Annotated in this window: 45 protein-coding genes and 1 tRNA gene (2 of these 46 running past the window's edge); 35 read left to right on the top strand and 11 right to left on the bottom strand. The window is 52.4% G+C overall.

The genetic code is table 11. From position 1 onward, the window contains the following. On the bottom strand, window positions 1-1,407 hold the 5' portion of the coding sequence (locus ACTU44_RS01015) for an adenylate/guanylate cyclase domain-containing protein (protein WP_114096238.1). It extends 264 nt beyond the left edge of the window; only the first 1,407 of its 1,671 coding nucleotides appear in the window; it begins with the start codon at window positions 1,405-1,407; its stop codon lies beyond the left edge, outside the window. 133 nt (window positions 1,408-1,540) lie between these two features. Here ACTU44_RS01015 and ACTU44_RS01010 point away from each other — a divergent pair, with 133 nt between their 5' ends. Continuing rightward, window positions 1,541-2,524, top strand: a complete 984-nt coding sequence (locus ACTU44_RS01010; RefSeq protein ID WP_462096436.1) for a carbon-nitrogen hydrolase family protein — start codon at window positions 1,541-1,543, stop codon at window positions 2,522-2,524. 16 nt (window positions 2,525-2,540) lie between these two features. Here ACTU44_RS01010 and ACTU44_RS01005 read toward each other — a convergent pair whose 3' ends face one another. The 3 genes from ACTU44_RS01005 to ACTU44_RS00995 all read right to left on the bottom strand — a co-directional run bounded on the left by ACTU44_RS01005 (window position 2,541) and on the right by ACTU44_RS00995 (window position 4,382). After that, the gene (locus tag ACTU44_RS01005; RefSeq protein WP_462096435.1) at window positions 2,541-3,266 is read right to left on the bottom strand and encodes a glutamine amidotransferase-related protein; all 726 of its coding nucleotides are present in this window, start codon (window positions 3,264-3,266) and stop codon (window positions 2,541-2,543) included. Window positions 3,267-3,522: 256 nt separating this feature from the next. Next, window positions 3,523-3,951, bottom strand: coding sequence for a DUF6691 family protein (locus ACTU44_RS01000; protein WP_336079531.1), 429 nt, complete (start codon window positions 3,949-3,951; stop codon window positions 3,523-3,525). Then, entirely contained in the window at window positions 3,948-4,382 is a 435-nt protein-coding gene (locus ACTU44_RS00995; RefSeq protein WP_181850126.1) for a YeeE/YedE family protein, read from the bottom strand. Before ACTU44_RS00995 ends, ACTU44_RS01000 begins: the two co-directional genes overlap by 4 nt. A gap of 393 nt (window positions 4,383-4,775) precedes the next feature. Here ACTU44_RS00995 and ACTU44_RS00990 point away from each other — a divergent pair, with 393 nt between their 5' ends. Next, a complete protein-coding gene (locus ACTU44_RS00990; protein ID WP_114096234.1) occupies window positions 4,776-5,750 on the top strand; it encodes a methyltransferase domain-containing protein in 975 nt (324 codons plus the stop codon). 23 nt (window positions 5,751-5,773) lie between these two features. Here ACTU44_RS00990 and ACTU44_RS00985 read toward each other — a convergent pair whose 3' ends face one another. The 3 genes from ACTU44_RS00985 to ACTU44_RS00975 all read right to left on the bottom strand — a co-directional run bounded on the left by ACTU44_RS00985 (window position 5,774) and on the right by ACTU44_RS00975 (window position 6,907). Next, the gene (locus ACTU44_RS00985) at window positions 5,774-6,235 is read right to left on the bottom strand and encodes a YtoQ family protein (protein WP_114096233.1); all 462 of its coding nucleotides are present in this window, start codon (window positions 6,233-6,235) and stop codon (window positions 5,774-5,776) included. A gap of 192 nt (window positions 6,236-6,427) precedes the next feature. Next, window positions 6,428-6,503, bottom strand: a tRNA-Ala gene (locus ACTU44_RS00980). A gap of 98 nt (window positions 6,504-6,601) precedes the next feature. Further along, entirely contained in the window at window positions 6,602-6,907 is a 306-nt protein-coding gene (locus ACTU44_RS00975) for an FYDLN acid domain-containing protein (RefSeq protein WP_114096224.1), read from the bottom strand. Between the two features lie 361 nt (window positions 6,908-7,268). Between ACTU44_RS00975 and aroA the strand changes: the two genes are divergently transcribed. From aroA to ACTU44_RS00935, 8 genes are all read left to right on the top strand, one after another. Further along, window positions 7,269-8,612, top strand: coding sequence for a 3-phosphoshikimate 1-carboxyvinyltransferase (aroA, locus tag ACTU44_RS00970; protein WP_114096222.1), 1,344 nt, complete (start codon window positions 7,269-7,271; stop codon window positions 8,610-8,612). A 91-nt stretch (window positions 8,613-8,703) separates the two neighbouring features. Beyond that, entirely contained in the window at window positions 8,704-9,348 is a 645-nt protein-coding gene (gene cmk, locus ACTU44_RS00965; protein ID WP_336079526.1) for a (d)CMP kinase, read from the top strand. Between the two features lie 235 nt (window positions 9,349-9,583). Then, window positions 9,584-11,287: a 30S ribosomal protein S1 gene (gene rpsA / locus ACTU44_RS00960; RefSeq protein WP_114096220.1), complete on the top strand. Its 1,704-nt coding sequence runs from the start codon at window positions 9,584-9,586 to the stop codon at window positions 11,285-11,287. A 360-nt stretch (window positions 11,288-11,647) separates the two neighbouring features. Then, window positions 11,648-12,571 (top strand): signal peptide peptidase SppA, encoded by a 924-nt coding sequence (sppA, locus tag ACTU44_RS00955; protein WP_336079525.1) that lies wholly within the window; start codon window positions 11,648-11,650, stop codon window positions 12,569-12,571. Window positions 12,572-12,641: 70 nt separating this feature from the next. After that, entirely contained in the window at window positions 12,642-12,917 is a 276-nt protein-coding gene (gene ihfB, locus ACTU44_RS00950; protein ID WP_101246842.1) for an integration host factor subunit beta, read from the top strand. A 221-nt stretch (window positions 12,918-13,138) separates the two neighbouring features. Then, window positions 13,139-13,438, top strand: coding sequence for a LapA family protein (locus tag ACTU44_RS00945; RefSeq protein ID WP_462096434.1), 300 nt, complete (start codon window positions 13,139-13,141; stop codon window positions 13,436-13,438). Window positions 13,439-13,629: 191 nt separating this feature from the next. Next, window positions 13,630-14,352, top strand: coding sequence for an orotidine-5'-phosphate decarboxylase (pyrF, locus tag ACTU44_RS00940; RefSeq protein ID WP_462096433.1), 723 nt, complete (start codon window positions 13,630-13,632; stop codon window positions 14,350-14,352). Between the two features lie 238 nt (window positions 14,353-14,590). Continuing rightward, entirely contained in the window at window positions 14,591-15,802 is a 1,212-nt protein-coding gene (locus tag ACTU44_RS00935; RefSeq protein WP_336079523.1) for an MFS transporter, read from the top strand. Between the two features lie 86 nt (window positions 15,803-15,888). Here the strand turns inward: ACTU44_RS00935 and ACTU44_RS00930 are convergent, their stop codons facing one another. Further along, complete coding sequence (locus ACTU44_RS00930) at window positions 15,889-16,692, bottom strand: TSUP family transporter (protein WP_114096215.1); 804 nt, start codon at window positions 16,690-16,692, stop codon at window positions 15,889-15,891. A 216-nt stretch (window positions 16,693-16,908) separates the two neighbouring features. On the opposite strand from ACTU44_RS00930, the gene ACTU44_RS00925 reads away from it, so the two are divergent. The 8 genes from ACTU44_RS00925 to gyrB all read left to right on the top strand — a co-directional run bounded on the left by ACTU44_RS00925 (window position 16,909) and on the right by gyrB (window position 27,492). Then, window positions 16,909-18,066, top strand: coding sequence for a YHYH protein (locus ACTU44_RS00925; RefSeq protein ID WP_462096432.1), 1,158 nt, complete (start codon window positions 16,909-16,911; stop codon window positions 18,064-18,066). Window positions 18,067-18,136: 70 nt separating this feature from the next. Next, window positions 18,137-18,976 carry a bifunctional DNA-formamidopyrimidine glycosylase/DNA-(apurinic or apyrimidinic site) lyase gene (gene mutM / locus ACTU44_RS00920; RefSeq protein ID WP_462096431.1) on the top strand — a complete coding sequence of 280 codons (840 nt, stop codon included), beginning with the start codon at window positions 18,137-18,139 and terminating at the stop codon, window positions 18,974-18,976. Between the two features lie 208 nt (window positions 18,977-19,184). Continuing rightward, complete coding sequence (locus ACTU44_RS00915) at window positions 19,185-19,961, top strand: enoyl-CoA hydratase (RefSeq protein WP_114096212.1); 777 nt, start codon at window positions 19,185-19,187, stop codon at window positions 19,959-19,961. 186 nt (window positions 19,962-20,147) lie between these two features. Continuing rightward, complete coding sequence (gene rpsT, locus ACTU44_RS00910; RefSeq protein WP_101246850.1) at window positions 20,148-20,408, top strand: 30S ribosomal protein S20; 261 nt, start codon at window positions 20,148-20,150, stop codon at window positions 20,406-20,408. 392 nt (window positions 20,409-20,800) lie between these two features. Then, the gene (gene dnaA, locus ACTU44_RS00905) at window positions 20,801-22,336 is read left to right on the top strand and encodes a chromosomal replication initiator protein DnaA (protein ID WP_462096430.1); all 1,536 of its coding nucleotides are present in this window, start codon (window positions 20,801-20,803) and stop codon (window positions 22,334-22,336) included. 337 nt (window positions 22,337-22,673) lie between these two features. Further along, the gene (gene dnaN, locus ACTU44_RS00900) at window positions 22,674-23,792 is read left to right on the top strand and encodes a DNA polymerase III subunit beta (RefSeq protein ID WP_114096210.1); all 1,119 of its coding nucleotides are present in this window, start codon (window positions 22,674-22,676) and stop codon (window positions 23,790-23,792) included. A 63-nt stretch (window positions 23,793-23,855) separates the two neighbouring features. Continuing rightward, on the top strand, window positions 23,856-25,016 hold the full coding sequence (recF, locus tag ACTU44_RS00895) for a DNA replication/repair protein RecF (protein ID WP_114096830.1): 1,161 nt from the start codon (window positions 23,856-23,858) through the stop codon (window positions 25,014-25,016). A 19-nt stretch (window positions 25,017-25,035) separates the two neighbouring features. Then, window positions 25,036-27,492: a DNA topoisomerase (ATP-hydrolyzing) subunit B gene (gyrB, locus tag ACTU44_RS00890; protein WP_114096209.1), complete on the top strand. Its 2,457-nt coding sequence runs from the start codon at window positions 25,036-25,038 to the stop codon at window positions 27,490-27,492. Window positions 27,493-27,663: 171 nt separating this feature from the next. Here the strand turns inward: gyrB and ACTU44_RS00885 are convergent, their stop codons facing one another. Continuing rightward, window positions 27,664-28,068, bottom strand: a complete 405-nt coding sequence (locus ACTU44_RS00885; RefSeq protein ID WP_462096429.1) for a TRAP transporter large permease subunit — start codon at window positions 28,066-28,068, stop codon at window positions 27,664-27,666. Here ACTU44_RS00885 and ACTU44_RS00880 point away from each other — a divergent pair. From ACTU44_RS00880 to ACTU44_RS00855, 6 genes are all read left to right on the top strand, one after another. Further along, entirely contained in the window at window positions 27,967-30,849 is a 2,883-nt protein-coding gene (locus tag ACTU44_RS00880) for a type I restriction endonuclease subunit R (protein WP_462097426.1), read from the top strand. The genes ACTU44_RS00885 and ACTU44_RS00880 overlap by 102 nt on opposite strands. 219 nt (window positions 30,850-31,068) lie before the next feature. Then, window positions 31,069-33,738 carry an ATP-binding domain-containing protein gene (locus ACTU44_RS00875; protein ID WP_462096428.1) on the top strand — a complete coding sequence of 890 codons (2,670 nt, stop codon included), beginning with the start codon at window positions 31,069-31,071 and terminating at the stop codon, window positions 33,736-33,738. Window positions 33,739-33,793: 55 nt separating this feature from the next. Then, entirely contained in the window at window positions 33,794-35,479 is a 1,686-nt protein-coding gene (locus ACTU44_RS00870) for a DUF262 domain-containing protein (RefSeq protein ID WP_462096427.1), read from the top strand. 370 nt (window positions 35,480-35,849) lie between these two features. Further along, window positions 35,850-36,611: a GNAT family N-acetyltransferase gene (locus ACTU44_RS00865; protein WP_462096426.1), complete on the top strand. Its 762-nt coding sequence runs from the start codon at window positions 35,850-35,852 to the stop codon at window positions 36,609-36,611. A gap of 188 nt (window positions 36,612-36,799) precedes the next feature. After that, entirely contained in the window at window positions 36,800-37,111 is a 312-nt protein-coding gene (locus ACTU44_RS00860) for a hypothetical protein (RefSeq protein WP_462096425.1), read from the top strand. Window positions 37,112-37,922: 811 nt separating this feature from the next. Next, entirely contained in the window at window positions 37,923-39,029 is a 1,107-nt protein-coding gene (locus tag ACTU44_RS00855) for a Fic family protein (RefSeq protein WP_462096424.1), read from the top strand. A gap of 11 nt (window positions 39,030-39,040) precedes the next feature. On the opposite strand, the gene ACTU44_RS00850 is transcribed toward ACTU44_RS00855, so the two are convergent. Continuing rightward, the gene (locus ACTU44_RS00850; protein ID WP_462096423.1) at window positions 39,041-40,018 is read right to left on the bottom strand and encodes a hypothetical protein; all 978 of its coding nucleotides are present in this window, start codon (window positions 40,016-40,018) and stop codon (window positions 39,041-39,043) included. Window positions 40,019-40,263: 245 nt separating this feature from the next. Here ACTU44_RS00850 and ACTU44_RS00845 point away from each other — a divergent pair, with 245 nt between their 5' ends. From ACTU44_RS00845 to ACTU44_RS00810, 8 genes are all read left to right on the top strand, one after another. Beyond that, window positions 40,264-40,782 carry a Tn7 transposase TnsA N-terminal domain-containing protein gene (locus ACTU44_RS00845; protein WP_462096422.1) on the top strand — a complete coding sequence of 173 codons (519 nt, stop codon included), beginning with the start codon at window positions 40,264-40,266 and terminating at the stop codon, window positions 40,780-40,782. Beyond that, on the top strand, window positions 40,782-42,785 hold the full coding sequence (locus ACTU44_RS00840) for a Mu transposase C-terminal domain-containing protein (protein WP_462096421.1): 2,004 nt from the start codon (window positions 40,782-40,784) through the stop codon (window positions 42,783-42,785). Before ACTU44_RS00845 ends, ACTU44_RS00840 begins: the two co-directional genes overlap by 1 nt. Then, a complete protein-coding gene (locus tag ACTU44_RS00835; protein ID WP_462096420.1) occupies window positions 42,782-43,792 on the top strand; it encodes a TniB family NTP-binding protein in 1,011 nt (336 codons plus the stop codon). Before ACTU44_RS00840 ends, ACTU44_RS00835 begins: the two co-directional genes overlap by 4 nt. 5 nt (window positions 43,793-43,797) lie before the next feature. After that, window positions 43,798-45,663, top strand: coding sequence for a helix-turn-helix domain-containing protein (locus ACTU44_RS00830; protein ID WP_462096419.1), 1,866 nt, complete (start codon window positions 43,798-43,800; stop codon window positions 45,661-45,663). Between the two features lie 270 nt (window positions 45,664-45,933). After that, the gene (locus ACTU44_RS00825; protein WP_462096418.1) at window positions 45,934-47,421 is read left to right on the top strand and encodes an ATP-binding protein; all 1,488 of its coding nucleotides are present in this window, start codon (window positions 45,934-45,936) and stop codon (window positions 47,419-47,421) included. A 42-nt stretch (window positions 47,422-47,463) separates the two neighbouring features. After that, a complete protein-coding gene (locus ACTU44_RS00820) occupies window positions 47,464-50,205 on the top strand; it encodes a Z1 domain-containing protein (protein WP_462096417.1) in 2,742 nt (913 codons plus the stop codon). Next, window positions 50,202-51,221, top strand: coding sequence for a PD-(D/E)XK motif protein (locus tag ACTU44_RS00815; RefSeq protein ID WP_462096416.1), 1,020 nt, complete (start codon window positions 50,202-50,204; stop codon window positions 51,219-51,221). The genes ACTU44_RS00820 and ACTU44_RS00815 overlap by 4 nt, the downstream gene beginning before the upstream one ends. Then, on the top strand, window positions 51,214-53,277 hold the full coding sequence (locus ACTU44_RS00810) for an AIPR family protein (protein ID WP_462096415.1): 2,064 nt from the start codon (window positions 51,214-51,216) through the stop codon (window positions 53,275-53,277). The genes ACTU44_RS00815 and ACTU44_RS00810 overlap by 8 nt, the downstream gene beginning before the upstream one ends. Window positions 53,278-53,365: 88 nt before the next feature. Here the strand turns inward: ACTU44_RS00810 and ACTU44_RS00805 are convergent, their stop codons facing one another. Then, entirely contained in the window at window positions 53,366-54,859 is a 1,494-nt protein-coding gene (locus ACTU44_RS00805) for a DNA cytosine methyltransferase (RefSeq protein WP_462096414.1), read from the bottom strand. 91 nt (window positions 54,860-54,950) lie between these two features. Here ACTU44_RS00805 and ACTU44_RS00800 point away from each other — a divergent pair, with 91 nt between their 5' ends. The 3 genes from ACTU44_RS00800 to ACTU44_RS00790 all read left to right on the top strand — a co-directional run. Beyond that, window positions 54,951-55,418 (top strand): very short patch repair endonuclease, encoded by a 468-nt coding sequence (locus tag ACTU44_RS00800; protein ID WP_462097425.1) that lies wholly within the window; start codon window positions 54,951-54,953, stop codon window positions 55,416-55,418. A 529-nt stretch (window positions 55,419-55,947) separates the two neighbouring features. After that, window positions 55,948-57,285: an ABC transporter substrate-binding protein gene (locus ACTU44_RS00795; RefSeq protein WP_462096413.1), complete on the top strand. Its 1,338-nt coding sequence runs from the start codon at window positions 55,948-55,950 to the stop codon at window positions 57,283-57,285. Beyond that, window positions 57,282-57,671 carry the 5' end (the start) of an ATP-binding protein gene (locus ACTU44_RS00790; RefSeq protein WP_114096207.1) on the top strand. It continues 1,620 nt past the right edge of the window, so only the first 390 of its 2,010 coding nucleotides appear in the window; its start codon is at window positions 57,282-57,284; the stop codon falls past the right edge of the window. The genes ACTU44_RS00795 and ACTU44_RS00790 overlap by 4 nt, the downstream gene beginning before the upstream one ends.

Genomic DNA, 57,671 nt, shown 5'->3' with positions numbered 1-57,671 from the left:
GCCCATATGCATGCCGATCCCGATGCGCAGCTTGTGCGGAAGTTCGGACGCCAGATGTTCGTTCAATCCCTCGATCCGGCGCAACATTTCAGCCGCCCCTTCGAATGCCTGAAGAATGGTGCCTTCGATGTCATCGGTCTGATGGCCATAAAGTGCCATCAAGCCATCGCCGGTGAACTGCGCGTAATAGCCACCCGTGCTGCGCAATGCCTCGGTCATTTCGGCAAAGAACTGGTTGAGGATGAACAGGACGTCATAGGGCATCTTGCGTTCGCCAAGCTTGGTCGAATCACGCAGATCAATAAACACGCAGACAACCTGTCTTTCGCTGCCCGACAACCCGCCCGGACGCCGGCCATCGCGTGCGGTGGCGTTGGGGGGCATCAAAGGTGCAACTGCCAGATCATTTTGCGGTCTGATCTGACAGGCCAGTCGCATGCCCCGCGGTGCCTGAATGCTTTTCAGGGCAGCGGCCTCGATCTGGCCCGGTGCGGCAAGCTGTTCAAGACCCGACCCGCAATGAAGCCGACAGGTCGTACAACGCCCGTGACCGCCACAAACCGATGCCATTGCAATGCCGGCATCGCGCAAGGCTTCAAGGGCCGTGGCACCGGGCGGGACCCGAACTGATCGTCCATTGGGCAGACTCAGCATCGGTCCGCGCTTGACCCTGTCAATCGTCTGTCTGATCTGACGAATGCCAAACGGGCAAAATGCCAGTGCAAGGGTCAGGATGGAGCACGGGATCAGCGCGTTCTCATAGAAATTGATTGCTGCCTGATTGACGTCGGCCGCTTCAAGCACACCAAACACATATTTACGGCCACCTTCTTCGACCCGGCGAATGATCTCGGCACTTGCAGCGGCATATCCGGCCAGTGCGAGTGTCGGGATCAGGATTGAAACTGTGGCCAGAACATTGCGCCATCTGGGATAGAACGGTTTGACCCGAAGCCAGAAATGAATCCCGATGCAACCATGTGCCCAGACGACAATCACCGTGATGGCCTGAAGGATGCCCTGCATCGGGACAAAAACGGCAAGATCAAGCAGGACACGCTCATAGTTCGATTCAACGTCGAACCCCAGATCAATAATCCGGGTCGCTATCAGGTGGCGGAACATCAAAAACGGAATCGAAAGCCCAAGGATCATCTGGGCCCATTCCGATTTGCGCAGGCGCAGGGAACGGCGACCGGTCAGTCGGCTTGCAGCCAGAACAAAATGGGTAATCAGGGCCAGAAACAGCAGGATTTCAAGCGGCGGGAATTGCCAGATTTCGGTACTGAATTCGCTGAACGATTCCATCAGTTCCGGTGAGACAATCCCGGCTATGTGATTAAGCAAATGGGTCAGGACATACGCAAAAAGTGTCAGTCCTGAATACAGTCGCAAATTCTGGATCATCGTGTCTCGCCGGTTTGCTCGAAATCTGTTTACTGCCTTGGTAACAGAATGCATTAGTTGCTTGGTCTGTTTGTAACTCTCGTCCCAGTGTGCTGTGCAATCATAAACACGTTATGTCAGGAACGCGCCCCAAATGTCTCTTTCAATAAATAACAGTTCCAAAAAAGATCAACTTAATGTTGCTGTTGCCCAGATTGCCCCGGTCTGGCTTAACCGTGAAGCCACACTGGCGAAGGTATCGGACGCCATTTCCGATGCAGCTGCGCAAAATGCACAATTGATCGGTTTTGGCGAAACGGTTTTGCCGGGATATCCGTTCTGGATCGAACGCACCGACGGGGCGCGCTTTAACGACCCGGTTCAAAAGAACCTGCATGCGCATTATCTTGATCAGGCTGTTGTGATTGAACGCGGTGATCTTGATACGGTTTGTGCGCAGGCCCGCGACCACGGGATGGCGATCTATCTTGGCATTTATGAACGACCGATGGACCGTGGTGGCCACAGCGGATTTTGCAGTCTGGTCTATATTGATGAAAATGGTGCCATCGGATCGGTTCATCGCAAACTGATGCCAACCTACGAGGAGCGCCTGACATGGTCGCCCGGTGATGGCAACGGGTTGCGCACCCATCCGCTTGGTGCCTTCCGGGTCGGGGGCCTGAATTGCTGGGAAAACTGGATGCCGCTTGCGCGTACCGCCCTTTATGCCGATGGCGAGGATTTTCACTTTGCCTGCTGGCCGGGGGGAGAGCGCAACACAAGAATCTCACCTTTCCTGGCACAGGAAGGGCGTTCCTACGTGATGTCGGTTTCGGGATTGATGCGGGTTTCCGATTTCCCGGACGATACACCGTATCTTGAACAGATTCTGGCCGGAAACGGAGAGGCTGATATGCTGACCAATGGCGGGTCGTGTCTGGTTGCACCTGATGGCAGTTACGTGATCGAGCCGATCATTGGTATCGAAGTGGTCAAAACCGCAACAATTGATCACGCGATGGTACGTCAGGAACGGCAGAATTTTGATCCGGTCGGTCACTATTCACGCCCGGACATTCTGAAACTTGAAGTGGACCGCCGTCGCCAGACAGCGGCCCGTTTCAGGGACGAATAACTTTGAGACCCGATGTTCAGGCTGCTTTGCGTGCGCGCTTGCGGGTCAAGAAATTCACAATCGATCGGGCAAATTCAGGGCTGCTGATCGGGGTCTCAAGCGACGCCATCGCAGCCTTGTGCACATCTTCGGGGATCAGATCATGGCGGGATTCCAGCAAGGCCTGCTCGTAGGGGCGCATGAATTCCGGATGGGGCTGGATCGATGCGGCATTGCTGCCATATTGCAATCCGGCATAGGGGCAGAAGTCCGAGCTTGCCCAAACGGTCGCCCCTTCGGGAAGCTCAACTACCTGATCCTGATGGAAGGCATTGATGCGCAAGGTGGCCGGGCTGTCTGACAGCCAGTCTGCATTTGCGTTATCGACATTATATTCGTGAACGCCAACGCCCCAGCCCTTGTCGGATTTGACGACCTTGCCACCAAGGGCGGTTGCAAGGATCTGGTGACCAAAGCAGATGCCAAATACCGGCTGCCCGGCATTGATGGCCTCGCGCAGGAATTCTTGCAGGCGGATCATCCAGGGCGCGTTTTCATAAACGCCATGTTTGGAGCCCATAACCACCCAGCCATCTGCTGCGTTAATTGAATCCGGAAAAACGTCTTCAAGGACCGTCCAGGTTTCAAATTCGAGACCGGGGTCTACATCACCAAGGAGTTTTTCAAACATCTTGGGATAGCTTTTAAACTCGTCGCGAAGTTCTTCCGGGGCGAACCCGGGTTCAAGAATGCCGATTTTCATGCAGAAACCTTTATCGACTTCAAAGTGGCGCTGTTGCTCAGTTATGGGATTTTAGCGCCAAACACAAGCCCGGTGCTGCGAGAATTCGCGCGAATTTTGATCATAAATGCGAAACCGCCCGGCGTTATGCGCGGGCGGTTGCATGCTCTGCGATCAACCAACTGTGGGAGGGCCGCCTGATCGCAGATCGTCCCCGCCCCCAAGGAGCTAACGGGAGCTAAGGGAAGCTATCGCGGGGATTATCGAACTCAGGGGGTTACGCATGAAGCCGCAAGGCCCGTGCGCCTGCCATGCCCGCAAGCATGGTAACCACAAAAATGATGGTATCGGTCTGGCCAAAGGCCAGTGCGCTTAATGCCGGACCCGGGCAATAGCCAACCAGTCCCCAGCCAATCCCGAACAGGGCACCGCCAAGGATCAGTTTGGTGGTGATGTTTTTATTGGTTGGCAAATTCATGCCCCCGCCACAGACCGCATCCGAACGTTTCTTGGCAAACTGGAAGATCGGGGTTGCCACAATCAGACCGCCGCCCATGACAAAGGCAAGGCTCGGATCCCAGCCACCATCGGCAATCGCCCAGATATCAAGGAAGCCAAGAACCTTCTGCGGATCGATCATGCCCGAAATATAAAGCCCGGCCCCGAACAGGGTGCCGCAAATCAGCGATACAAGAATACGCATCATGCTCCTCCCATCAGATGGCGGGTGACAAGAACGGTCAGGAAACCGGCAATCATGAAGGACAGGGTCGCGACCAGCGAGCGCAGCGAAAAGCGCGACAGGCCACAAATACCATGGCCACTGGTGCAGCCGCTGCCGATTGTTGTACCAACACCAACCAGAAGACCGGCTGCAATGATGACCGGAAGCGGGCTGGTGACGACGCTTTGGGCTTCGATTGATGTACCCGTCATCAGGGCAAGCGGGCCAATGATCAGGCCAAGGACAAAGGCCAGGCGTTCAACAAGGGTTTTGTCACCCTTGGCCGGTGCCAGAAGGCCACCGACAATACCGCTGATGCCGGCAATGCGACCATTGAGCAAAAGATAAAGCCCGGATGCCAATCCGATGAGTCCACCGCCCAAAAGGGCTGAGACAGGCGTAAAGTTTTCCATCAGACTTTCCATAGTGAAATGAATTTACATTACAATATGCGAATGAATTGATTTTATCAATCAGATTCGATTTGTCCGGCCCGTTTCCTTCGTCAAAGGTCGCGGCTTTGCCGGTTAATCTTCCGACCGGATCCGTGCTTTGACCAGACACGGGTCTTTTTGCCGGTCATGCCGGTGACCGGGCAGTTTTGCATGGATTTATTCCCTGTGTGTGCCGTTTGCGCGACGCAGATCACCAATTGTGACGAGGCAAAAGGTATCATGTAATGTAATTCGCTGATTTTGTTTGATTTTATCCCTCTTGCCAAAGTCAGGGATTCAGAAGATACAGCAGTATCTTTGGTTGTGGTTCATGGCGGTTCCGCCAGACCCTTTTCGGATTTCAAAACATAGATGAGCAAGGATCGTCTGTCGGCCAGTCGGCGTCTTGATGTGGCATTGGCACTGGTGGCACAGGGTGACTATGTCGCGGCCATTGATGTGGCCCGTGCGGCTTTGTCTGCGGACATGGAATGGGAAGAAGCCCATTTCACGCTTGGCGATATTTATGAACGCGCCGGTGAAAAAGAAAACGCCATTGAAGCTTACCGTCAGTATCTGATTCTCGATCCGGTCGACCGCATGGGGGCCGAGGTCCGCCTGACCCTGCTTGGGGCTGCGGCGATGCGTGATCGCTTGCCGCCTGATTATGTCCGCGCGCTGTTTGATGATTATGCGCCGCGCTTTGAAATCAGTTTGCGCGATCGTCTGGCCTATCGCGGGCCGGAATTGCTTCTCGAAGCGGTGCGTCCGTATCTGCCTGCCTTGTTGCGCCCGCTTGAGGTGCTTGATCTTGGTTGCGGAACCGGTCTGGTGGGCGAAGTTTTTGCCGGTCAGTTTGATGCCATTGACGGCATCGATCTTTCACCGCGCATGATCAACCGGGCGCGCACCAAGGGCATTTATCGTACGCTTGTGGCCGGTGATATTACCGACATGCCCGATGATCTTGGGCAGGAATATGGTCTGGTGATTGCGGCCGATGTTCTGAACTATCTTGGTGATCTGGCCCCGGCTTTGCGTGCGGCACATGCGCGCATGAAGTCTGGTGGCTGCATGGTGCTGACCCTTGAACATGGGGACACCTTCCCGTTCGACCTTGGCCCCGGCCAGCGGTTCCGCCATCATCAGCGCGCGGTCACCGAATGGATGGAAGAATGCGGTTTCGAGATCGTCTCGGATGCGCTTGGCGTTCTGCGTCAGGAAAAGGGCAATCCGGTCGAAGGCCGGATTATCGTCGCCCGTACCATCAGCGAATTTACGATGCTTGCCAGTGATCTGATTGCACCGGGCGACCCGGATCAGGCATCGGGCCAGACGTTGCATTAACCTGATCCGGTCCAGATACGGTTTTACTTCGGCATATCGCCGCGAATGATATAGGCCAGTGCTTGCACGACCTGTTCAGGTTCGCGCGCGACACCGTTGGCCGCACCATCAACTTCCTTAAGCGCGTGGTCGTGTTCTGCCGGATGCAGGGTGATATATGGAATACCCATGGCTGCCGCATAGCCTGCATCAAAGGCCGCATTCCATTGCTTGTATTTTTCGCCAAAGCGAATGACGGCAAGGTCCGAGCCTGACAACAGGGTTTTGGTCCGCATGGCGTTAAGCTGTGCGCCTTTGCGGTCATGCCAGAACTTGTTTTCTTCCGGCCCGAAAACGGCAACACCGCAATCATCGGAATCTTCATGCATGGTGATCGGTGCAACCAGTTCGACAGGAAGCCCCGCTTCCTGGACGCCAGCGGCAATCCGTTCGCGCCAGTCGCTGTGAATTTCACCCGATAAATAGACGGTCCAGACTTTGGTCATGTTTGTATCCCTGTTTGATCTTGGCGATGGGTCAGATGCCCATACGGACTGTTCGATATCGCATCCTAGTGCAACATCGCCCTGGTCTCTACCGGGTGGGGCAGATTTTGGATCAATTACCGGAAAACGGGAGCTGGTGTGAAAACAAGCCCGAAACGACAAAACCCGTCGCCAAAGGCAACGGGTTTTGAATGGTGGAGCTGATCAGGATCGAACTGACGACCTCTACAATGCCATTGTAGCGCTCTCCCAACTGAGCTACAGCCCCACTTTGTCCGCGTCGCAGATTTGCCTGAGCTTTCTCTGCGGCGCGGCGCATATTTAGAAGGTTCACCAAATGTTGGCAAGACCTATTTTCAAAATTTCTTAGCGGTCGTCGTCATCAGATTCGACATGCTCGTAGACTTCGCCAAGATCATCGTCGTCTTCGCCGAGATCAGAGGCATCTTCGAGAATATCATCATCGAGATCCGCATCGACATCATCGTCAAGATCGGTGACGTCATCGATATCTTCGTCTTCTTCCGGTGCCGGTTTGGCAACCGCGGCTTTCTTGACCTTGGTCACGCCATCAGGTGTTTTGCATTTCGGGCAAACAACCGGGCTACGGTTCAGGTCATAATACTTGGTACCACAGGCGAGGCAGTGACGTTTCTTACCGCGTGCTGACATTACGGCAAATCCTCTTAATTACCGTTATCATCTAAGAAAAAGACTTTCTGTCGCGAAGTGCTGCAACGCAGCGCAAAGCGTAATGTCTGAAAGGCCCAATTGCCATCTTGTTGGCGGCTTGTCAAAAGGAAATTGATCCTTTTGTCCTTTGATCCGTCAATGATGTGAAACAGGCCCGCAATCCGTGCAATCATCCCGTCAAAATTTGGCTTCGATACTGGTGCCTGATAACCGCTTGTGCTAGAGCTTTGGGCGCGCAATCTGAAGACGCCTGAGCGCCTGAAATCATGGCAACACGTCTCGGCTTTTCTGGGTGGCGGCACAAGGGATGATAAAACAATTTACTGACAGGTATGGCTAAATGAGTTCTTCACAGACCAAACGCCCGCTTTCCTCGGCCAAGACCGGGCCAATTTCGGGCGATATCCGGGTACCGGGTGACAAATCAATTTCCCATCGTTCCCTGATGTTTGGTGGTCTGGCAATTGGTACGACCAAGGTAACGGGCCTGCTTGAAGGCGAAGACGTTCTGGCGACCGCAGACGCCATGCGCAAACTCGGTGCCACCGTTACCCGGGATGATGACGGGACCTGGCATGTGACCGGTGTTGGTGTCGGTGCGCTTCGTGAACCTGATAGTGTGATTGATATGGGCAATGCCGGGACCGGCATTCGTCTGATGGCGGGAATCGTTGCCACCCATCCGATCACGACGTTCTTTACCGGTGATGCATCGCTGTGCAAACGCCCGATGGGCCGTGTGGCCGATCCGCTTTCGGAATTTGGTGCGCAATTCATTACCCGTGACCGGGGCCGCCCGCCGATGGCCGTTATTGGCACGGACGAGGCAAAACCCGTGACCTATACCCTGCCGATGGCCTCGGCCCAGGTGAAATCGGCTGTGATGCTGGCCGGCCTGAATACGACTGGCACGACGACCGTGATCGAACCCAAACCGTCGCGTGATCACACCGAACGCATGCTGCGCCACTTTGGCGTCGATGTGGATGTGAAGGTCAATGACGATGGCGGTCGCACCGTCAGCCTGACCGGTCCGGTTGAAATGAAGGCCGCAGACATTGTTGTTCCGACCGATCCAAGCTCGGCAGCATTTCCGATGGTCGCCGCCCTGATCAACCCGGACTCCCGCGTGATCATTCGGGACGTTTGCCTGAATCCGTTGCGCACCGGTCTGATCACCACCCTGATCGAAATGGGTGGCGATATCACGATCACCAATGAACGTGAGGAAGCCGGTGAAACCATCGGTGATCTGGTTGTGACCGGCAAAAACCGTCTTAAGGGGATCGTTGTTCCGGCCGAACGCGCGCCGTCAATGATTGACGAATATCCGGTTCTGGCGGTGGCTGCGGCCTATGCAGATGGCGAAACCCGCATGTGTGATCTTGAAGAGTTGCGCGTCAAGGAATCTGATCGTCTGGCCGCGGTGGCAGCAGGCCTTGAAGCCAATGGCGTGATCCACCGGATCGAAGGCGACGATCTGATTGTTACCGGTGGTGTTGTCCCCGGCGGCGGCATGGTCGAAACCCATCTTGATCACCGCATCGCAATGTCGTTCCTGGTTCTTGGTCTTGGCGCGGAAAAACCGGTTTCGGTTGATGATGCCAATCCGATTGCCACAAGCTTCCCGAACTTTGAAAAACTGATGGGCGATATGGGCGCAAAATTTGCGCTACATTCCTGATCGATCTGTCCCAATATATAAAAGTCGATATCAAGCCACCGATGGGCCACCCATAGGAAGGACCCGTTAATACAAGCAGGGAGCGAAGCATATGATCATCGCCATTGATGGGCCGGCAGCGTCCGGCAAGGGGACTTTGGCGCGTCGAGTCGCGGACGCAATGGACTATGCCTACCTTGATACGGGCCTTTTATATCGGGCCACCGGTGCGAAAGTTTTGGCCGCAAATGCCGACCCGGAAGACGAAACTGCCGCGGTTGGCGCGGCCAAAAATCTGAGTGCCGATGATCTGCAGGGCGAAGAGCTCCGCAGCGAGGAAGTCGGCACCGCTGCGTCAAAAGTTGCAGCGATTCCAAGGGTTCGCGAGGTGTTGCTTGATTTCCAGCGCAGCCTTGCAACCACCCCGCCCGGGGGCAAGCACGGGGCGGTTCTTGATGGTCGTGATATTGGAACGGTCGTTTGCCCGGAAGCCCCGATCAAGTTTTATCTGACCGCTTCGGTCGAAGAACGCGCAAACCGTCGGTTCAAACAGTTGCAGGAAAAAAATCCCGCTGCTATATACGAGCGCGTTCTCAAAGAGCTTGAAGAACGGGATGCCCGAGACAGTGCTCGCGATGTCGCACCGCTCACCATGGCAAAAGACGCAATCCATATCGATACGGACCGTCTGAATGCCAATGCAGTGTTCGATGCCGTTATGGCGCATATCCGCACCCATATGGGCGAGGATGACTGATCAAAGGGCGTTTTAACCGTCAGGCGATGAACGATCCCGAGGTGCCGGTCGTAATGACCTGTCCCTAAGGTGAACGACTTGTGCGTTCACCTTTTCGTGTATGGAAGATACGTCTTCTATATATGTCCGGGTTTGGGCAGTGACTGACAATATCGCCGCGATTTTGCGGCAAAGACCACCGGATACAACCGGTTGGCCAGAATATAGTGACGATACTCGAAAGGAAGTCTGGTTTATGACCACCGCTGAAGAAGCACAATTCTCGACTGGCGAAGATTTTGCCGCCCTGCTGGCTGAAACCCTTGGTTCTGAAGACGAAGGTTTTGTTGGCCGCGTAATGACCGGTTCGGTCGTTAAGAAAACTGACGACGATGCAATCGTTGATGTCGGCCTGAAATCCGAAGGCCGCGTTCCGCTTAAAGAATTTGGCGCAGGCGAAGTAAACATTGGCGATACCGTTGATGTTTATGTCGACCGCTATGAAAACAAAGATGGCCTGATCGTTCTGTCGCGCGAAAAAGCGCGCCGCGAAGAAGCCTGGGTTGAGCTGGAAAAACAGTTCTCCGAAGGCAAACGCGTTGACGGCACCATCTTTGGTCGCGTTAAAGGCGGCTTCACCGTTGACCTGTCGGGTGCAGTTGCATTCCTTCCGGGCAGCCAGGTTGATATCCGTCCGGTCCGTGACGTTACCCCGCTGATGAACAACCCGCAGCCGTTCCAGATCCTGAAAATGGATCGTTCGCGCGGTAACATCGTGGTTTCGCGTCGTGCAGTTCTCGAAGAGACCCGTGCAGAACAGCGTGCTGAACTGATCCAGAACCTTCAGGAAGGTCAGGTTCTTGACGGCGTTGTCAAAAACATCACCGATTACGGCGCATTCGTCGATCTCGGCGGCGTTGACGGCCTGCTGCACGTTACCGACATCGCTTGGAAACGTATCAACCATCCGTCCGAAGCACTTCAGATCGGCCAGACTGTTAAAGTACAGGTCATCCGCTTCAACAGCGAAACCCAGCGTATCTCGCTTGGCATGAAGCAGCTTGAAGCTGATCCGTGGGAAGGTGTTGAAGCCAAATACCCGGTCGGTTCGAAATTCGAAGGTCGTGTCACCAACATCACCGATTACGGCGCATTCGTCGAACTCGAAGCTGGTGTCGAAGGCCTGGTCCACGTTTCCGAAATGTCCTGGACCAAGAAAAACATCCACCCGGGCAAAATCGTTTCGACCTCGCAGGAAGTCGAAGTCATGGTGCTCGACGTCGATGCACAGAAGCGTCGTATCTCGCTTGGTCTCAAGCAGTGCACCTCGAACCCGTGGGATGCCTTCCTTGCAGCTCACCCGGTCGAGTCCGAGATCGAAGGCGAAGTCAAGAACATCACCGAATTCGGTCTGTTCATTGGCCTTCTGGGCGGCATCGACGGTATGGCTCACCTCTCGGACCTGTCATGGGACCGCGCTGGTGAAGAAGTCATCAAAGAATACAAAAAAGGCGACATCGTCAAAGCCAAGGTTCTTGACGTTGACGTTGAAAAAGAACGCATCTCGCTTGGCATCAAACAGCTTGCTGGCGATCCGTTCAAAGAAGCAGTTACCGGTATCAAGCGTGGCGAAACCGTCACCTGCGAGATCACCGAAGTCAATGACGGCGGCATCGAAGTTGCTGTTGGCGACACCGAACTGAAAGGCTTCATCCGTAAAGCTGAACTGGCGCGTGAGCGTTCGGAACAGCGTCCGGAGCGCTTCGCAGTTGGTGAGAAAGTCGACGCACGCGTTACCGCAATCGACGCCAAAACCCGTAAAGTTTCCCTCTCTGTCAAAGCTCTTGAAGTTGCTGACGAGAAGAAAGCAATGGCGGATTACGGCTCTGCTGACAGCGGCGCATCGCTCGGCGATATCCTCGGCGAAGCTCTGCGCAAAAAGCAGGAAGGCGGCGAATAAGCCACCCTCCAAGGAAATACAGTCTGCTTTCTGGCGGACTGAAAAGACGGGTCGCACATTGTGCGGCCCGTTTTCTTTTGGCCAATCAGGGTGCCGGAACGGCGGTGTGCCCCGGACTGATGCGCAATTGCGCGATACCTGCTAGCGCCCGGAATTGTCACGCTAAATCGTATATCATCCGAGTTTTGACCCCGGATTGGTGTTCGGCACCGGATTGTTGGTCATTTTTAGCGAAAATTTTGATTTTAAACGCTTTTTGTCCTTGCCTTCTGCGCCGAGAAAAACCATTTGAAAAGGCAGCTTTAAGGAGACACTCCTTTCTAAGTATTTGATCGAACAATTATAACCGGGACACCCCTGATGGCGCTGGATGCCGATATTCTGCTGGATCGACGTCGCTTGAAGAAATCAGTCTTCCGCTGGCGCGTGGTGGCTGTGATTGCCGTGCTTGCTGTGATCATCATCGGTCTTGCCGGGACCGGTGTGCAAAACAGCGTTCTGGGCGGACTCGGGCCAAGGATTGTCGAGGTCAATATTGAAGGTGTGATTACCGAGGATCCCTATCTTCTTGATGCGCTGGCTGCCATCGAGGAAGATCGCGATGTTGTCGGTGTGATTGTCCATATCAACAGTCCCGGCGGCACCATGGTTGGTGGTGAAACTCTGTTTGAGGCGCTGCGCCGTATCGGGGAGACCCGACCGATCGTTGCCGAAATGGGTACTGTCGCCGCATCGGGGGGCTATATGACTGCGATTGCCGCCGACCATATTGTGGCGCGCCGGGGCACGGTGACCGGATCGATCGGGGTGATTTTCCAGTCGATGAATTTCTCGGGCACTTTGGAAAAGCTGGGTGTCGAGCCGCTGACAGTTAAGAGCGGACCACTCAAGGCAGCACCGAATCCGTTCGAACCGGTTGATGATGCTGCAAAATCGGCCATGCAGGGCCTGATTTCAGACATGTTTGACGTGTTTGTCGGAATGGTCGCCGAACGACGTGATATGTCGCTTGATACTGTAAAAACCTTGGCGGATGGCCGGGTCTATACCGGACAGCAGGCCCTTGCCAATGGATTGATTGATGAAATAGGAGGCCGTCGTGAAGCCTTGCGCTGGCTTGAAACCCAGGCCGGTGTCACGCCGGAAGCGGACGTTGTGCCGCTTGAAATCGAGTACCCGGAGGACGATTTGATGTCCGCACTGTTTGAGGGAAACCTTGGAAAAGTGCTGTCATCTGAGGGGCTTAAACTTGACGGTTTGCTAGCTGTCTGGCAACCTGAGTGATAGTTACCGATAAAATAATCTAATCCGCGGTTGAGTGATACTGTCAGCACGAACAGGATGGGGCCTGGAAATGACGAAATCTGAACTGATTGCCCGGCTTGCTGAATTGAATCCGCATCTCTATCAGCGAGACGTCGAACGGATTGTTGCAACGATCTTTGACGAAATCACCGACGCTCTTGCCCGCGGAGACCGGGTCGAGCTTCGCGGTTTTGGTGCCTTTTCTGTCAAACAGCGTGATGCACGTGTCGGTCGCAACCCGCGTACGGGTGATGCGGTCCCTGTCGGCGAGAAAAAGGTTCCCTATTTCAAGACCGGTAAACAGCTCCGTGAGCGTTTGAACTGATTTCCGTTTGCGCGATGATTGATCGGCGATCCGGTCTGGCCGGATGGCTTGTGCAAAACCTGCCATAATGCAGAATTTCTGTGTTGCTGGTGACTTGGCTTTTGCCTGCTGTTTGCGCCATACTGTCGCATCGATCCCCGAACGTGACCTGTTGCCTGATTTCGGGGATGTCCGGTTCGCCGGACATCTGCCGCCATCCCGTCAGGCACAAGGAGCCAAGAATGCGTATCCTTTACTGGATTATTTCTATCCCGCTTGCGGTTCTGATTGCCGTCTTTGCCGTGTCCAACCGTGCGCTTGTGACCCTGTCGCTTTGGCCTTTGCCCTATGAGGTCGACCTGCCGCTGTTTCTGCCGATCATGGTCGCCCTGCTTCTCGGGCTTGGCATCGGCTTTGCCTATGAATGGCTGATCCATGGCAAGCATCGCCGGGCCGTCCGCCGGATGGATAGCGAGCTCAGGCGTATCAAGACCGACGATGCACCCCCCAAAGCTGATCAAAAGGCACTGGGTCATAGCTGACACCGCAAAGGGCTCCTTTCAGGGGGCCCTTTTTATTGATCGTTCCGATCTTGTGTTTGCCTCATGCATGGGCCCATGCGCCGGAAAGGGACTATTTGACATTGGCCTTTGTGGATAAATCGGCTAAGCCATGTCCGGTCCGCGCACCTGATTGTGGGCCATGACCCAATTGCAAGCCGCCGGAGGACATCATGACCCAGCCCCTTTCCCCAAAAGACCGTATCTTCTGTGCCATCGATACCACAGACCTTGATCACGCAATTGATCTGGCGTCAAAGCTGTCTGGCGTGATTGGCGGGGCCAAACTGGGCAAGGAATTCTTTGCAGCCCACGGTCCACAGGGTGTGCGCGCGGTTGCCAAGGCTGGCATGCCGATCTTTCTTGATGTCAAATATCACGATATCCCCAACACCGTGGCCGGTGCCATCCGTGCGGTTACCCCGATGGGGCTCAGGATCGTCAATGTCCATGCCACAGGCGGCATCGAGATGATGAAACGTGCGGGCGAAGCGGCACGCGAAGCGGCCGACAAGGCCGGCGTTGAAGTGCCCTGGGTGATTGCGGTGACCATCCTCACCAGCCTGGATCAGGGTGATCTTGATGATGTTGGCCTCAAGGGTCCGATTGATGAGCGTGTCGTCAAGCTGGCCGAACTGACCCGCAAGGCCGGACTTGACGGTATTGTTTGCTCGGCACAGGAAATCACCCCGGTGCGCAACGCCCTTGGTGCGGATTTCAAGCTGATTACACCGGGTATCCGTCCGGCATGGGCATCAAGTGATGATCAGAAACGCATCGTCACCCCGGCGGATGCGGTCGCCATGGGAAGCGACGTTTTGGTGATCGGTCGTCCGATCACCAAGGCCGATAATCCGGTCGAAGCCGCCAAGCGCATCGTCGCCGAGCTTTCCTGATCTTCAGCCTTCCATCGCGTTATTCAAAGGCCCGGCATCGTTCGGGCCTTTTTCATGTTGATCGGGAAATGTCAGCCGTGAATGTTGCGCATGCGGCCATGCGAATTTGGCGATGGTTTCGCGGATCGATTTATCTCAGAATTGAATCGTTTCAAAAATTGGCGCAATATGCCCATCTCGCAGTTGCACAAAATCCGGGTCCAGCGGGCCGACACGGATTTATCTGGATAATTCTGACATGATCGACATCGCCACCACCCGGGGATTTCCCGGAAACTTGCCGATTCTCGCCCTTGCCCTTGCATCCTTTGGCATCGGCACGACCGAATTCGTCATCATGGGCCTGTTGCCCGATGTCGCACTTGATCTGGGTGTCAGCATTCCGGATGCCGGACTTCTGGTGACAGGGTATGCGCTTGGCGTGACCTTTGGCGCGCCTTTCCTGGCCATCGCAACGGCCCGGATGGAGCGCAGACGCGCGCTTTTGCTGCTGATTTCCATCTTTATCCTTGGCAATTTCCTGTGTGCCGTAGCCCCGGATTACTGGACCCTGATGGCGGCCCGCGTCGTCACGGCATTTTGCCATGGCGCTTTCTTTGGTCTTGGTGCGGTTGTGGCATCAAACCTTGTCGCACCCCATAAACGGGTTCAGGCCATTGCGCTTATGTTTTCGGGGCTGACACTGGCCAATGTGCTGGGCGTTCCGTTCGGGACCGCGCTTGGTCAGGAACTCGGATGGCGTTCGACCTTCTGGGCTGTTGTGGCAATTGGCGTCATTGCTGCGGCGGCACTTTATGTTGCCCTGCCGCGCAGGATTGCGGCATCAACCGGAAGCCTGTGGGCCGAAGCCAGATCACTTGGCAAGGTTCAGGTGCTGTTTGCGATGCTGATTTCTGTTCTCGCCTCGGCCAGCTTGTTCAGCGTCTTTACCTATATCACCCCGATGTTGCAGGAAATCACCGGTATCACCCCGCGTCAGGTCACCTATGTCCTGTTGCTGTTCGGGGTTGGTCTGACGGTTGGCAATTATATTGGCGGGCGACTGGGTGACTGGCGTTTGATGCCTGCGATCATCATCGCTTTTGTGCTGTTGATCGTGATCCTTGCCATGTTCACTGAAACCCTGACCGAAATGATTCCGGCGGTGATCACGGTGATGCTTTGGGGGGTGGTTGCCTTTGCACTCGTTTCTCCGCTTCAGATGCGGGTGGTGAACGAAGCATCCGAGGCCCCTAACCTGGCCTCGACCCTTAATCAGGGTGCCTTCAATCTCGGCAATGCCGGGGGTGCATGGTTTGGTGGTCTTGCGATCACGCACGGCGTTTCCTATCAGCATATTCCATGGCTTGGTGCCGGGATTGCGGTTCTCGCACTGCTGTTCACGGTCTGGAGCCATTTGCTTGATCGTGGTGATGAAGTCTTTGCCGAAAGCGGTGCCAATGCCTGCTAGGTTCTGAAGTCATCAGACAGAAACACAAAACCCGTCAGCCTTGCGGTTGACGGGTTTTCTTATGGCTTGCGGATTTTTCGGTCGGTTTATCCGACCCAATGACGCATCTGATCCCATGTCTGGCTGATGGTCGGGCCATATTGATCAATGATCAGCTTGATCGAAATCGCAATCGATGTGACGACCAGTAGCGGACGGACCAGACGTGCACCGACCTTCATCACCAGATGTGATCCGATCTGTGCGCCGATCAAGGCGCCAACTGCCATCACGGCACCGACGACCCAGACAACCTCGCCACCGGCAATGAACATCACAAGGGATGCAAAGTTCGAAGTGAAGTTCAGTACCTTGGTATGTGCGGTCGCCTTGGTCATGTTGAAGCCAAGCAGGGCAACAAAGGCGATGGAGAAAAATGATCCGGTACCCGGACCAAAGAACCCGTCATAAAACCCGATGCCAAATCCGGCGGTAAAGGCAAAGGTCGCCTTGCTGATCAGCTGATGGGCGTCTATGTCGCCGACCCGTGGCGAAAACAGGAAATAAAGCGCAATCAGGATCAGAAGACCGGGCAGGATCGTCATCAGAATGCCCGGATCAAGCATCTGCACCAAAATCGTGCCAAGCGACGATCCGGCAAAGGTCAGAACGATGGCCAGAATCATATCGCGCGGATTGACGTGACCCTTGCGAATGAAATTAAGCGACGCGGTAAAGCTGCCAAAGCTTCCTTGCAGCTTGTTGGTCGCCAGTGCCTGTGCCGGGCTTACCCCCGCCCAAAGCAGGGCCGGAATGGTGATCAGTCCGCCACCCCCTGCAATAGCATCAATACAGGCGGCAAGGGCGGCAACGCCAAACAGGATCGCTAGAAGATCAAAACCAAATTCCATGGGGCGGCTTTCGTAAATAGGTCATCGCGCAAAGGGTGGGGCAAGGCGCGATTTGAAATCCCGAACGCGGGTCTGACATGGGGTGTCAACGACGCCGGGCGTCGCCATCATATGGTTTTGTGGATCGACGTCCAGTCGAAGATGACCGCCTTGTTGCGCCCATGATACTCTATGGTGATCAGGTCGTGACCGGGGAAGTGATCGGGGGAAAGGGTGATGAAGATCTGGCTTTTCGGATTGGCGTTGATATTGGGCGCGATAAACCCGGCCAATGCCCACGAAATCAAGAATTGCAAATGTGACGAGGCCTGCTTCACCGACGAGATTTCCCATCTGGCCTGTGATCGCGACAAGGTGCGATTTTCGGCCAAGGGTCTGCCCGATCCGTCCCATCCTGTGATGACCGGCATTACCGCCAGCAATCAGCAATTCCCCGCCGCCCATGATTTTGAATTCGAAATTCTGCAACATCCCCAACTGGCATCCCGACCAACCATGACCGAGGCCGGGCCAGTTGGGGTTGCCATCAACGGGGTGCCGATTTTTGATCCGTCGACACAAGGTCCGGTCAATCCGCAAACCGGCAAACGTCCATCGGCCTTTACCGAGGGCGAGCTTGATGAATGCGGCGGTCATGCCGGGCGCGGCGATGACTATCATTACCACATCGCGCCAAGATGCCTGATCAATGACCTTGGTCGCCAATGGGTCGATATTGATAAAAAGCCGGTTGGCTATGCCATGGACAGCTTCCCGATTCTTGCCCTTGGCTGGTTTGAACCTGCCAATTCGGTCGAGTCCCTGCTGGATGCCTGTCGTGGCATGAAAGATGACAAGGGATCCTACTTCTATAATGTCAAAACCACGCCGGACTGGAATGTTCTGAATTGTCTTTCGGGCACGCCACGCGGATTTGCCCGGGATCGCTGGACCATGCGCCGCGACCGCACCGGACAGGATATTGTCGGTCTGCCGATTCCCTTTGAAATCAAAACCGCGTCGTCACAGTCGTTTGGCGGGGATGTTTGCCGGGTGATGACAGGGACCTTGCGCGGTGAACAACTTTTGCAAAGTAATGGCACGACCAAACGGATTGATCGTCAGGACGGCGCGCTCTTTTATTGCAATGCCGCCTGCTATGGCCTGTTCTTCGAGGCGGACCGCGCATCTTCCATTCGCGGTAGGGCAATCTATTACGATTATATTGATGATGCCTGCCCGGCGGGTTTTGACCTTGCCTCGCTTGCGATCTTTGAACCCTATCTTGGGTCTGCCCAGTCACGCAAAGGTCCGGCCGGCACTGGCAAGGCCGGGCCGGGGCCAAAACCGCGCCCCGATGGACAACCGGGGAATGGTCCGCCACCACGCAATTGAAATTGGTCCTTATTTTGCGGTGGATTCTGGTCTAGAAAGTGGGACGCTTTCATTTAGACGAGTTCCAGATATGCCCGAATTGCCAGAGGTCGAAACAGTTACCCGTGGCCTGACCCCCGTGATGGAAGGCCATGTCGTCGACCATGTGGTGCAACGTCGTCCCAATTTGCGCTTTCCGTTTCCCGACGGTTTTGTCGACCGGATGGCCGGGCGCAGGATCAATCAGCTGACCCGGCGGGCGAAATACATTCTGGGCTATCTTGATGATGGACAGGTTCTTTTGATCCATCTGGGTATGTCGGGCCGCATGACCATCCATAACGATCCGGCAACAGACGTCCCTGCACCGGGCAAGCATGACCATGTCGATTTTGTCATGCAGGATGGTGCAGTTGTGCGCTTCAATGATCCCAGACGCTTTGGCGTCATAACATTGATTGCTGCCGATGAGGTCGCCAGCCACAAGATGCTGGCCGATATTGGCCCCGAACCGCTTGGTAATGCCTTTAACAGTTCGGTGCTGGCAGAGGGGCTGGCACGTCGCGGCAGTCCGGTCAAAACCGCCCTGCTTGATCAGAAACTGGTCGCGGGTCTTGGCAATATATATGTGTGCGAAGCCCTGTTCCGGTCCGGTATCGCACCGGACCGTCTGGCAAAGGATTTGAAGCCCGGCGAGATTGATCGCCTGTATCGCGAAATCCGTCTGGTTCTTGAAGACGCAATTGCCGCCGGGGGATCAAGCCTTAAGGATCATCGTCAGACCAATGGCGAGCTTGGCTATTTCCAGCATAATTTCCGTGTCTATGGCCGCGAGGGCGAGACCTGCATTGCGGATGGCTGCGGCAGCACAATCGAGCGGATTGTTCAGGCCGGGCGGTCGACCTTTTTCTGTCCGACCTGTCAGAAATAGGGCCAGCTTTGCCCCGTCCGGTGTTCTTTTGTCGTATCTGGCACCCCCGATGGTTTGATCGCCGGCATCTTTTGATCCAGATCGCGGATGCTTTTATGCAGGTTCGGTTGCGGCGCGTGATCGAATTCGGTAAAACAGTATCAAAATATGGTTTCAGACGAATCGACCCCCAGAAAACCGGGTTGATCGCGTATAAAGGATCACTGGCATGTCATATGAAAACATCATCGCCGAGAAAAAAGGCAATGTCGGGCTTATCACCCTGAACCGCCCGCAGGCACTTAATGCGCTGTGCGCTGCCCTGATCACGGATATCGGTGCGGCCCTTGATGATTTCGAATCCGATGAAAACATTCGTGCCATCGTCATTACCGGATCGGAACGGGCCTTTGCTGCCGGTGCCGATATCAAGGAAATGGCCGACTACACCTATATGGATGTCTATAAGAACGACTTCATCACCAAGGGCTGGACCCGTGTGGCCAGCTGCCGCAAGCCGACCATTGCCGCTGTCGCCGGATTCGCGCTGGGCGGTGGCTGTGAACTGGCGATGATGTGCGACATCTTGATTGCCGCAGATACCGCCAAGTTCGGTCAGCCGGAAATCACCATCGGCACCATCCCCGGTGCCGGCGGGACCCAGCGCCTGACCCGTGCAGTTGGTAAGGCCAAGGCAATGGAAATGTGCCTGACGGGTCGGATGATGGATGCCGAGGAAGCCGAGCGTTCCGGACTGGTCGCGCGAATCGTCCCGGCCGACTCGCTGCTTGAAGAAGCGCTTAAAACAGCTGAAAAGATCGCTTCCTTCTCGGGGCCGGTATCGATGAAGGTCAAGGAATCGGTCAACAAGGCCTATGAAATGACCCTGACCGAAGGCCTGATGTTTGAACGTCGTGAATTCCATTCGACTTTCGCACTCGAAGACCGCGCTGAAGGCATGAAAGCCTTCTCTGAAAAGAGAAAAGCCGATTTCAAGCACCGTTGATTGTGCAGTGATCGCTACAAGTTGACCCCTGATTCCGGTACTGCATATCTGTGTTGCACACCAACAGAGTCCTAAACCGCAGAAAATAGGGCGTCGACGCGGTATCGGGGGTTGACGAGGGTTTCGGACAGAGCTATAAGCCGCGCTCCGAATTACGTAACATTTGTTTGAAGAGACAGGTTCGCAATGGCTCACCATAAATCGGCCAAGAAGCGCATTCGCCGCAACGCCGCCCGTGCAGAAGTCAACGGTGCACGTATCGGTCGCATTCGTACCTTCGTTAAGAAGGTCGAAGCTGCGCTGAACGTTGGCGACAAAGATGCTGCTCAGGCTGCGATGAAAATCGCCGAGCCGGAAATGGCGCGCGGCGCACAGCTCGGCGTTCTGCACAAGAACACCGTTGCTCGCAAAGTTTCGCGTCTGACCGCTCGTATCAAGGCGCTTTAATTTATCCCTTACGGGATGGCGAGTCGAAGGCCGCACCTTTGGTGCGGCCTTTTCGCTGCCCGGATTCCGGAGAATCACCTTTTGTTCCATGATTCCGCGGGTGGAAGAAACCGCAGAAAATAAGGAACGTTTTGGTGCCGTAATCCTTTTAACGTTCTGTTAAAGATCGCCTTGCCTGATGTGGGTCGCATCAGTACAGTGTTTGGACTTCGCAGGCCGCGCAAAGCGGCCCGAGACGAAGAACCAAAAAAACAAAAGGCGCGAGTACGCTTCCACGATTTTGCGGAAGACCAGCGTGTTGATCACAGCCGTGATGAACGCGATCCAGTACCATTTTGTCTTTTGCAGATTTGTTTGTGTGGAATTTTGGGATATCGGGGAAGGTTCAAACAGTGCAGCACGCCGTGAGGGGAACGCAATCGGCACTCGGGCAGTCCAGTGGGGGGATGCAGGGTGACCAGCAGGCAGCACTTGATGATCATACAGTTGCAATTTGGCAGGTCGTTCGCGAAAAGCTGCGCGCCGAGTTTGGTGCAACAGCCTATCGCTACTGGCTTGAGCCGGTTGCCCTGATCGGTGTTGAAGCAGGGGTCGCGCGTCTTGGTGCGCCAACACGCGCCATGCGTGACTGGGTCACCCAGCATTATCTCGACCGTATTCAGGCCTTCTGGCACGCCGAAGATGCCAATGTGCATTTCGTCGAAATCAACATCATTTCCGGTTCCGGCAACAACGCGTCGACAGTAACGGCAGATAGCCCGGTGTCGGCATCGGTTTCCGGTAACACGATGTCGGTCAGTGCACCGGCACCGAAAACGGTTTCCGGTTCCAATACCAATTACCGTACCGAAAGCCAGCCGCCGGCATCGGGCCGCACCGCCATTGCCAGCATGTCTGATGATGGTATTTCGGCAGCCCTTGATCCGCGCTACACGTTCGATAACTTTGTGATCGGCAAACCGAACGAATTTGCCTATGCCGCGGCCCGCCGTCTGGCAGAAGCCGAATCGGTGCCGTTCAACCCGCTGTTCCTGTATGGCGGTGTCGGTCTTGGTAAAACCCACCTGATGCATGCGATTGCCTGGCATATCCGCCGCACCCAGCCGCATCGCACGGTGATTTACCTGTCGGCCGAGAAATTCATGTATCGTTTCATCCGCGCACTGCGTGACAAGAATACGGTCGATTTCAAGGACCAGTTCCGCTCCGTCGATGTGCTGATGGTTGATGATGTCCAGTTCATCTCGGGCAAGGATTCGACCCAGGAAGAATTCTTCCACACCTTTAACGCGCTCGTCGATCAGGGTCGTCAGATCATCGTGTCTGCCGACAAATCGCCGTCTGACCTTGAAGATATCGAAGAACGCCTGCGTTCGCGCCTTGGTTCCGGTCTGGTTGCTGATATTCATGCAACCACCTATGAGCTGCGCCTTGGCATTCTCGAATCCAAGGCAGAACGTCAGGGGGTCGAACTTCCCCAGCGCGTCATGGAATTCCTTGCGCACAAGATCACCGCAAACGTGCGTGAGCTTGAAGGTGCGCTGAACCGTGTGATTGCTCATTCGCAGCTGGTCGGTCGTGAAATCAGCCTCGAGATGGTTCAGGACGTTCTGCATGACGTTCTGCGTGCGTCCGAACGCCGTGTCTCGATCGAGGAAATCCAGAAACGCGTGGCTGAACATTTCAACATCAAGGTCTCGGACATGCATTCGGCCCGCCGTGCGCGCGCAGTTGCCCGTCCGCGTCAGGTTGCGATGTATTTGTCCAAACAGCTGACCACCCATTCCCTGCCGGAAATCGGACGCAAGTTTGGTGGGCGTGACCACACCACGGTCATGCATGCGGTCCGCAAGATCGAAGAACTGCACAGCTCCGACCCGTCGCTTTCCGAAGATATCGATCTTCTGCGCCGGATGCTCGAAGGTTAGGTATTCCTTGCGCCACATCGCGTTGCTTTTTGGCTGTGATGTGGCGGGAAACCGCCCGGTTCTGCGGATGGATTTCCGGGCTGTGATGGTGGTAAATTTCCCCCGAAACACATAAGCGAAACTGCGAGTCGCGCAGTATGCGCCGCTTTGCGCGTTTTGGGCGTAAATTGGCCCGGCGACTCCTTTTATTTGCTTGGGTTTAAGCCGTAAAAATCCTTCGATTTCGTGCCATGCATGTTATAATGCGCTTTCCTTGCCCGGAAGGGTGGGGGTCAGGTGAGAAAACTGATTAAAAATCAATTTGTTAAACTAATACTGACAGACGGATAGGACGGGCATGAAGCTGACCATCGAACGCGCGGCTCTGTTGAAATCGCTGACCCATGTTCAAAGTGTTGTTGAACGACGCAACACCATCCCGATTCTGTCCAATATCTTGCTGCGGGCAGAGAATGATCGTCTTTCCCTGACCGCAACGGATATGGACCTTGAAGTCGTCGAAACCACGACGGCCGAAGTTTCCGAAGCCGGGGCGACAACCACACCGGCGCATACGCTGTATGAAATTGTCCGCAAACTGCCCGAAGGCTCGCAGGTGCAGATCGCGCTTGAGCCCGGCGCCGGTCGTCTGACCCTTGCTGCTGGCCGGTCGAAATTCAATCTGGCTGTTCTGCCGGTTGATGATTTCCCGGTCATGTCGGGTGGTGATCTTCCGGTGACCTTCGGTCTTGCTGCTGCTGAATTGCGTGGCCTGATTGATCGCGCTGAATTCGCGATCTCGACCGAGGAAACCCGTTATTACCTTAACGGTATCTATTTCCATGCCACCGACGCCGAAGGCACCAAGATCCTGCGCGCGGTTGCAACCGACGGGCACCGTCTGGCCCGCGTCGAGGCACCGCTTCCTGATGGCGCGGAAAACATGCCGGGCGTCATCGTGCCGCGCAAAACCGTTGGCGAGCTGCGCAAGCTGATCGAGGAAACCGGCGAGGCGGTCGATATCGCTCTTTCGGATACCAAAATCCGTTTCGGTTTCGGCAATGCAATCCTGACGTCCAAGCTGATTGACGGCACCTTCCCGGACTACGAACGTGTGATCCCGTCGGGCAATGACAAAACCCTTGATATCGAATGCAAGGCCTTTGCCGATGCGGTTGATCGTGTCTCTGCGATCTCGATTGAAAAATCGCGCGCGGTAAAGGTCGTTCTGTCGGGCAATACCCTGACCCTTTCGGCTTCAAGCCCGGAACATGGGACTGCGTCCGAGGAACTTGAAATCAATTATGATGCCGAGGACATCGAGATCGGCTTTAACTCACGCTATCTGCTCGACATTGCCAAGCAGGTTAAGGGCGATACGCTTAACCTGCTGATGTCGGACGGCTCAAGCCCGACCATTCTGCGTGATACCGATGACCTCTCGGCATTGTATGTTCTGATGCCGATGCGTGTTTGACGGTAAGCACGATACGCTGTGGCTGTTCTTGCCAATAACCTCATGCCAAAAGACGGTTCGTCCATGACAAACCGTCTTGCCGTATCCCGTATCCAGCTCAGCGAGTTTCGCTGTTACGAAAGCTTGCGACTGTCGCTAAGCGGGGCACCGGTTGTGCTGACAGGGCCCAATGGGGCGGGCAAGACCAATCTGCTTGAAGCTGTTTCCTTGCTGGCACCGGGCGGCGGATTGCGCCGGGCCAAGCTGGGTGAAATCGCGCGCAGTGTCCCGCCCGCCGACAATGGTGCGACCCGTGCCTGGGCAGTGGCTGCGGATCTTGAAACGCCGGACGGCGTGTTTCAGGTCGGATCGGGCCTTGATCCGGCAGCCCTTGAGCAGGGGCGTGAACGCCGTGCAGTCCGCATCGACGGTCAGGCCCAGCGTGGTCAGGCTGCATTGGGACGGGTTTGTGCCGCTGTCTGGCTGACGCCACAGATGGATCGCCTGTTTCTGGACGGGCCTTCGGCGCGCAGGCGTTTTCTGGATCGGCTGGTTTACGGCCTTGATCCCGATCACAGTAGCCGCGTTGCTGCCTATGAGCATTCCTTGCGCTCGCGCGCCAAGCTGCTCAAGGAAGGCAAGGGTGATGACAAATGGCTGGCCTCGATCGAAGATTCGATGGTCCGTCACGGCATTGCGGTTGCGGTTGCGCGTGCTGAACTTCTTGCCCGTTTGAGCCGGGCCGGAACCATGGCCATCGGGCCATTTCCCGCCGCACGTCTGGCGCTGGCGGGCGATCTTGAAGACTGGCTGGAAAAATATCCGGCCATCGAGGTCGAAGACAGAATGCGGGCTGCATTGCGCGACGGACGTGCGCGAGATGCGACCTATGGCGGGGCGATAGTCGGCCCTCAACGCAGTGATTTGCTGGTTTGGCATGATGCCAAGGGACAGTCGGCAGATCAATGTTCCACCGGGGAACAAAAGGCGTTGTTACTGTCGATCATTATGGCCAATACCCGCCTGCAGACAAAGGCACGCGGGGCTGGCCCGCTGCTGTTACTTGACGAGGTGGTTGCGCATCTGGATGCAGAACGCCGCAAACACCTGTTTGACGAAATCGTGGCGCTTGGCGTCCAGGCCTGGATGACAGGCACGGACCGGGCGCTGTTTGAAGGTTTGGACGGTCGTGCGCAATTCTTCCGCGTGGAGAATGCCACATTGTCTTTGGAAACCAATCCGTGAATGCCGAGGTTGTGACGCTATGACCAACGAAACAGAAACTCCGAACATTGCCGAACCGGCACAGGAGTACGGTGCAGAATCGATCAAGGTTCTCAAAGGCCTTGAAGCGGTGCGCAAACGCCCGGGCATGTATATCGGGGATACCGATGACGGAACCGGTTTGCACCACATGATCTATGAGGTCGTCGATAACGCAATCGACGAAGCCCTTGCCGGGCATTGTGACACGGTCTGGGTCCAGCTGAATGGCGACGGATCGGCCACCATTCGCGATAACGGCCGTGGTATTCCGACCGACATGCACAAGGAAGAAGGCGTTTCTGCCGCCGAGGTCATCATGACCCAGCTCCATGCCGGCGGTAAGTTCGACCAGAACTCCTACAAGGTTTCCGGCGGTCTGCACGGGGTGGGTGTTTCGGTTGTGAACGCGCTTTCCACCCTGCTGAAATTGCGCATCTGGCGTAATGGCAAGGAACATTACATGGAATTCTCGGGCGGTGACGCGATCAAGCCGCTTGAAGTGGTTGGTGATGCGCCGCTGACGGCTGACGGGACGCCGCTTTCGGGCACCGAAGTCACCTTCTATCCCGACGGTAACATTTTCACCCAGCTTGAATTCGATCTTGCAACGCTTGAGCATCGCCTGCGTGAACTGGCCTTCCTGAACTCGGGTGTGATCCTCACACTTCGTGATGAACGCCATGGTGAACCGGTCGAAACCAAGCTGCATTACGAAGGCGGTATTCGCGCCTTTGTCGAATATCTTGATCGTAACAAGACTCGCCAGATCGAAGAATCCATCGTCATTGAAGGCGAAAAGGACGGCATCACCGTTGAAGTCGCCCTGCAGTGGAATGACAGCTATCACGAAACCACGCTCTGCTTTACCAACAACATTCCGCAGCGTGATGGCGGGACGCATATGGCCGGTTTCCGTGCCGCTTTGACCCGACAGATCAACAACTATGCCCAGGAAAGCGGTATCGCCAAAAAGGAAAAGGTTGCCCTTTCCGGTGATGATGCCCGCGAAGGCCTGTCCTGCGTGATCTCGGTCAAGGTTCCTGATCCGAAATTCTCGTCCCAGACCAAGGACAAGCTGGTTTCGTCTGAAGTCCGCCCGGTTGTTGAAAACATCGTCAATGACAAGCTTCAACAGTGGCTCGAAGAACATCCGCAGGACGCACGCAAGATCGTCACCAAGGTGGTCGAAGCTGCATCTGCCCGCGAAGCAGCCCGCAAGGCCCGCGAACTGACGCGCCGCAAGGGTGCGCTTGATATCTCGTCCCTTCCGGGCAAACTTGCTGATTGTCAGGAACGCGATGCGTCCAAAGCCGAACTGTTCATCGTGGAGGGTGATTCCGCAGGTGGTTCGGCAAAGCAGGGCCGTGAACGTGGCTTCCAGGCGATCCTGCCGCTGCGCGGCAAGATTCTGAACGTTGAACGCGCACGCTTTGACAAGATGCTTTCAAGTCAGGAAATCGGTACCCTGATTACCGCGATGGGTACCGGGATTGGCCGCGATGACTTTAATATCGAAAAGGCCCGCTACCACAAAATCATCATCATGACCGATGCTGACGTCGATGGTGCGCATATCCGGACCCTGCTTCTGACCTTCTTCTATCGCCAGATGCCCGAACTGATCGAGCGCGGCTATCTTTATATCGCCCAGCCGCCGCTTTATCGCGCCAAACGTGGCAACTCGGTCCAGTATCTCAAGGACGACCGCGAGATGGAACAATACCTCACCGCGCAGGGTACCGAAGAAGCGGTTCTGACTCTTGCTGGTGGTGTGCAGGTTGCCGGTCCTGATCTTGTCCGTATTGTTGAACTGGCCCGCAAGGCCAAGGGTCTTCTTGAACCGCTTTCGATCAAACTTCCGATCTCGGTTCTTGAACAGGCAACCCTTGCCGGTGCGCTCAACCCCGCCCTTCTTGATGATGATGGCAAGCGCGCCGATGCAGCACAGATTCTTGCAACGCATCTTGACAGCCTTGAAGAAGATTTTGATCGCGGCTGGCATGGCGAAGCGCCAATGGATGAAATTGTCATCTGGCGGATGTTGCGTGGCGTTGAACAGCGTCACGTGATTGATGGCAATATCCTGCGTTCTGCCGAAGTCCGTGCGATTGCCGGTCTTCTTGGTGAATTGCGCGAAACCTTTGAAAAAGGTGCGGAATTCGTGGCCAAGGACAAGACCTGGAAAATCAATGGTCCGGTCGATCTGGTCAATGCGGTCATGGAATTCGGTCGTCGCGGCATTTCAATCCAGCGCTATAAAGGTCTGGGCGAAATGAACCCCGATCAGCTGTGGGAAACCACGCTCGACCCGAATGTTCGCTCGCTCCTTCAGGTCAAGGTCAACCATGCCGACGAGGCCGAAGAAGTCTTCTCGACCCTGATGGGCGACATCGTCGAACCACGCCGCGACTTCATCCAGTCCAACGCACTCAAGGTCGCAAACCTCGATGTTTAAGACCGGCTCTTGTGTGAATTGACTCATAAAACTGGAAACGCGACACATAAATCTGGAATCTGTGACGCATAAAATTAGAAAGCCGGAGGTGATACCTTCGGCTTTCTTTGTTATGTCCTAAAACATCCCCACCATCATTCAAAGGTGGCGGACGCAAGCTGATCGCCAGAACTACTTGGCCATGAAGTTTGAAATCCATGGGAACGCGCTTAGCAAAACCAGAATGATCGTAACGGCCAGCAAGAACGGCCAGAGTGATTTCAAGATGCGTCCTGCGGAGACGCCACTCATGGATGATGCGCCGACCCCCACGGGCGGTGTCAAAAGCCCAAGCGTAAGATTAAGGCACATGACCACCCCGAACTGGTAGGGACTGATATTGAAATCATTCATGGCGATTGGCAGCAAAATCGGTGAAATCAGGATGATGGCTGCAATTCCGTCAATCACCATGCCAACAAACAACAGCACCAGATTGACGATCAGAAGAAACAGCAAAGGATCGCTTGTGATCGAGGTGATAAGTGCTGCCAGTTTCTGGGGAAGTGCTTCATAGATAATGACCCAACCAAACACATTCGCCGCCGTCCTGACATCATTGGCTTTGTCAACGGCCTGCCTTTGATGTTTGTCGAACTGAAGCGGCCTGACAAATCACTGCGTCGCGCCTATGACGACAACTTCCTAGATTATCTCGACACCATCCCGCAGCTCTTCCATTTCAACGCCTTCGTGGTGCTTGGAAATGGCGTTGAGGCGAAGGTCGGCTCAATCTCTGCCAAATATGAGCATTTCAGCGACTGGAAGCGTCTGGCAGAGGGTGACAAGGGCGTTGTGCAGATGGAGACCCTGATCAAGGGGATCTGCACACGCGAAAACTTCCTCGATATTTTCGAGAACTTTATTCTCTTCGATGAGAGCACTGGCAAGCTCGCCAAGATCGTTGTCCGTAACCATCAATATCTTGGGGTCAACCGCGCGTTACAGTCTGTCATTACTCGCAAAGAGCGTGACGGAAAGCTTGGTGTGTTCTGGCATACGCAAGGGTCCGGAAAATCCTACTCAATGGCGTTTTTTGCGCAGAAGGTGCGCAGAAAGCTTGGGGGTGATTTCACATTTCTTGTGCTCACCGACCGATTGGACCTGGATAACCAGATTTACAAAACCTTCGCGGGTGTAGGGCTTGTTAATAATGACAGGGACCCTTGCCGAGCAGAGAGCGGTGCAATGCTCAAGACGTACTTCGGCGAACAGAAGGCTTTCATATTTTCACTGGTTCACCGGTTCAACCAGAAGATCGAAGATGGCGAAGAATATTCGACCCGTGACAACATCATCGTCATGACGGACGAAGCGCACCGGAGCCAGTATGGCACCTTGGCAATGAATATGCGCGATGCGCTGCCGAATGCCAGCTATATCGGGTTCACCGGAACGCCGCTATTTACCAGTGACGAGATCACACAGTGCGTGTTCGGCGGTTATGTTTCGACCTATGACTTCCAGCGCGCGATTGAAGATAACGCAACACTACCGCTTTATTACGATGCGCGGGGGGATAAGTTGGGTCTGTCTGCCGAAGGGCTCAACGAAAAGCTATCCACTGCGATTGAAGAGGCGGAGATTGAAGACGCGGATGTCGCAGCGAAGCTCGAAGATGAGCTGAAACGCGAATACTACGTCATCACGGCAGAGATGCGTTTGCATCATATTGCGGAGGACTTCGCCACGCATTACTCGACCAACTGGGAAACCGGTAAGGCTATGTTTGTGGCAATCGATAAGATCACCGCTGTTCGTATGCACGGCTTTATTGAAGAGGCCTGGAAAGCGCGTATCGAAAGTTTGGAAGCTGAGCAGAAGAACGCTCGCGACGATCAGGATCAGGCGGTTCGTGAACGACAGATTTCCTGGATGCGCGATACCGAGATCGCCGTTGTTGTCAGTGACGAACAGGGTGAGGTAGATCGGTTCCGCAAGTGGGGCCTTGATATTGGATCGCATCGAAAACTGATGAAGGAAGGGTTCCTTCTCGAAGACGGCAAGCGGCTGGATGTGGAAAGCGCTTTCAAGCGCGAAGAGCATCCGTTTCGCGTAGTGATCGTGTGCGCCATGTGGTTGACCGGTTTTGATGTGCCGTCACTCTCGACGCTTTACCTCGACAAGCCCCTTCAGGCCCACACCCTGATGCAGGCTATCGCCCGCGCAAATCGTGTGAAAGAAGGCAAGAACAACGGCCTGATTGTCGATTACTGCGGCATTCTCAAGAACCTAAGGAAAGCGTTGGCAACCTTCGCAGGCCACTCGGGCGAAGATGGCTTTGATGGTGAGGGGCCGGAAACCGATCCGCTCCATCCTGAGGAAAAGCTACTTGAGGAGTTTTCAGAAGCCATCGAGTTTGTTCGCAAGCTTTTGCAGGACAACGGCTTTAAGCTCGCAACGCTAAAGACCGCAACAGGATTTGCCAAAAACAAGGCGCTGGTTGATGCAAAAGAAGCGGTCAATATTGATGACGAAAGCCGAAAGAAGTTCGAGATTGCCGCGCGCTCGGTCTTTCGTAAATACAAGGCATGTCTGACATTTGAAGGTGTACAGACTTATAAAGCCGACTGCGATGCGATTAAATTCATATACAAGACCCTTCAGGAAGATAAGGACAAAGCCGATACCTCCGAGATCATCCAGAAACTGAATGCAATTGTCAGTGACGCCATCGACGTCAAGGCCGACGTAGATTCAGGTGACAAGGTTTTTGATATCTCGAAGATCAACTTTGACCTGCTGCGCAAAGAGTTCGCGAAGAGTGAGAGCAAGCGTTCAGATGTTCAGGATATGAAGACGGTTGTTGAAAATCGGCTGCGTAAGATGTTGATGCAAAATCCGCTGCGCGTTGATTTTCAGGAACGCTTTGACGAGATTGTTCGCGATTACAACAAGGAAAAAGACAAGAACACCATCGAGGCGACCTTTGAAGCTCTTATGAAGCTGTCAGCTGAAATGAGTGAAGAGCAGCAGCGCCACTTCAAAGAAGGGCTGGATAGTGAAGAGCAGCTCGCAGTTTTCGATATGCTTCTAAAGCCTGACCCTTCGAAGGCCGAAATTAGGAAGATCAAGTCGGTGGCGGTTTCAGTTTTGCGAGAAATCGAAGCTCAGATGCGTGATGTGCAAGACGTTTTCGCGAAGGTATCGACGCGTGATCGACTCAAGCAGTCAATCTACGACCACCTTTACGATGACCGGACCGGACTACCCGTTGACTCGTACAGCGAAGATGATCTGGCTCAAAAGACAGACCTTCTCTTTCAGTTTGTCGAACATCGTGCAGCTTACTTCCAACCTCATGCTGGCCAGGCGTAACCAACCCAAATTCCCGCCTTGCGTGTTTCCCATAGATTAAATGTCGCTGAAATAGTGGTTGTAACTATCTGGCTTGCACCGATAGATTGATATCCTGCGACCTGCTTTTGACGGCTCAGCGCTTTATAGCCAGTTAATGCCTACAAAAACCAAATGACGACGTCTGGTTCGAAGAACAAAGAGTTTTCGTGGAAATCGACGTTATTAGAGGGGGGATACATGGAAGACGTGAACGAAGTAGAGGCCGATGTTCGCCCCGTTGCCCAAGAAAGTTTGGATACGTTTGAGAAGATAGCGCGTTCTGCGTTGGTAGAGATCCAAAAGAAGCTAGCTTCAGGAAACCACTCCTCAGTTGCCAGAAATACTTTCACGGATGGAGCAGCTATTCGATCTGCCGATGATACATCTCGGAAAATTCTTGAAGGTAACCGTTCCCTTAAGGAAGAACCCGCAATCGCCCGCGTTGTCGTTGCGGACGAAACGGGTAAGAGAACAACGTATTATTTCTCCCGAACATATGCTGCCTCTTTGCCGGGTGAGAAAGCGAAATTCACGAGCTATCGCTCCCAATTCGGACCGTTGGCGGAGCTTGAAGTTGGTGAAGAGCACACAGTCAGACTCGGCGACAATGAATTAGCTCTTGAGGTTGTTGAAAGTGTCAAGTTCGCCCCATTCTTGACGGAAGGTAAGTGGGATGCGGAGCATGTCGTCTTTCAACTGATGGCCGAACGTGTTCTTAGCGCGGATTCTTTGCGTAAGTTGCTTTCGGAAGGTGTTGAACTTGATGACAACATTCTTGATGCCTTGCTCAGAGAAGAAAGTGAGTCCGCAGGAGTTCGCGAGGGCATCCGCCGGGCCGTGATTACCCAAATGGGTTTGCGTGATCAGCCTGTCCTGGATCGCATTCAAGGTGAGATCTTTCGTATGCCACTCAGTGCTCGGATGCTCCTTCTTGGGGCACCGGGTACCGGGAAGACGACCACTTTGGTTCGCAGACTTGGCCAGAAGCTCGATACTGAGTTTCTTGACGATGGTGAACAGAACTTGGTCTCTGATGATCATCGCCAAAGCTGGATCATGTTCACGCCTACAGAGCTGCTAAAGCTCTATGTAAAAGAAGCATTCAACAAAGAAGGTATTCCGGCACCTGACACGCGTATTCACACTTGGAATGACTACCGCACTGATCTGGCCCGTAACGAATTCAAGCTCTTGCGATCTGCGAACTTTCGGCGAGGATTTGTCCTGAATACGCGTGCGGAGACTTTGCTGCCTGGGGTTGAGAGTGATCAGATCAGTTTCTTTACGGATTTTTCTGACTGGCAACAACAGAAGTTTTGGGACGAAATTCAAACAGCGGCAGAAGGTTTGCTTAAGGGCAAAAAGGCAGAAACTGTTGCGCTCGGTGAACGAGCACTGGACCTTCTTAGCAAGGCGAAAAAGCCGTTAGGTGCTGACGCACTGATTTCATTTTCGGCAATATCTTCTGACGTATCAGCTCTCATGGCTGAGCTGAAGAAATCATCAGACGAGATAATCAGGCGCGGTTTAACGGCACATCTGAATCGTGAAAGAGGCCTTCTAGATGAGATTGCAGCTTTTCTGAGTGCTCAGGACTCTAAGTTTGAAGATGACGAATTAGACCAAGAGTTCGAAGATGACGATGAAGAAAACCAGCCTCATAATGGCCGAAGGGCGGCTTCAAATGCCTACATGCGCGCTATGCGAGCCCTGGCGAGATCACACGTAAGCGGGCGGACATTGTCTCCTAACAGCGCAAGTGGACGTCTGATCGAGTGGTTGGGGCATCGAGTATTATCAGAAGACAGTTTGTCATTGGTGGGTCGTACTTTGCAGATCCAGTCTTCTTTGCGTCCGCTCGTTAATCCTGCGATTAAATATGTTGAGGGTGTGCTCTCTCGATATCGCCAATTCCGTCGTCTTCGTCAGGAAGATGGGCGTTGGTTCCATGCAGACGGGTTCAATCACACAGATATTTCGCCGATCGAGCTGGATGTGATCCTATTGGTGATGATCAAAGCATCAAACTCACTGGGTGGTCGTTCAGACAAATTGATTGATAACGATCCACTGGCGAAGCGCTTGTTTGACCGCATGAGAGGCCTCTATATGGGGCAAGTTCTGGTGGATGAGGCCACTGACTTCTCTCCAATCCAACTGTCATGTATGGCGAGCCTCTGCAAGCCAGAAATTCGATCGTTCTTTGCCTGTGGCGACTTCAATCAAAGGGTAACCACCTGGGGAACCCGGTCTGCTGACGAGATGCGCTGGGTCTTGCCAGATCTTCAGACAAGAACGGTCGAGGTTGCTTACCGACAAAGCGAAAAGTTGCATGAACTTGCCCAGCGGATTTTGTCTTCAACCGGAGTCCCGGAAACGCAGGTTAACCTCCCAAAATTTTCAGACAATCTAGGCTTGTCTCCTGTCTTGGCTCAATCGCTACAGGATACAAGGAACCAAGCAAATTGGTTGGCCGATCGGATCACTGAGATTGAGAGATTCACGGGGGGAATTCCGTCAATTGCCGTCTTGGTGAATACCGAGAACGAGATTTCTGAACTTGCAGATGCGTTGGGAGCCGCCTTGGCGTCGAACAACGTAACTGTGCAGGCTTGTCCTCAAGGACAGGTTAAGGGCAATGACAGCGCTGTAAGGGTATTCAGTGTTGAACACATCAAGGGCCTTGAATTTGAGGCCGTATTTTTTGTCAACATTGATGAGTTGGCCGCAAACGAACCCGATTTATTCGAGAAGTACCTCTATGTCGGTGCCACGCGTGCCGCGACTTATTTTGGTATGACGTGCAAGGGTGCGTTGCCTGCAAAATTAAGTGCGTTGTCTGAGCTGTTTTGCACAGATTGGGCATAATGCCTGCTACGCAATGATCTCCGGGTCGTCATTTCAGAATGGGGGTTAGTTCAAAATGAAGCAGACAATTGAAGCAAAAGAACAAGAGCTAAAGCGTATTTTTAGCGATGACTATCTATTCGAAATACCTGCCTATCAACGGCCGTATTCGTGGACAACAGAGCAGGCCGGTGAACTGTTGGATGATCTACTGTCGACTATGGGACACTCTGAGCCCATCGAAGATGTGGCACCGTACTTCCTAGGAAGTATCGTTCTAATAAAAGACCCGCTCTATGCGCGTGCTGAGGTTGTCGACGGTCAACAGAGGCTTACAACTCTAACCATTCTGATCGCGGTTATCAGAGACTTGTGTGACGATACTGTCTCCAAATCCAACCTAGAAAAATACATCTGTGAAAAGGGTGACAAATTTGCCGGCAGCGAGGATCGCTTTCGGTTGACTCTGCGGGATCGAGATAGCGAATTTTTCAGGAAGTCGGTCCAGACAGGAGACGGATTAAAGTCATTCCTCAAGCAAGATAGCGCCAGTTTAACCGATAGTCGTAAACGTGTTTACGAGAACGCTAAACACTTTCAAGCAGAACTCTCTAATCTTGATCAGGAAACGAGGGACAGACTCACGATGTTTCTCCTGCAGAGATGTTTTCTCGTAGTCGTTTCTGCCTCAGACCAACAATCAGCTTACCGAGTTTTCTCTGTAATGAATGACCGAGGTTTGGACCTCTCGCCCACTGATATCCTGAAAGCCGATATAATCGGGGCAATGCCCGAACACATTCGTTCCAACTACAACGATCAGTGGGAAGAAATTGAAGAAGATCTGGGTCGCGAAGATTTCAGAGACCTGTTTTCTCACATACGGATGATCTTCGCGCAAAGCAAGGCGCGCGGAAACCTCAATCATGAGTTTAGAGAGAGCGTTCTTAAGGTTAAGAATGGTGAGGCTTTCATCGACGATGTTCTTGTGCCTTATGCTGAAGCCTATCAGATAGTTTCATATGCGGCGTATGAGAGCACGGCAGATGCTGAAGTGGTAAATCGGTATCTGGACCATCTCTCTCGTCTGGACAACTACGACTGGGTACCTCCAGCAATTGCCTTTTTCCGTAAGCATGTGAATGAACATGAAAAGTTGGTCAGGTTCGCAATTGACTTGGAACGATTGGCGTATGGGTTATTTATTCAACGAGCCAACATAAATCAGAGGATTGGTCGCTACGCCTCTGTTCTGCGTGCAATAGAAGCGGGCCAAGATTTAGGCCTCGAAGACTCGCCGTTGCAGCTAACAGCGGAAGAGAAAGCCTCAATTATTGAAGCACTGAACGGACCAATTTATCTGCAAACGCGCGTTCGAATGCCGCTCCTACTTCGTCTTGATAGCTTACTATCTGACAGTGGTGTGTCTTATGAGCACAAAGTTCTGAGTATCGAACATGTGTTGCCTCAAAATCCAGATGCTAATTCTGAATGGCTTTCGCTATTTCATGATCCAGAGACGAGAAATCTGTGGACACATAGGCTGGCAAACTTAGTGCTTCTCTCAAGACAAAAAAACTCTCAGGCTAAGAACTTTGATTTTGGACGTAAGAAAACTGAGTACTTCCAGAAAAAAGGTGTAGCGACGTTCGCTTTGACATCACAAGTTCTCAATGAGCCCAATTGGACCATTGATGTTCTCGAAAAACGTCAAAAAGAATTATTGAAGGTTCTCATAAGCGAATGGAGGCTTGGCTTTTGATTTTCAGTGTTTGTGGGTCGTAGGTTGCAGTGCTGCGAAGACTTTTTGGGTTTGATACCTCCGCTTGGAAGATCATCTTGTAGAGAAACAGGCGTCATGCGGGCTGGCTTGATTACCTTACGGTTGTCGATAACACTGAAGCCGAATGTTTCAGCTAAGCAAGTTGGGTTGGCGGCGTTCTCGCTGGGAAGAAATTTCTTTGGCGCTGAACAAGGCAAGGGGCACAGAGGATTAGACGCTCGGTTGATTGGTTGAGGAGCTCGAGAGCACTGTGATACGAAACCCAGAAAAAGAAATGAACTTTCGGTTCTGCAAGAGATCTAATAGATGCGGTAAATTGGCACCTGTAGTTTAAAGAGGCTATTTTCCATTGCTTATCCCTTATGCCCCGCATCCGGACTTTCTGATTGCTGTCTCACCCTCAGAACCTTCGGACCCCGCTTCCGGTAAATGGCTGCTTCACGTCAATCCGCGTGAAGACCGGAACATTTCCCTTGATGACGAGGTCGTCGAAAGCAAATTGTACCTTCGTTATGCTATTGTCAGCGAATTTCGGAGTGCAGGTCCAGTCCCTTACAGATATTTCGACGCCAGCTTTAACAGCTACCGAAATTCTGTTTCACTGGTTGCAAGCGTCCTGTTTCTTGATCCCGATTACCTGCGGGGACATGGGATTGGCAGTTGCCTGATGAACCGCATTATTGATTGGGCTCGGGAATGGCCTGAAGCGACCATTTCTCCGATAGATATTTTCGACCCAAACCCGGAAATCGTGGCGCGCCGTAAAAAATTTTATGGGAAATTTGGCCTGGAATTCGATGATGTAGGGGGGAAACCTGTGATGAAACAGATCCTCGTAAAGCATGTGAACAAGGCCGAAACCAAAACCTCGAACCGAATCTTTGATCTTTCAGATGGGCTAATGCTGCTTTGTAAGGCAAGGAAGCAGCTAGAATATGATCTGTCGAGAAAAGCATCCGCTTATGACTCGCTGAGAGCCACCTACAATATCTTCACAACCAAGCCCCTGCGCACAGCCATCGCAAACTGGATATCATTAAACCTTTTTTGGCTGGTGATGCCCGGCTTTACAGCGACAATGGGGGCCATTGTCTGGCTTAGTATTAAGTAACATCCCAGATGTCATCCTCTGAATGTATGGCTTTAGTTTATAAGAAAGCTAGACATTTTAGTCGTATAGTCTGGGAGCAATTGTGCACTCACAGTGATTTACATGGACGTCGGCTTACCACAGCTGTTCCAGGGGCTATTCAGTACGACGGCCCTCCGCCATCAATTGAAGAGATTTGGCAAGAGGCCATGAGGATCGCATGGCCCGAGCCCGAAGCAGACATTGAGCTTAACCTAGCTTCGGAGAGTGATCTAGCTAAGGGGCAAGTTCTTACTGAAGACGGGCCATTTTGGATCATCATCGATGGCGAGCGGTATCTTGTTCGCTTAGTTGGCGGGATTGACGGGGTTTTGATCTTCGTAGGGGAGGCCCCTGCATATGACACTGTCGATGCCTGGCTGACCGTGAAGCTCGGGTTGCCTGAGCCTCTTGTGCCAGATGATCCCGATGATGAAAGTGAACCGGAAGACCCGGACTACACAGGCCCCAAGGGTCCATAAGGTTAAACAACAGCCCCAGGCTTGGCCCGGGGCTGTTTCATTGAAGGTGGTTATGCCGGCTGAGTTGTCAAACTGCCTTCCGCTGTGACGACCGGCTTCGGGTGAATCTCGATATCTTTGGGTTCGTAGCCGACCACGCTTGCGGCTGCCATGATCTTCCGTGTTCTTGCAGATCGGCTCTGATTGCCGTGTGATAGTAGTCCCGCATTGCGCATAGCGCCCTCCAAATAAAGCAGCAGTTCAAATCGACACGAAAATCTAGAATCCTATCGTGATTCACGAAGGAGACGTATTCATCAAGTATTTGACATTAAATGACATTATTTGCGTGACAAAAAATTGTGATTTAATGTGTCGTTTGAACGGCATTTTATGCGTCATGAAACGACTCAATTCCCAGTGTATGTTGGATTGTGCTTCCAGTTTTATGCGTCAATTCACAATTGTGAATTGACGCATAAAACTAGAAACGCGACGCATAAAACTAGAAACGCGACGCATAAATCTAGAATCTGTGACACATAAAATTAGAACGAGCAGAGCAAGTTCAAATGAATGCTATGAATTAGCTCTGCTCGTCCTTAATCGTTGAGATTTGTTGCATCTGGGCTCCTAGTTAAGTTAAAATTTCACTAACAACACCCCCCCACGCTTAGCCTGCAGTTCTTAGGAGCTCAGTGATGCGCCTCTTGGGGGGGTATTTTTTGCCAAAATCGCGAGTTGTTGTAGGTTTTGCCTCTTCCGTGAAATTTATTCACGTCATAATGTGAGCCGAATATGGTGATTAATGGGCTCACGAGGGAGTATTGTGATGGGCAAATGGAACTGGCAGCACAGCGATTGGCCCAACTTCACTTGGGATAGCCAGCAAATCCAAGCCTACTTACCTCCTGTTTATCATAAACAGGGATACGTGGCCGGATTGGTCAACTCGCTGAACGGCACCAGAGCGTTAACCACTAAAGCACTTACTGAGAGCATTGTTGCTTCTTTTGCAATTGAGGGCGAGTACCTCGACGCAACTGTGATATCCGATGAAATCGAGCGCGGTTGTGGCCGACCTTCCTCTTGCGATGACACCAAGAGTGTCGGGATACTGGAGGGAAACGCTGCTGCTTTGATATCAAACGTTTTTGACAAGTCCTCTCAAGACCTTACTCTGCATCGATTAGGAATGTGGCAGCGCTGCATGTTCGAGAGGACATACTCGCCAGCTCAAATCGGGCAGCCTGCAAGATGGCGAACCAAAGATATCAACGTGGTTTCCGGTGGAAGCAGCGACCGGAGAATTCATTTCGAAGCCCCTAGCCCGTCACGCGTCGCAATTGAGATGGAAACATTCCTTACCTGGTTCACTTCTAGCCGAGAAGCCAAAGAAATAGATCCGATTTCGAGAGCTGCTTTGGCGCATCTGTGGTTCGTGACCGTGCATCCATTCGAAGATGGCAATGGCAGGAGCGCACGCGCGGTCGCTGATCTAGCAATGTTTCAGACAGACGAAAATGCTGTCTTGTACCCAATGGCGCCATACATTTTAGCCGACCGTGAGACCTATTACCGAGTGTTGGAGCGAACTCAGTCTTCCGGTTTGGACATAACGGAATGGATGATCTGGTTTTTCAAAACTTTGGAAAATGCACTCGACGGCGCGATAACGAGATTAAGCTGGAGTGTTGAAGCGAACAGCCTCGTGACGATACAGCCAGAAAATCGACTTTTGACACAACAAGTCAGAATTCTTGTGCTGCTGCATGATGATGCGGATCAAAATGTCATAAGCGCATCACAATATGCCGCAATTAACAGCGTTAGTAAGGCGACGGCAACGCGTCACCTGACTGATCTGGTAACAAAAGGCTATTTAGAGGTTTGTGAAGGGCGTGGACGTTCAACGAAATACCGTTTGGTGAGCGGTTAGCGGACTAATCTTCAAACCATCCCGAAATCTGGTATCCCCTGGCGCATGATTTCCCGGATCGTCAATGAATAGCGTGCAGGTCGCGTATCGCCTTTCGGGCGACGGATAATCTTCAATTCTGCATTGTTCTCATCAAATTCGATAATGCCAACCTGGCGAATATCAAGCATATCAATTGCTGAGAGAATATCTTCTGATGGCCATCGGAAAGAACTGGTTCTGCAGAGCCACACATGGCGAAAGAAGCTAGAACGATAATCGATGTCCGAAAGCAGATTCTGGAAACCTTGTTTGTTATTTGCCGGTGTCCCGGTCAAAAACATAAAACCATCGACCAACTGCAAAGCGCCGTCGTCGCCACAGCGAATGCCGACTGCATCAATACTGAAGAACTCGAATTCATAGCGTTTGAAATAGATGCTCACGTCCTCTCCTGCATAAAGGAGGGACTTGTGTTCATCAATCAGAGCCAGTGCCTGCTGTCTGTGAATGACCTCATTTGGCATCAGATATTTCGGAATTGCAGACGACGAGAACTTCCGGTTTGTCACCTCACTCAGGATTTCCTTAATGCGAATGACCGGAACTTTCTCATCGCGCATCTGAGCGAGCAGATCGAGAGCCGCATCTGCGTCTGCGCTATGTATTCGAGCAAAAAGCTCCGCAGTGTGGAAATGCCCGAGGACGTCAAACAGAGCATTCGGCTCATGTGCTCGTGATCCCAGGATTTCTTGCAATTTTACTTTTTCACGCTCTGCAATAGCGCGGCCCCTGATTAGTGTAGAGCGCATCCTTTGTAAGGCATTGCGCGTGTATCGGGTTTTCTGAACAAGAACCTCCCAGAATTGTTCTTTATTTGCAGCGTACTGCTTGCCGGTCGGTGTTTTCTCGATCGCATTGATGAGCATTGCGATTTCTGTCCATGGAAGTCTGCGTTCCCGGGCATTTTCGAGTTTTGCAAGAAGTTCATCGAATGATTGTGTGCTCATCTTGGGTGCTTTTTCGTGGTGTTGGAAGTTCTTGCAATAACCAATAGCAGAAAATTTTTGATTGTGCAAAATTGATTCGAATCATAATATGAAACGAATCATAAGATGGATTGTGAATGATGTTTGATCCTCATGTACAAAGAAGTCGCAAGGTTGTTCGCAGGACAACACATCGCGCCGTTGGGCGCTTTCCAAGCTTGAAGTCCAATCGGATCGTCCATTGGGAGTCCCAACTGGAGCGGGACATGATCCGCCTGCTGGAATTTGATCCGGCAGTGCTGCGCTATCGGGAGCAGCCTGAGCCTCTGACCTATTTCGAAAGTGGGAAGCAGCGTAAATACACGCCTGATTTTATCGCGCAGATGACACGCGGTTTAACAGTCTTCGAGGTGAAGCCATATGATCAGTCCATAATGAGCCCTTTGAAAGAAAGGCTTGTGGCCTTCAAAGAGCACTACGCTGCTCAAGATATTGATTTCGTTGTAATGACTGAGCGTGAAATTCGAAGAGAACCGCGCCTCTCAAACATCACCAAGCTCTTGCGATATCAACGCGAAATCGTGAGCCCCACAAACAAGCGGATTGTAATTGATCTTGTTGATCGCGGGGATCGGACACTTGATGAGTTGTTCGACCATTTGAGCGAACATGGCGTGCCGTTCACAAATGTCTACGCGCTCATTGCCCAAGGCAGTCTTTGGATCGATATTGACCTGCCAATTGACAATGCTGAGGCACCTGTTTGTTTGCGGAGGGCTCTGTAATGGTTGCTGTTCGCATCGGTATGGGAACTGAGGTGTCTGTTGGTGAAACCATCTATGCCGTTCGTCGTTGCCTTGCGGGGGATATTCTTCAGCTTGAGTCAGAAGACGATGGTCGATTGGTGAAAATCCCAAGGCCAGAGTTGGCGTCTTCTGTGGCCCACGGTGAAGCTTCCATCATTGTTGGTGCACGCAAACGGCAGGTACTTGAACGCCAGGATCTGAGTGCCCTTCCCGAAAAAGATCGCGATGAGCTACGTCGCAGGCTTGCCTACGTAAAATTAGTTGAGAAGCCGAGGGTTGCGGAGAGTGGCGCAGCTTTGGTGAAAGCCAGCATCGAAATTGGTGCGGCACAACTCAACGACCTTAAACCGCCGTCAGTGGCAACGCTCTATAACTGGTGCAAACTTTATCGTCAGGCTGGCGGCGATCCTGTGGCTTTGGTGCCGCAAACAAAGCGCCGCGGGAACCGACAACGGCGGTTTTCGCCTGAGGTGCTCGAAATCCTTCAGGCCGTAATTAATGAGCGATTTCTGGTTACGTCCAGGCCGAGGCCGACGGATGTCTACTCCGCTGTCGTCGTCGAGATCGAAAGACTGAATGCATACAGACTAGCATTTGATCAACTGGCAGTGCCGACGCTTAGAACTCTCTATCGCGAAATCGAGAAACTCGAGCCCTACACATACTTGAAGGGTCGATACGGGAAACACATTGCCGAAAAGGAAACACGACACGTGGGAAAAGGTGCATTCTCCTCTCGACCGCTTGAGCGGGTTGAGATCGATCACACACTGCTCGACATCATCGCCTACGATCCGGAACTCGATATTCCGCTAGGACGACCAACACTCACAATGATCATTGATCATTTTTCACGCATGCCTCTGGGCTTTTATCTGGGCTTTGAGGCGCCGGGTTCTGCGAGCGTAATGATGGCACTACGCAGCGCGATTGGAACCAAGGAATGGGTTAATGAGCGTTACCCAGACATTGAAGGCACATGGCCTTGTTATGGTGTACCCGAGGTTCTTGTTACGGATAACGGGCCTGAATTCCATTCCAAAGATCTGGAAATAGCGTGTGCTCAACTAGGTATCACCATTCAGCATAACAAAGTGAAGTCGCCATGGACCAAAGGTGTTGTGGAGAGGATTTTTGGTGAGATCAACCGATCTCTTCTGTGTGATGCGCCGGGAAAGACCTTTCACAACAAGGACGCACGCTCAGAGAATGATGCGGTTGGAGAGGCGAGCGTTCCTATCGCACTTCTTGAGCATGTCTTGTGTAAATGGATTGTCGAAATTCATGCCAGGAAGATGCACGAAGGTATACAAGCAATGCCGCTTGAAAGATGGACTGAAGGTGTGGAGACGTTTCCGCCTCGGCTTATTTCCGATCAGGAGGACCTCAATGTTCTTCTTTCCTGCTTCAAGGAAGTTCGGAAAATTCATCCCAAAGGGATTGTGATAGAGGGCATTTGGTACAGCTCAAGAAAGCTGACCGAGCTCCGCAACAGCTCTAACAAGGATTTCCAGGTAGATATGAAATTCGACCCGACCAATATGGGGCGTATTCATGTCCGTGATCCAAGAACCAATACCTATTTCGATGTCCCGGCATTGGATCCCGAATACGCAGAAGGGCTCGGGTTATGGCCGCACAAGATCCTTCGTAAGTACCTTCGGAGAATGGGGGCGCGTCAGATCGATCCAACTGAACTTGCGAAAGTCAAAGAATACATTCACGACCTTATTCAGGAATCGGCCAAGACCAAGAAGCGGAAACGCACAACCAATGCACGGATTGGACGGTTTCGTGAGTCCTCCAGTCAAGCACCCACGAATGAAGATCGGATTGTCGAGCAGAGCACCTCTTATGAGATCTCATTTGATGCTGCACCAACGGCCGAGGAGGAAGATTATCGTGACGACCTGGTCGAAGATGACGATTTTCTTGCTGATGGCATGCAGCGTATTCAGGCTGTCGGAAAGGATGACGTATGAGCATTGCTGTTAATCCAGACAAGCTTTCTGACATCAATCAGGTGATGGGTGATGTTCTGATTCGCCATCGTTCTTTCAAGACCGGTTTGGCACGGCTTGATGAATGCATGCAGTCCTATACGGGCTATGGAGAACCGGTTTGTATGCTTCTGCATGGTCCATCAGGTGTTGGGAAGTCGACGCTTGCAAAGGCTTTTCTCGTCGATAACCAGCCTGTCGAAACCCAGGACCGTAAACTGGTTCCGGTTCTGAGCGCGGTAATTCCGGTGCCGGCAACGATGAAGAATATGGCGTCCGAGCTTCTAGATAAGCTTGGCGACCCTCTTTCTGATCGGGGCACATTTGAGCAAAGAACCAAAAGGCTTCGCAAGCTGCTTCGGGAGTGCGGCACGAAACTGATCATCCTTGATGAGTTTCAGCACTTTATCGATCGCAAGAGCGAGCGGGTTATCCTCGATGTTTCTGACTGGCTGAAGAACCTCATTTCCAACACATCGATTCCGGTGGCTTTGGTTGGGCTTCCGTATTCGCGAAATGTGCTCTCAGCAAATGAACAGCTCATGCGGCGCTTTAGTTATCAGACTGAACTTTCGCCGTTTGCTTGGAGTGACAAGGCAGAGCGTGCAGAGTTCACCAGGATTCTTGACGCGGTAGACGGAAAGCTTGCGGAGATTCTGGGGGGCAAAAGCGATTTGAAGAGCCAAGTTGTCCGCTGCCATGCTGCTACAAAAGGTCTGATATCTCTTCTGATCAAGCTACTCCACGGTGCTGCATATGAAGCAGCCAAATGCAATGCTTCGTCGATAACCCAACAGCATCTCGCCAAATCGTTCAGAGAGCGCCTTGTGCCAGACAAAGCAGTTCTCAATCCGTTTCTCGATAGTTGGGATGGACAAGCAATCGACCCGCTTCCCGAGAGCCGGCATATGTCGGTGGCGGGATGCATCCCGTCGATTAGCGCGAGATCACGTTCTCAAAACGTTAACGAAGTCCTCTCAGCAAGGTGAGACACATGTCAGGTGATCGGTCACTACTGGTACGTCCTAAGCCGGAAAAGGCTGAGAGCTTCCGGGGATATCTGCTCAGGGTTTCGACGGAAAATGGTTATCACAATCCAAACTGGATGCTGAGGCAGCTTGGTATTCATCCACGCACATATTTGCCGCGTGATGACATTGCAAAGTTGGCAAGCGCGCTAAACCTTGGAGACCGGGAGCTTTCAAATATTCAGAGCCGAATTGTGGGGCCCCGGTGGGTTCGTGTGGGGTCTCATGAAGTTCATATTTGTGCGCAGGAAAGGCGTTCTTTTCGCTACTGCCCGCAATGCTTGAGCGAAGCTCCCTACCATCGTGCCTTGTGGGATATCAAGCCTTTGAGTGCCTGTCCAAAACACGGGACCTATCTGCTTGAGAACTGCAGGAAATGTAATCGACGCGTTGGCTGGGCACGTGAAAACCTTCTTGAATGCGCTTGTGGTGGGGATTTGAGATCGTTTCGGCCGCGTTCAGCACCCGATAAAACAGTAGATTTCTGCGGGTTGCTGGAGAAGCGCTTCCACGATCAGCTGGCAGACGAAAACTGCGCCCTGCATCCGGCATTTCAGAAGTTGAGTTTCACAGATATTCTTAACCATTCGATGTTCTTGGCAGCCTATATTTCAGGTCGAGGGCGTGGAACCGGCCGACAATTGTTTTACAATCTTACCGCGGACGCATTGCGCGAGGTATTTGACCGGGTTTCTGTGATTCTTGCTGATTGGCCGAACGGATTCCACCTACTGCTCGACGAGGTGCGGCAATTCACCGAACAGGATGTTGAAAAACACGTCGGGCTCGAGGCAGAATTCCGATCGCTCTACACCAATCTGTTTCGTAAGCAGCAGGAGGTTGAGCATCTGCACCTTATCCGTGCTGAGTTTGCCAAATACATTGAAGGTAAGTGGTTTGCTGGGTTTGTCGTACCAACCAGCAAGCGATTGTCGGATGAATGGTCCCGGGATCAGTCGTTTGTTACGGTTACGGAAGCAGCACGACGCCTTGGTATTCATCCAAGTATCCTGAGACGGGATATTGCTGGGGGCAATCTGGCTGCAACCACCAGACAGATGCAAAGCAGATGCCTTCGCGTCATAGAAGTCGCGGAGGTTGAGCGGTACCGAAATGCGCGTGAGAACCTGTTGGGAACCAATGATGCAGAAGAGCTGCTCGGCGTTTCAAAGCACCCTTTCATGAAACTGGTGAACGCAGGCCTAATCAGGGCAGTGAAAGGGTCCAAGGTTGATGGTTCTCAACACTGGGCATTCAAAAAGCAGGATATCGACGAATTTATTGCGTCTGTGACAAAGCAGGCGACCTATTGCCGGTTCGCAGATGAGCCTGTGACTTTTACCAAAGCGCTGCGTCGCTGCACCGCCAAGGGGCTTAGTATCGTTGACCTGATTCAGGGTGTGCTCGGTGGCGAGTTGAAATCGCAGAAGCGCTCGACAAAGGTGATCAATCTCAAAGATCTGTTCTTCAATGACGCAGACTTCCGAGCGTTTCTTTACAACGAAAAGCGGACGATCAAATGGGCCGTTACCATTCGTGAAGCTGCAAGGATGCTTGGGCTAAATGAAGAAGCAACACGTCATCTCGTGCATAAGGGGTTTCTTGAAACAACCTCTGTCCCGTTAGATGGCCGTCTGCGCAGACAGGTTTCACTGGATGCGATTGAGCGTTTCAAGGCGACATACATTTCCGCTTCCTGCTTGGCAGCCCACAAGAATACTTCCGCAAGATCCGTCGTTGCCCATATGAAAAAGTTAGGGGCTAGTCCGGTTACTGGACCGGCGATTGACGGAAGTCGCCAATATTTCTTTCGAAGATCAGCAATACCTTGAAGGGCCCGATCTTGTGTCTGATCTGATTCCCGCAGAAACGGCAGAAAATTCTTCCTAGGGTTTAATTAGTTATCGCGGGTTCGCGACTAGTTTCGCCGCGACAAAAAGCCATGCTTCCCAAGCGATAAAGTTTCAGGAACCAAAGTAAGGCGTGCAATTTTAAGTTTATTTAGTGCGCAAGTTTCGGTTAATCACCGATAGACTCGTCAGTCCAAATATGCTCTGAATCCGTGGCAGTTTTAGAGATTTAGCCTGTTACGAGGTATTGGAATGAGTGCCGAATACGAGGTTGTGTCACCCGACGCGGGCGCGATGATTGAGTCAATGCGAGCGTTCGGTTATGACCTTGCCACAGCACTCGCAGATCTCGTCGATAACAGCATCTCGGCAAACGCCAAAAACATCTGGATCGAGTTTATCTGGGATGGCGCTGAATCGGCAATTCTCATTGCTGATGATGGCGAAGGCATGGATGAAGCCGGTCTGGTAGCGGCAATGCGAATGGGCAGTATCAGCCCGACGGTGAAAAGGTCAGAAAATGACTTAGGCAGATTCGGCCTCGGACTGAAGACTGCATCCCTCTCTCAGGCAAGATGTCTGACGGTTGTCTCTCTTGCGAATTGCGCTGAAGTCGTCACCCGATGCTGGGATCTCGATTATATTGCGGAACACGGAGGTGGTGAATGGCGGCTCCTGAAACCGCCAATACCAGATGTGAAAAACCATTCGGAGCGCCTGCAATCGATCGGAAAGGGAACGATTGTAGCGCTGTCGAAGCTCGATAGGGTGGTCAGGGACGGTTCTCCCGGAGATAAAAAGGCAGAAAAAAGGTTCCGTGAGAGAATCGACGAAGTACGTGCTCATCTGAGCATGGTATTCCATCGGTACCTCAAGGGTGCAGGCGCATTATCGATGTTCATCAATGGTGCGAGGGTCTCTGGCTGGGATCCCTTTATTGAAGGAAAGTCCGAAGCGTTAGCCGCGGAGCGGCTTTCCTATGGGGGAGAAAAGATACAAGTCTTCCCGTTTGTGCTGCCGCACCATTCACGTTTGACCAAGGAGGAGCATAGCACAGCATCAGGTCCCAAGGGCTGGAATGCACAGCAGGGTTTTTATGTATATCGCAATCGGCGGCTGATTGTTTCCGGGGACTGGCTTAGTCTGGGGATCCAAAAAGAGGAGCATTACAAGCTCGCACGCATTCAGATCGATTTGCCTAATTCACTTGATGAGGCATGGCATCTTGACGTCAAAAAGGCCCGAGCATATCCGCCAGCAGCAATGCGAGACGACCTTAAAAGGATTGCACGTGCGACGAGGGATAAGGCCGCAAAGGTATACAGGCACCGGGGAAAAGTTCTTCAGCGAAAGCATGCTGATGACTTTGTCTTCGTCTGGTCTGCAAAAACCCTGAGAGGCAGAACCTATTATAAGGTCAACAGGGATCATCCGCTGGTGAAGTCAGTGAGAAAATCCTGCGAAGACGGAGAAAAGTTCTCATCCCTTCTCTCTATGATCGAACAGGCTGTTCCGAGCCCTCTTATCGTTATCAACAATGCCGAGGAGCCCGACACCCTGGGGGTTCCTTTTGGGGATGATCCGAAAGGACTATTGCAGTGCATGCGTGAGGTGTACGGGATACTTATCCAAGAGGGAGAAACAAAGACTGCTGCGGCTACAAAGCTCGCTGTGATGGAGCCTTTCAACGCTCATCCTGATGTGCTGACCGCATTCTTGGACGAAATTAATAGGGGGTAGCCTGAGCCGGCGAACTGTTCGCCGGACCGGTTAGTGACATTGATGAATGAAGATTCAAAGATTCGTTACAAATCAGCCTTCGGGATGGCAAATAATTTTCTTCGCCTGAAAAAGCCGGTGACGCTCGGCGACATCGTGCAGGCAGTGAACATGCTCAAAAATATCGCCGAGTACAATGGGCTGGACTTTCAGAGGCTGCAGGATGACCTCGAGTTTAATAATAACGTACATGTTGGCGGCTATTCCATCCTGGATGACAAGGAATACAAGGCATGGCTGGCAGCTAAAAAGGAAGATACAGAGTTCGAGTTCTGGGAGCGTTATGAGCGTTACCTGCGCGAGGAGAAAAATCTTCCGGACCAGGTAATTCTCCGCCTTGACGAACTGACGGACGATATCCTCGACAGGCTAAGGGATCCGGCACTTACGGGAAGCTGGGATAGAAGAGGGCTTGTTGTAGGCCACGTTCAGTCAGGCAAAACCTCTAACTATACGGGCCTCATCACCAAGGCTTTCGATGCGGGTTATCGTCTCGCAATTGTTCTGGCGGGTGCCCATAACAGCCTTCGGAGTCAGACCCAGGTGCGCCTTGATGAGGGCGTCTTGGGATTTGATACAAGGCATCATCTGTCCTGGGGGAAAGCCAACCAGAGAATTGGTGTTGGTGATATTACCGGAGCCCCCTTTCTGGTTGCTCACTCACTAACAAGTAGCAGCGAGCAGGGAGACTTCCGCAGGGTTACCGCGCAGCAGACCTCAATCGTCCCGGGAGGGAAAGACCCGGTGCTGTTCGTGGTGAAGAAGAACACGAGCGTTCTGAGAAACCTGCTTAACTGGGCGTTGGCTGTCAGAGGACAGGAGGCTCCTGAATCGCCTCTTGGAAAAATAATCACGAATGTGCCTCTACTCCTGATTGATGACGAAGCAGACTATGCATCTGCAAATACGAACGATTACTTGGATGAGTTCGGTGAGCCGAGGCCTGACTATGATCCAACGCAGACGAACAAGCTGATCCGTCAGATTTTGTCGGCATTCGAGCAGAGCGCGTACGTCGGATATACTGCGACTCCGTTTGCAAATATCTTTATTCATCATGAGGATTTCACCGAAGATGCTGGGGAAGGACTCTTTCCCCGAAGCTTCATCATAAATCTGCCGGCACCATCTAATTACATCGGAGCTGAAAAGCTGTTCGGTATGGACCGCTCAGATGGAGTTGAAACAGATCAGGGGCTTCCTGTAATCAGAAAGGTCGTTGACTCGGATCTTTCCTTCCCGCCCAGACATAAAAAAGAGCATGACGTACCTTACCTGCCATCTTCTCTGATAGAAGCAATAAGCGCATTTATTCTGGTCTGTGCTGCAAGACGCGCCAGAGGTGACATTAATGAACATAATTCCATGCTGGTGCATGTCACTAGATTTACCCGCGTTCAGGGCGAGGTCGCGCGAATTGTAAAAGAAGAGTTTGATGATATACGCCGGCAGCTAGAGTATCCCGGCTCAGGGGGGAACGCTCTCTCGAACCTCCGTGATCTTTGGGACCGTGACTTTGTCCCTACATCCAAAAAAGTGCGGCAATTGCTGCCGGAAGAAGATCTTAAACCGCTTCGCTGGGAAGACGTCGAGGGGGAAATTGTAAAGGCCGCCAAGCGAATTGAAGTCAGGGAAATTAATGGCTCCGCAAAAGACGCGCTGGATTATGTTGATCATCCCGACGGTATGTACGTGATAGCAATCGGCGGCGATAAACTTTCACGAGGTCTTACCCTTGAGGGGCTTAGTGTGAGTTATTTTATCAGAACATCGCGGATGTACGATACTCTGATGCAGATGGGTCGGTGGTTTGGTTACCGCCCAAGGTATGCAGACCTGCTCCGGCTTTATACGTCCCCTGAGCTGATCAAGTGGTACCGGCACATTTCAACCGCGACGTCCGAGCTTAGGGAGGAGTTTGATCATGTCTTCTCCAGAGGTATGACCCCGCTTGAATATACGAACAGGGTAAGGACCCATCCTGACGGACTACTCATTACCGCTGCAAATAAGATGCGCGCCAGCCGGAAAATCCGGGCCGGGTTCTCAGGAACAATTTCGGAAACCGTGGCTTTTGATATCGATGACCCTTTCCCGAAACAGAACTTCGAAGTCTTTGAAGATTTTATCAGGTCTCTCGGAAAGGTTCATTCGAGGGGAAAGAATAACACTTGTGACTGGCGTAATGTTGGGGCGTCTATAGTTATAGACCTGTTTAAATCGGTTACGACCTCGCGCGAGTCGTGGAAGGCAAACAGCACGGCCATCTGTCAATACGTTGAAAACCGAGTTGCCGTCGGCAAGCTTACCAACTGGTCTGTGCGTCTGGTTTCGTCCTCCCGCTCAAAGGCGCCACCAAAGGAAATCGGCGGACATAAAATCGGGCTTCTGACGCGTGAGAGCAAAATTGAGACTGAAACCAAGTATTCGATCGGGCGTCTTGTAGACCCAAAAGATGAGTGGATGGATCTCAATCCTGAACAAGTCGTAGAAGCGCTGGAAGAAACCCGAAGGTGTTGGATTGGAAAGGGAGGTAAAGGGAAGGAACCTAATGCGCCTTCAGGAGTTTGGGTCCGGCGGCAGCGGGCAGAAACTGACGGCCTTTTGCTTATCTACCCGATTTATGTTGAAGGAATTGAGCAGCCACTAATGGGTTTTGCGGTAAGTTTCCCTTACGACGAGAATGCCCCGCTCATTGATTACGCTGAGACAAGCGTTCAGGGGCTTGAGGAGATCTTCGAATGATCGTTGAGGAGCTACAGAAGGTCTGGTCTGAGCTGATTGCAGAGGCAGTCCCAAAGCCTCAGAGCGGAATGACCCGGAGGAGGATCGCCCGGGATTCCAAAGTAAAGCTCTTCCTTGCCATAACGTGGCCGACCGAAAATCGTGCGATTATCGTTGAGGGAACCAAATCCGGCGGTAACGAGAAAATCAAGTCTCCCTCCACGAAAGGGATCAAAGTCCAGGTTTCTGATGTTCCAGGTGTAACAGAGGGCTGTCTTTGTCTCTTTCTGGTTCTTGAAGAAAAGGCACATGAAGACCTTTTCGCGACCTTTGCAGCTTCGCTCACAGAGCAGCTGTCCCGAGTTGCTGATGAAGAAGCTGCATTCCGAGAGGCCTTGGATTATCTGGCCCGCTGGAAGCGGATGATGGAGGGTGGAGGTGGCAAGGGGCTGTCACCGGAAAAACAGAGGGGCCTTTTAGGCGAACTGGTATTCCTGAAGGAGCGCATGATCGGCCCCGTTTCAGCAACAGACGCGGTTTTTTCATGGCATGGCCCTTCAGGCTCGCACCAGGATTTCATATGTGCCGAGACTGCAGTTGAGGTGAAGACCACAATCACGAAAAGGCATTCTGTTCTTAAGATAAACAGTGAGAAGCAACTGGATGAGAAGCCGCACCAGTATCTTTTCCTTGCGCATATCCGACTTGATGAGGGTAGTGCAGGAATATCACTCGCTGAAACCGTGGAAGCAGTTCGAAGATTAATGGTGAAAGAACCCCTTGCGTTAGCGGAATTCAGCCTGAGGCTGAGGGAGGGGGGATATGAAGACGGAGCGAACTCCGATTACACAGACAAAAAATACGTTATTTCCAATCCTGTGATTTACCGTGTTCAGGGAAATTTTCCGAGATTAACTGAGAAGGATCTGCCTCCCGGCGTGGGTGACATCAAATATACAATCGTCGCAGATGCGCTGAGCAGTTATCTAACCGACGGAGATAAATTCGGGGAAGTGCTTGGAGGTGTGAATGGCTGATCTGGAAATTGCTGATCTTGAAAGGTTTCAGCAGGACTTCGTTCAAGAGGTTATCGCCAGAGCGGACGCTCATGAAGAAGGGGCATTACGTGAAGATGAACTTACCCAGGTCTTCATTGAGTATCTGGTGGATATTGGTGAGATAGAGGATGCCGAGATTTCCTATCATCAGGCCCGCGGAGTAAAGGCGAATGGCTTTTATGTCTCCGAGGACGGAGACAGGCTTGACCTTTTTGTCACTGATGCAAGGCTTACGGAGGCCCTAGAAAGCGTAACAAAAACGGATGTTGATACAGCATTCAAACGCCTAAGAACTTTCCTCGAGAAGGCGCTTGATGGATATCACAAGTCCCTTGAGGAGGCGTCTGATGGCTATGACATGGCTTGGGCGATCTGGTCTTCGCGGCGTAATCTTGTTTCAGCACGACTATTCCTCGTGACCGACGGCCTTACAAAAATTGAGGCAATTGAGGATTTCAGGATTGGCGAGATTGAAATATCTCATCATGTCTGGGATCTGCGTCGGTTATACCGGGCTGATGTGTCAAACGCGGGCCATGAGCCGATCAAGGTAAATTTTGAGGATCTGACAGGCCAGCCTCTCAGGTGTCTGGCTGTCCCGCAGACCTCTGAAAAATACCGGTGCTTTATGTCTATGCTCACCGGCCAGACAATTGTGGACCTTTATCTGCGCCATGGTCCCCGCCTGCTCGAGCGGAATGTCCGAAGTTTTCTTCAGCTCAGGGGCGATGTGAACAAGGGTATCAGAAAAACAATCCAGGAAGAGTCAGATATGTTTGTTGCCTATAACAATGGGCTTTCGATTGTTGTCAGAGGTGTGACCGGTGAAGAGAAGGGTATAGATAATTTTGAGATATCATCTACTGATGATTTTCAGATCGTAAACGGGGGACAGACTACCGGCTCAATATACCGGGCGGCCACAAAGGACAAATATGATATTTCGAAGATATTCATACCTGTGAAGATTACCGAGATCACCGGGACCGAGTACGTCGACGAGGTTGCTCCTAAAATTTCTCTTTTTGCCAACAGTCAGAACAAGGTGAACAAGGCGGATTTCACTTCCAACGACCCCTTCCACGTAAAGCTTGAAGAAGTTTCAAGAAAGACTTGGGCCCCGCCGAAGAGAGGTCTCCAGAAACAGACACGTTGGTTCTTTGAGAGAGCCCGTGGCCAGTACTTGGATAGCAAAACGCGTGAGGGGACGCCGGCACGGCAGAAAGCATGGGAGGCTATTAACCCACGTCGGCAGATGTTTACTAAGACTGATCTGGGGAAATTTGAAAATGCCTGGTCACAGCTTCCGCAGATAGTGGCGCGTGGGGCGCAGAAAAGTTTTCTCTATTTCATGGCCAAGCTTGATGAGCGTGGCGGCATAGAGGTTGATGAAGAGTACTTCAGGCGCCTCGTCGCTAAAGCAATCTTATTTAAGGAGACGGAGCGTATTGTTACCCGCCAGAAGTTCGGCGGATACCGGTCTCAGATTGTGGCATATTCTCTCGCTTTGCTCAGTCACTGTACGGCTCAGAGGGTTGATCTGGAGGAGATATGGGAGCGTCAGGATCTCCCTGAAGCGCTGGCAGCATTTATTGAGGAAATCACAGTTCTTGCTCACAAGCACATCACGAATGCCCCAAATGGCCAGAACATTGGGGAGTGGTGTAAGAAAGATCTCTGCTGGGAGCGGTTCAGAGAAACAGAGCTGGATGTGCCTGAAGCAATTTCCAAGGGACTGTCATCGAGGCCCGCCAACAGGCCGAAGAAAGACACACATACTGCAGACGCGCCTAGTTCGGAGGAGGCCGCGCTTATAGACGCAATGGCACACGTGCCTGCTGATACGTGGTTCGGGATCTCAAGCTGGGCAAAAGAGACCCATAATCTGCAGGGATGGCAGAGAAGTCTGTCATTTAGTCTTGGGCATCTCGCATCTCAGGGGCGTAAGCCAAGTCGGAAGCAGGCGGTTCAGGGGCAGAAGATCCTCAGCGAAGCGCAGAGCCTAGGCTTTGCAGTAAATCAAGAAGACGCATAAGCTCTATCCGCACACTTTTGCCTAATCTGAGGCTCTTGGTTAGAGAGCGCTTTCGCCCTATCTGATTAGGCCAACGTTTGGGTTTTCTTCATCTCAAGATTTTGTAAACCGCTTTAGCTATTTGCCAAGCCAAGTACGGTGGTACCGCGTTACCTACTTGATGATATTGTTTGGTTCTCGGCCCACAGAAAAAATAGTTGTCAGGGAATGTTTGCAACCGGGCTGCCTCCCTTACGGTGAGTGAACGGCACTGGGTTGGATCGGGATGGATAAAATAGTGACCATCCTTGGATATGTGACTTGTGACAGTGGTCGATGGGCGTCCACTCAGTTGGGTGCGGAAACGATCGGAAAAATGGCCAGAATCACGGTTCTTGTGAGCCGGCTGCAAAAAATCTGGAAACTCGTCCAGTTTCGGGGAACGTAAGTACGAGCTGGAAAAAGCGGAAGAGAAAAGGTAGCGACCGATATCTTCCGGGATATGTCCTCGGGTTTCATGATGCAGCGTTGCCCGAAGTCGTTCATCATCGAACCACCTAAGGAGATGTTTTGGCATATTGCCAGCAATCGCCTTCTCGCGACTTGACCTTGCTTCAGGCAATTTGGTGGCAGAAGAAATCCTTTGAGCGATATTCCTTACTTCTTCTGGAGTGTTTCCAGCTCTGGCAATGCGTATAGCCTGTTCACGAACAGCAGCTTTCCAAGCTTCTGTTGTATCGCCACGGCTGAGTCCACTGCGGAGCGGTGAAAGTCCGTCAATTGCGGTGCCCACGTCCACTTGCTTTTGGGTGGCGCCGAGAAGTGGACCGTCGAGTTTCAGGCGTTGAGCGAGATCCACCCTAACTCCGAGAATGATAACTCGATGGCGGGCTTGGGGAACTCCAAAGTCTTCTGACCGTATCAGAAAGTCTTTGGCCGAAGCTCGGCAGCCATCGAGAGGGGCGGAAGTTGCGAGCGGTAACAAACGGTACCCGTCTCCCGCCTCCTCAAGATCATCGAGGACTTTGCTGAAAATCCGACCGCCATTAATTTGGCTCGAGAGCATCCCCTTAACATTTTCCATCACAAAGGCCGCAGGGCGAAGCCGGTCTAGAATGCGCACATACTCGCGATATAGAAAATGCCGATTATCATCCTCGGGAACGTAACCTGCCTTGCCCCGATTTCTCGATCTTCCAACCAACGAATATGCTTGGCAGGGAGGTCCTCCGATCAAGATTGTATCGCCGTGATGACGTTCGCGCACTTGGTCTAGTTCGGTCGCTAGTTCCTCGAATACACCGTCGCTCCCCAAGACGCGTTGACGTACCTCCTTAGCTGCAACTTTCCAATTGTTGGGATAGAGGTCGGCCCAGTCAGGAAGCTCAAGACCACTATTGAGAGCGACATAATATTCTTGAGGAAATCGATCAAAGGACCGCAGGAAGGCCCTCAGTCGCAACGTTTGAATTGCATGGTCATCCATCTCGATTGAGAGATGGGTCTTCATTGGGGTTTCCTTGTCGCGTCCTGCCCTTGAAAATCCTTCACTCAGCCCTCCTGGCCCGGCGAACAAATCAATGATGGCAAAATCTTTGGACATCGTTTCTCCCCATAATGTCGAGCCTTTTACCAGGTTTCACCAAGTGTCACCAGGTGGAAAATAAGCTTGATTGCGCTATGTTTGTGAAATCATGGATATAGTTGACTCTAAAACACGCTCCAGAATGATGTCTGGCATCAGGAGCAGAAACACGAAACCAGAGGTTATGCTGAGAAAAGCACTGCACGCTGTGGGCTATCGCTACAGACTCAATATACGTCTGTTGCCGGGCTCACCGGACATAGTGCTGCCGAAGTGGCGAGTTGTGATTTTCGTGCACGGTTGCTTTTGGCATCGTCATCCGGACTGTAAGAAAGCGACGACACCGGCAACAAACACTGATTTCTGGACTAAGAAATTTGCGGCCAATACCAAGAGAGATAAAACAGCGATAGAGGAATTGCATAACTTGGGTTGGCGCACTGCAATTGTATGGGAGTGTGCTATTGGGACAAAGATTGATTTTGAGCTGATCGATGACTTAGCTAGCTTCATAAGCCAAACTGCTAAACAGCATGTCGAATTAGGTGCTCCTCAGAAAGGCTATACTCAACGCTAGCCTCAATGAGTATCTTGGAGCGTGATATCCGGTTCGATGCATAACAAGATTACACTACAAGTGAATTCGACACATAATCTTCGAAATTTGTAGCGTTTTTCTCAAATTGGATATGCTGTAAGTATTTGATTTTATGAATTTTATAAGGAATAGAGAGAATTCCAAGATTATGCTTCAAACCTTTTCAGCATAATGTGTCGCAAAGTTCGAGGTTTCGTTGGCAAACGGTGGTCTGAGTTTCTGGATTTATGCGTCAATTCACATCTTGTGTGAATTGACGCATAAAACTGGAACCATGGCTGTGAACTTTTGCAGCCATGGTTTTTTTTTGGGATATGGACTGATAACCTGGTCCGAAGAATCTCCCTCGAACTCCAAGTCGTCAAAAAAGGTCGCCATGAAGTGGCTTCCTGAATAGTATCTGCTCGTCAGGCGGGGTATTGCCCCGTCGGAAAATATAAAAACAAATACCAATTCGGGAGGCGCGGACAACAGGCCCAAAGGTCGTTGATCCGTGGAAAATAACGCAATGCGTTTGAGGCCAGCGATTTCGTTTCGCGCTGTGGTCCGACTGGTTGCCGGTATCGTGGCATTTGCGACATACGGTAAGGCGGATGCGTGTGAACTGAGCATTCTGACGTCCTATCCGTCGTCATTCTACAAGCCGTTTATTGACCTTTTTGTTCAGCAAACGGGCACAGAAGGCGTATGCGTTCAGAACAAGAACACTATTGGCCTGATCTCCCATGTACGCGAAAACCGCCGACCGGTTCCCGATATTGTCTGGGCCAGTTCACCTGTCGCGTTCGAGCTTCTTGACCAGCAAGATGCCTTGGCCAGATTCCCCGAAAAGGTATCAAAACCGATTGGGGGTGGTGGTATTCAACCAGATGCACCTGACGGATCACGGTTTGGTTTTGCACTTTCGACGATCGGAGTGATGTCTGGGGCGGATCAGCCGTTTGGAAGCACGGCAATTGAAATCGCCGATCTGGCGTCACCGGACTATTACGGTCTGCTGGGCATGAGTTCACCATCACGCAGCGGCACCACCCACCTTTTTGTCGAAAGCCTGTTGCAACAATATGGCTGGCAGGATGGATGGGCATTGCTGTCGCAAATTGGCGGGAACTTGGCCACGGTCACTGCGCGCAGTTTCGGGGTCCGCGATGGTGTTGCACGCAAACGGTTCCGATACGGGATCGGAATTGATTTTCTGGCCCAGTCTGAACCGCAAACAGGCGATGCCTTGTCATTTCAGTCCTTTTCTCCCGGCTGGTATTTTCCAGCCAGTGTGGCGGTGACAGGACTGGGGGCACAAAATGCGCGGTCCCTTGAATTTGTTGATTTCCTGCGTGGTGATGCTGCCCAGAGATTGCTGTTGCAACCCGAAATCCGGCGTATCCCGATTGATCCGAAATTGTGGCCGCAGGCGGGATTCTCACCGTCTGAAAACAATCCGGCACAGGGGCTTGACCTGAAACTGGCCGCACGGCGCATGGCGGTGGTCAATGCGCTTTATGATGACATGATCACGCATCGGTTGCTTGAGCTTCGGAAACTGTGGCAATCGTTGCGTCGGCTGGAAGCCACTCCGGTGATTGCCCAGTCTGATGCGACCAAACCATTGTTAAGTGCCGTACGCGACGCATTGGAAACTGTCCCTGTTGCGGCCTTTATGGCCAATGAACACAGTTTTGAACGGGTGTTCTCCGATGCCATTCCATCGGAAAACTCGGTCGTTGGCAGGCTTCGCGTGCAGGACAGCTGGTCAAACGATTTCAGTCAGCGTTTCAAATCGGCCCGTGAATTGATTGCGCGAATGGACTCGTTTCAAAGCCATCTTGATACGGGCGCAGTGAAATGAAGTGGCGTCCGAACAGTCTCAAATCCAAGCTGACCTTGTCGATTTTTGTCATCGCCAGTGTTTCTGTGATGGCAACCGTGATTTCCAACCTGACACTGGGCGGCGTCAGCCAGACAGTTGCTGATCTGGCATCGGAAAATCTTTCGGTTACCGCGACCAGTGCCCGCTTTGCCGAGATCGGTCAGGAAATCAGGGTTGATACCCCGCGTTTAGGCAGTGCCACGACCCAATATGGTCGACAAGAGGCCCTTAACAATCTGGAAGGCCATTTCAGGGACCTGAAACAGCTCAGCGACGAACTTGCAATCTATGCGCCGGAACTGACTGAAAAGCTGACGGGGTTGCTGGATGCCTTGATGAGCAATGTCGAAAAGCTTGATGCCAAT

This window comes from Thalassospira sp. SM2505 (assembly GCF_054901115.1).
This window is presented reverse-complemented; position numbering and strand designations above follow the sequence as displayed.

What these genes read in the sequence shown, in the direction of transcription:
- ACTU44_RS01010 (WP_462096436.1), top strand. Translation starts at nt 1,541, where the DNA reads ATGTCTCTTTCAATAAATAACAGTTCCAAAAAAGATCAACTTAATGTT.
- ACTU44_RS01005 (WP_462096435.1), bottom strand. Translation starts at nt 3,266, where the DNA reads ATGAAAATCGGCATTCTTGAACCCGGGTTCGCCCCGGAAGAACTTCGC.
- ACTU44_RS01000 (WP_336079531.1), bottom strand. Translation starts at nt 3,951, where the DNA reads ATGATGCGTATTCTTGTATCGCTGATTTGCGGCACCCTGTTCGGGGCC.
- ACTU44_RS00995 (WP_181850126.1), bottom strand. Translation starts at nt 4,382, where the DNA reads ATGGAAAACTTTACGCCTGTCTCAGCCCTTTTGGGCGGTGGACTCATC.
- ACTU44_RS00990 (WP_114096234.1), top strand. Translation starts at nt 4,776, where the DNA reads ATGAGCAAGGATCGTCTGTCGGCCAGTCGGCGTCTTGATGTGGCATTG.
- ACTU44_RS00985 (WP_114096233.1), bottom strand. Translation starts at nt 6,235, where the DNA reads ATGACCAAAGTCTGGACCGTCTATTTATCGGGTGAAATTCACAGCGAC.
- ACTU44_RS00975 (WP_114096224.1), bottom strand. Translation starts at nt 6,907, where the DNA reads ATGTCAGCACGCGGTAAGAAACGTCACTGCCTCGCCTGTGGTACCAAG.
- aroA (WP_114096222.1), top strand. Translation starts at nt 7,269, where the DNA reads ATGAGTTCTTCACAGACCAAACGCCCGCTTTCCTCGGCCAAGACCGGG.
- cmk (WP_336079526.1), top strand. Translation starts at nt 8,704, where the DNA reads ATGATCATCGCCATTGATGGGCCGGCAGCGTCCGGCAAGGGGACTTTG.
- rpsA (WP_114096220.1), top strand. Translation starts at nt 9,584, where the DNA reads ATGACCACCGCTGAAGAAGCACAATTCTCGACTGGCGAAGATTTTGCC.
- sppA (WP_336079525.1), top strand. Translation starts at nt 11,648, where the DNA reads ATGGCGCTGGATGCCGATATTCTGCTGGATCGACGTCGCTTGAAGAAA.
- ihfB (WP_101246842.1), top strand. Translation starts at nt 12,642, where the DNA reads ATGACGAAATCTGAACTGATTGCCCGGCTTGCTGAATTGAATCCGCAT.
- ACTU44_RS00945 (WP_462096434.1), top strand. Translation starts at nt 13,139, where the DNA reads ATGCGTATCCTTTACTGGATTATTTCTATCCCGCTTGCGGTTCTGATT.
- pyrF (WP_462096433.1), top strand. Translation starts at nt 13,630, where the DNA reads ATGACCCAGCCCCTTTCCCCAAAAGACCGTATCTTCTGTGCCATCGAT.
- ACTU44_RS00935 (WP_336079523.1), top strand. Translation starts at nt 14,591, where the DNA reads ATGATCGACATCGCCACCACCCGGGGATTTCCCGGAAACTTGCCGATT.
- ACTU44_RS00930 (WP_114096215.1), bottom strand. Translation starts at nt 16,692, where the DNA reads ATGGAATTTGGTTTTGATCTTCTAGCGATCCTGTTTGGCGTTGCCGCC.
- ACTU44_RS00925 (WP_462096432.1), top strand. Translation starts at nt 16,909, where the DNA reads ATGAAGATCTGGCTTTTCGGATTGGCGTTGATATTGGGCGCGATAAAC.
- mutM (WP_462096431.1), top strand. Translation starts at nt 18,137, where the DNA reads ATGCCCGAATTGCCAGAGGTCGAAACAGTTACCCGTGGCCTGACCCCC.
- ACTU44_RS00915 (WP_114096212.1), top strand. Translation starts at nt 19,185, where the DNA reads ATGTCATATGAAAACATCATCGCCGAGAAAAAAGGCAATGTCGGGCTT.
- rpsT (WP_101246850.1), top strand. Translation starts at nt 20,148, where the DNA reads ATGGCTCACCATAAATCGGCCAAGAAGCGCATTCGCCGCAACGCCGCC.
- dnaN (WP_114096210.1), top strand. Translation starts at nt 22,674, where the DNA reads ATGAAGCTGACCATCGAACGCGCGGCTCTGTTGAAATCGCTGACCCAT.
- recF (WP_114096830.1), top strand. Translation starts at nt 23,856, where the DNA reads ATGACAAACCGTCTTGCCGTATCCCGTATCCAGCTCAGCGAGTTTCGC.
- gyrB (WP_114096209.1), top strand. Translation starts at nt 25,036, where the DNA reads ATGACCAACGAAACAGAAACTCCGAACATTGCCGAACCGGCACAGGAG.
- ACTU44_RS00875 (WP_462096428.1), top strand. Translation starts at nt 31,069, where the DNA reads ATGGAAGACGTGAACGAAGTAGAGGCCGATGTTCGCCCCGTTGCCCAA.
- ACTU44_RS00870 (WP_462096427.1), top strand. Translation starts at nt 33,794, where the DNA reads ATGAAGCAGACAATTGAAGCAAAAGAACAAGAGCTAAAGCGTATTTTT.
- ACTU44_RS00860 (WP_462096425.1), top strand. Translation starts at nt 36,800, where the DNA reads ATGAGGATCGCATGGCCCGAGCCCGAAGCAGACATTGAGCTTAACCTA.
- ACTU44_RS00855 (WP_462096424.1), top strand. Translation starts at nt 37,923, where the DNA reads ATGGGCAAATGGAACTGGCAGCACAGCGATTGGCCCAACTTCACTTGG.
- ACTU44_RS00850 (WP_462096423.1), bottom strand. Translation starts at nt 40,018, where the DNA reads ATGAGCACACAATCATTCGATGAACTTCTTGCAAAACTCGAAAATGCC.
- ACTU44_RS00845 (WP_462096422.1), top strand. Translation starts at nt 40,264, where the DNA reads ATGATCCGCCTGCTGGAATTTGATCCGGCAGTGCTGCGCTATCGGGAG.
- ACTU44_RS00840 (WP_462096421.1), top strand. Translation starts at nt 40,782, where the DNA reads ATGGTTGCTGTTCGCATCGGTATGGGAACTGAGGTGTCTGTTGGTGAA.
- ACTU44_RS00835 (WP_462096420.1), top strand. Translation starts at nt 42,782, where the DNA reads ATGAGCATTGCTGTTAATCCAGACAAGCTTTCTGACATCAATCAGGTG.
- ACTU44_RS00830 (WP_462096419.1), top strand. Translation starts at nt 43,798, where the DNA reads ATGTCAGGTGATCGGTCACTACTGGTACGTCCTAAGCCGGAAAAGGCT.
- ACTU44_RS00825 (WP_462096418.1), top strand. Translation starts at nt 45,934, where the DNA reads ATGAGTGCCGAATACGAGGTTGTGTCACCCGACGCGGGCGCGATGATT.
- ACTU44_RS00820 (WP_462096417.1), top strand. Translation starts at nt 47,464, where the DNA reads ATGAATGAAGATTCAAAGATTCGTTACAAATCAGCCTTCGGGATGGCA.
- ACTU44_RS00815 (WP_462096416.1), top strand. Translation starts at nt 50,202, where the DNA reads ATGATCGTTGAGGAGCTACAGAAGGTCTGGTCTGAGCTGATTGCAGAG.
- ACTU44_RS00810 (WP_462096415.1), top strand. Translation starts at nt 51,214, where the DNA reads ATGGCTGATCTGGAAATTGCTGATCTTGAAAGGTTTCAGCAGGACTTC.
- ACTU44_RS00805 (WP_462096414.1), bottom strand. Translation starts at nt 54,859, where the DNA reads ATGTCCAAAGATTTTGCCATCATTGATTTGTTCGCCGGGCCAGGAGGG.
- ACTU44_RS00800 (WP_462097425.1), top strand. Translation starts at nt 54,951, where the DNA reads ATGGATATAGTTGACTCTAAAACACGCTCCAGAATGATGTCTGGCATC.
- ACTU44_RS00795 (WP_462096413.1), top strand. Translation starts at nt 55,948, where the DNA reads ATGCGTTTGAGGCCAGCGATTTCGTTTCGCGCTGTGGTCCGACTGGTT.